The sequence below is a fragment of the Subtercola boreus genome (genome assembly GCF_003399635.1).
GTDB lineage: Bacteria > Actinomycetota > Actinomycetes > Actinomycetales > Microbacteriaceae > Subtercola > Subtercola boreus_B.
The window spans coordinates 226344-282699 of sequence record NZ_NBXB01000029.1 but is presented as its reverse complement, the minus strand read 5'-3'; the positions used below and the strand labels follow the sequence as shown (position 1 = coordinate 282699).

Below are 56356 nucleotides of genomic sequence, written 5' to 3'. Positions count from 1 at the left end.
CTGAAGCGCGAGCTGGTGGCGGCATACGCGGCGCGCGCGGACGCGGATGCGGATGCGGCAGCACCCGCCGCGACTGGCGCGCCCGTCGCGGGCTGACCCCGCGGGCTGACTCGTCGCTCCGCCCACTGCCGGCGAGGGCCCCGCCGGCCGTCTGCCGCGCTGGACCCCAATTCAGGCACAGGGGCCCGTCGTGTCGAGATGTTCGACGGGGGAGCCGCCTGCCTGAATTGTGCACGGGGCGGCGGAGCGGAGCGCTCAGCGGAGGAGCGCGACCGCCGCGAGTGACAGCACCGCGATGAGGAGCCACGAGGCGAGGCCGACGATGAGGGCTCGCCAGCCGGTGCGGGCGAGGGCGGCGAAACGGATGTTCGAGCCCAGCCCGAACAGGGCCATCGCTAGCAGGATGGTCTGCGCGGTGTCCGCCACCGAGAGCACCGGGGCGGCCACGGTCTCGTCGCCGAGCAGGAAGGTGCGCACCAGCACCGCGGCCAGGAATCCCACGATGAACAGCGGCACGATCGCGGGGCGCTTCGCCCGGGCAGCGGATGCCGCGGCGGAGGCGGAGCGCTTGAATTCGTCGGTGCCCTCCTCTGCCGCGATGGCAGCATCGGAGTCGCTGGCCGTTCCGGCGGCGAGGCGTGCGAGCCGCGCCGACCGGTCCTGCTCCTCGGCCCGCAGTGCCCGGCGATCGCGACCGCGCTCGACGAAGCCCACGATCGCGACCATCGGTGCGAGGGTCAGCACGCGCGTCAGCTTCACGACGACAGCTACGGCGAGAGCGACGGGCCCGGCGATCTGGGCGGTCGCGACGACCTGGCCCACGTCGTGCACGCTCAGCCCGACCCAGAGGCCGAAGTCGGCGTCGTCGAGTCCCAGCGGGAAGCGGAGGGCCGGCAGGATGAAGATCGCCAGGGTGCCGCAGAGCGTGACCAGGGCCACAGGAGTCGCCTGGTCCTCGTCCTTGCTGCGGGTGACCGCGCTCATCGCACCGATCGCCGAGGCGCCGCAGATCGAGAAGCCGGCGGCGATCAGGATCGGCTGGGTGCCGGGCAGGCGGAGCAGCCGGCCGAAACCGAAGGTCGCTGCGAAGGTGATTCCGACGACGAGCACGATGACGACGATGGTCGGCCAGCCGAGGCCGGCGATGTCGTAGAGCGAGAGTTTGAGGCCGAGCAGCACGATGCCGATCCGGAGCAGCCGGCGCGCAGCCATCGCGATACCGGGCTTCAGGACCGTATCGAGCAACCGCTGCGTGGCGGGAATCTGGCCCACGATCATCCCGAGCCCGACCGCCGCGGTGAGCAGAGGGATGGCCGGCACAACGAGGTGGAGGAGGAACGCGATGAGCGCCGCCGCCCCCGCGACGACGAACCCGGGCAGCCAGCGCGGGCCGGGGAAGCGCGACGCGGGCGCCCGGCTCACCGCCCCGTTCGCCGCCCCGTTCACCGCCACGACGGCAGCCAGTAGTGCAGCGTCAGCAGCCAGCCGGGTATAGGCTGCGCCGTCCAGACCGGCCAGAAGAACACCGACACCGCCACCGCGAGCAGCAGGTAGGCGGCCACGACCCAGAGGGCCGCGACCCGTTTTCGCCGGGCATCCGTTCGTCGCCCGAGGGCCATGCCGATCACGAACGTCAACCCGAGGATCATGTAGGGCTCGAACGCGATCGTGTAGAACTGGAAGATCGTGCGGCCCGAGAAGAGCAACCAGGGCAGGTAGCCGCCGACCATGCCCATCAGGATGATGCCGACCTGCCACTCACGCTTGCGGATGAGACGGTAGACGAGGAAGAAGATGGCAGCCGTCGCGGCCCACCAGATCGCGGCGTTGCCGACCGAGGTGATGTTCTCGTAGCAGGTCTGCTCGCCGCAACCGCCTGTGCCGTCGCTGATCGTGTTCACGTACATCTGCGTCGGCCGGATCATGAACAACCAGGTGAACGGATTGGCCGCATACGGGTGCGGTGAGTGTTCGTTCACGTTGAAGTTGTAGACACTCACCTCGAAGTGCCAGAAGTTCTGGATGGTCAGCGGCACCCAGGCGAGCCCGCCGGCCCAGGGCGTTCCATCGGTCTGCGCCCAGTTGCGGTAGTAGCCGTTCGTGCTGGTGAACCAGCCCGTCCAGGTGACGAGGTAGCTCGCGAGGTAGACCGGCACCAGCAGCACGAACGACGCGAGGCCCTGTTTGAGGATGGCGGCGCTGATCCAGAACGGGAGGCCGGCGCGGCGTCTCGCCAGGGCATCCACCAGAACGGTCCAGAGCGCGAAGGCGACAAGGAAGTAGAGGCCCGACCACTTGACCGCCGTGGCGAGGCCGAGGGCGACGGCGGCGGCCAAAAGCCACGGCCGGTTCCAGATCGCGGGCCCCCAGAGCACTTCTTTGCCCTCCCGCTCGCTCGCGGCTATCCGCTCAGCCAACCGTTTCAGATGCCACTCGCGGTCGAGCAGGAACGCGCCGAAACCGAGCAGCAGGAAGAGCATCAGGATGCCGTCGAGAATGCCCACCCGCGACATCACGATCGCGTGCCCGTCGATCGCGAACAGGAATCCGGCGATGGTGCCGAGCAGCGTCGACCGGAAGAGTTTCGTGCCGATCATCGAGATGAGCAGCACGCCGAGGATGCCGCAGACCGCCACCGAGACGCGCCAGCCGAAGCTGTTCTCAGCCCCGAACACGGCGAGCCCGAGGGCGATGATCCACTTTCCGAGCGGTGGATGCACGACATAGGTGGGGCTGTCGGTGTATGTGTTCACGTCGCCGGCGTTGAAGGCCGGGTCGGGCGTCGACGGCCAGGATCCCTCGTAGCCGAGGTGCAGCAGCGACCAGCCGTCTTTGACGTAGAACGTCTCGTCGAAGACCAGGCTGTGCGGGTCGCCGAGGTTCCAGAGCCGGAGGATCGCGGCGACCAGCGTGACGGCGATCGGCCCGCCCCAGCGCCAGGCCCGCTGCCGGGCCGGGGTGCTCACGAGGGCGGCCCACCACGTGTCGAGACGGCTTCCGCGGGGGCCCTCGGGGCGCGTCGGGGCGTCGGCGGCCAACGGGGCTGGCGCGGGGGGTACGGAGTCGGTCGCTGGGCTCACCCGCCCCATGGTACTGGTGCGAACCCCGAGGGCCGCCCGGGCGCACCGCCACAGCCACCCGGGCGCACCGCCACACCGGAGAAGGGGCAGCGGTGCGACACTGGGAGGATGATCATCCTCGCCGCCACCCCGATCGGCAACCTCAAGGATGCCTCCGTGCGTCTCGTCGAGACCCTCGAGGCCGCCGAGGTGGTTGCGGCCGAGGACACCCGGGTCACCGCGAAACTGCTGCGTGCGCTCGGCGTCCAGAACAGGCCGCGGTTGCTGGCCCTCCACGACCACAATGAGCGGGAGAAGGCGGCCGAGCTCGTGGAGCTGGCTCGCACGACCGACCTCGTGGTGCTGAGCGATGCTGGAATGCCTACTGTCTCCGACCCGGGGTTCCACCTCGTTCAGGCGGCTGTCGCCGCGGGGGTTGATGTCACGATCATCCCGGGTCCGTCGGCCGTCGTGGCGGCGCTCGCGGTGTCGGGGCTGCCTACCGACCGGTTCACGTTCGAGGGCTTCCTGCCGCGGAAGCAGGGGGAGCGGGTGTCGACCCTGACCGAGCTCGTGCGGGAGCGGCGCACGATGGTGTTCTTCGAGTCGCCGAACCGGCTCGCGGCCTCGCTTGCCGACATCGCTTCGGTGCTGGGCGATGCGCGGCTCGTCGCGGTGTGCCGGGAGCTCACGAAACTCTACGAGGAGGTGCGGCGGGGCGGGGCGGCGTCGCTTGTGCCGTGGGCTGCGGCCGGGGTCAAGGGTGAGATCGTGCTGGTCGTTGCTGGCGCTGCCGCGCTGGAGGTCACACTCGAGACCGGGTTGGCCCAGGTGCGGGAGCTGGTCTCCGACGGCACCCGGCTGAAGGATGCCGCCGCGGCCATCGCCGAGGCGACGGGGCTCAGCAAGCGCGACCTGTACGAGGCGGCTCTGGCTGGGCGAGCATCCGGCACGGCCGCCGGTACGGCCCCAGGCGCGTCTTCTCGCCCACAGGCGCCCGATCTGCCGGGTTATCCCCAGCCGCGGTAACACGGCGGCCCGGATGCCCGGCACGCCTTAAGATGAGGAGCATGTCCGACGGCTCTTCGTTCTATATCACCACCCCCATCTTCTACGTCAACGACGTGCCCCACATCGGGCACGCGTACACCGAGGTGGCGTCGGATGTGCTCGCGCGCTGGCACCGCCAGGCGGGCGACGACACGTGGTTCCTCACCGGTACAGACGAGCACGGGCAGAAGATCCTCCGCACGGCCACCGCCAACGGTGTCTCGCCCAAGGAGTGGGCCGACCGCCTCGTGGCGACGGCCTGGCAGCCGCTGCTGGCCACCATCGACATCTCCAACGACGACTTCATCCGCACCACCGACGAGCGGCACGAGAAGAACGTCCAACTGTTCCTACAGCGCCTCTTCGATGCCGGCTACATCTACACGGGCGACTACGAGGGTTTCTACTGTGTGGGCTGTGAGGAGTACAAGCAGCCCACCGACCTGGTCGACGGCACCGGCCAGTACGAGGGAGTGCAGGTCTGCGCCATCCACTCCAAGCCGGTGGAGCTGCTTCAGGAGCGCAACTACTTCTTCCGGATGAGTGACTTCACCGACCGGCTGCTCGATCTCTACGAGTCGAACCCGGAGTTCATCCAGCCCGAGAGCGTACGCAACGAGATCGTCGCGTTCGTCCGGCGCGGACTGAACGACCTCTCGATCAGCCGCCAGTCGTTCGACTGGGGCATCAAGGTGCCGTGGGACGACACGCACGTCGTCTACGTCTGGTTCGACGCGCTCCTGAATTACATCACCGCGGCCGGGTACGGCAGTGACGACGCCCGTTTCGAGGAGCTCTGGCCGGCCACCCACATCGTCGGCAAGGACATCGCCCGCTTCCACGCCGTCATCTGGCCGGCGATGCTGATGGCCGCCGGGCTCGCCGTGCCCAAACAGGTCTTCGGCCACGGCTGGCTGCTCGTCGGAGGCGAGAAGATGTCGAAGTCGAAGCTCACCGGCATCGCCCCGAACCAGATCACCGACACGTTCGGTTCGGATGCGTTCCGGTACTACTTCATGAGCGCCATCACCTTCGGTCAGGACGGTTCGTTCAGCTGGGAAGACCTCTCGGCCCGCTACCAGGCCGAACTTGCCAACGGCTTCGGCAACCTCGCATCGCGGGTGATCGCCATGGTGATCAAGTACGTCGACGGCCGGGTTCCGGATGCCGGCACCCTCACCGACGCGGAGGAGGGCCTTCGCGCACTCGAGCGCACGGTGGTCGCCGAAGCAGACGCCGCGATCGAGCGGCTCGCCATCCAGGACGCCCTCACGAGCATCTGGCAGCTGGTCGACCAGCTGAACGGGTACATCACCGTGCAGGAGCCGTGGAAGCTGTCGAAGAACCCCGAAGACCGCGCCCGTCTCGAGACGGTGCTGGCAACCGTCGTGCACGGCGTCGGCACCCTGGCCGTGCTGCTGTCGCCCGTGATCCCCGAGGCCACGACGAAGCTCTGGCAGGCGCTCGGCGGTGTCGGCGACATCGCCGACGTGCCGATCCGCCAGGCCTACGACTGGCAGGGCGTCGGCCGCGTCGAAGCCCTCGCCCCGCTGTTCCCGCGGGTCGAGACCATCGAAGGCGCCGCGTGACCGACGGGGGGCCGCCTGCCGGGCAGAGCGCCGACCAGCCCTTCATCCGGCAACGGGACCCGTCGCCCGGCCGCGACCTGAGCTACCCGCCGCTTCCGGAGCCGCTCACCGTTCCCGTCTACGACAACCACACGCACCTCGAGATCGCAGACGGTCACGAGGGCGAGACGTTGACGTACCGTGAGCACCTCGACCGGGCATCCAGTGTCGGCGTCCGCGGTGTCGTGCAGGTCGGCGGCGACGTCGAGACCTCACGCTGGTCGGCCGAGCAGGCTCTCCGCGAGCCCCGGATGCTCGCCGCCGTCGCACTGCACCCGAACGAGGCGCCCGTGTACGACCTCGCGGGCGGCCTCGACGACGCGCTCGCGGTCATCGCCGAGCTCGCGACGCGCCCCCGCGTCGCGGCGATCGGTGAGACGGGGCTCGACTTCTTCCGCACGTCGGGCGACGAGGCCCTCGCGGCGCAGTACCGCTCGTTCGAGGCCCACATCGAGATGGCCAAAGAGAACAACCTCGCGATGCAGATCCACGACCGGGACGCGCACGCCGAAGTGATCGCGACGCTGAGGCGGGTGGGCGCCCCCGAACGCACGGTGTTCCACTGCTTCTCCGGCGACGCGGAGCTGGCCGGCATCTGCGCCGAGAACGGGTGGTACATGTCTTTCGCCGGCACCGTGACCTTCAAGAATGCGGGCAAGCTCCGGGATGCGCTGGCAGTCGCTCCGCGCAACCTGCTGCTGGTCGAGACCGACGCGCCGTTCCTCACGCCGACGCCGAACCGCGGCCGGCCGAACGCGCCCTACCTGATTCCCCATACCCTCCGCGCTATGGCCGAGCACCTCGGCACCGACGTGTCGATGCTCGCGGCGCAGATCTCGTCGAACACCGAACTCGTCTACGGGTCGTGGAATGCCGAACCCGTCGTGCTGCCCGAGTGGGCCGACTGATGACCGACGAACGCGCGGCGCTGCTGGGGCCGGCTGAGGTCCGAGACCTCGCCGAGCTGCTGAACCTCACCCCGACCAAGAAACTCGGCCAGAACTTCGTCATCGACGGCAACTCGGTGCGACGCATCGTGCGGATCGCGGGCGTGCAGCCCGGTGAGACCGTGGTCGAGGTCGGTCCCGGGCTCGGCTCACTCACCCTCGGAATCCTCGAGGTGGGCGCTGAGGTGATCGCCGTCGAGATCGACAAGCGTCTTGCCGAACAGCTGCCGCTCACGGTCGGGGTGCTGCAACCGGATGCCCGACTGACCGTCATCCGCGACGACGCGATGCGCATCATGTCACTGCCCGGGGCGCCGACCCGGCTGGTGGCGAACCTGCCGTACAACGTCTCTGTGCCCGTGCTGCTGCACTTCCTCGAGCACTTCTGGAGCATCCAGAGCGGCGTGGTGATGGTGCAGGCCGAGGTGGGGCACCGCATCGCGGCCGACCCCGGATCGAAGGTCTACGGCAGCCCGAGTGTCAAGGCGTCGTGGTACGGAACCTGGCGAACGGCAGGCCAGGTCAGTCGGCAGGTGTTCTGGCCCGTGCCGAACGTCGACTCGGTGCTGGTCGCGTTCGAGCGTTCGAGCACCAGCCTCGCCAGCGAGGAGCTGCGGCTCGCCACGTTCGAACTGGTCGACGCTGCCTTCCAGCAGCGTCGCAAGATGCTGCGACAGTCGCTGTCGAGCGTGTTCGGCAGCGCGGCGACTGCCGCACAGGTCATCGAGGCCGCCGGACAGGACCCCACTGCCCGCGGTGAGGCTCTCACCGTGCACGATTTCCTCGCGATCGCCCGGGTCGCGACCACCGTCGAATGACGTTCATCGGCTCCACGGGTGCCCGCCCGTCATGATCGTTCAGTGACCTCGCCAGCCTCAGGTAGGTTATTGACATGACTCAGAACTGGCGGGGCAAAGCGGTTCACGTCAGGGCCCCGGGCAAGATCAACGTGTTCCTCAAGGTCGGCGCGGTGATGCCCGACGGCTACCACGACGTGGCGACCGCCTACCAGGCCGTGTCGCTCTACGAAGATGTGAGAGCCTTCGACGCCGACGACTTCTCGGTCGCCTTCACCGGATCCATCGACTCGTCAGCCCTGCTGACCGACGGTTCGAACCTCGCCATCCGTGCCGCGCGCATGCTCGCACATCGCGCCGGATACCGCGGGGGAGTACACCTCGAGATCGCGAAGAACGTCCCCATCGCGGGCGGCATGGGCGGCGGGTCCGCTGATGCCGCAGCCACCCTCCTGGCCTGCGATACGCTCTGGGGCACCGAGCTCGGGCGCGAGGAACTGCTCGGGCTCGCCGCGCGGCTCGGTGCGGATGTTCCGTTCGCGTTCACGGGCGGCACGGCGATCGGCACGGGCCGCGGCGACCGGCTGAGCCCGGCGCTGGCCAAAGGTCAGTTCCAATGGGTGCTGGCGCTCGCGGAGTTCGGATCCTCGACCCCTGAGGTCTACAAGGAGCTCGACCGGCATCGGGACAGGCACGCCCAGGACATCTTTCCCGCCCAGACCCAGCCCACGGTCGACGCCGACGTTCTGCAGGCCCTCCGTGCGGGCGATCCGCACATGCTGGCCGAGTCGCTGCACAACGACCTCCAGGCCCCGGCGCTTCATCTCGCGCCCGCGCTCGCCCAGGTGCTGGAGGTCGGCGAGGCCAACGGCGCCCTGGCCGGCATCGTCTCCGGTTCGGGCCCGACGGTCGCGTTCCTCGCGGCCGACCTCGACGGCGCGCTCGAACTGCAGGTCGCGCTGGGCGCCGCGCGCCACACCGTCGTGCGGGTGACCGGGCCCGTGCACGGCGCCCGCCTGATCGGCGACTGACCGCCCCGTCCTCCGTCGCTGGGCCGCCGCGCCGCCGTCGGTGGCACGGACTCTAGGGAATGCCCCTAGGCAAACTGACCCCGTATACGTGGTGATGCAGCCCCACGCATTCCGTAGCGACGAGGATGGGAACGGGCCGCCGGACCGCACGCCCTCACGCCGTCTGCTCGCCAGATCCCCACGCCGGCTACTCGCCGGGCGGCAGCACGGTGACGGTCTTCGTGTCGCCGTTCCATTGCCGCAGGGGGCCGGCGAAGGCCGGTATCGAGGTCATCACCGAGAGACTGTGGGAGGGTCGCTCCTCCGCGGCGAGCACGGTCAGTGCTTCGGCGAGCTGCGCGGGGGTCAGCCGCGAGGCCAGGGTCACGTGCGGCACCCACGAACCCGGGTGGGTGAAGGTCGACAGGTCGGTCGCCCCCTGGGCCCGACGGTGCACGGTGGCGTGCAGGTCGAGCAGTTGGGGGCTCGCGACGACGAGCCGGGCGAGCACGAGGCCTGACGGAGGCTGGCCGAAGACGGCGAAGCCCGTGAACGCCAGCGGCAGGGGGCCGTGGTCGACGCCGGCCAGCGCCTGCGGCGGTGTGGCCTGCGGCGATGTGGCGTGCGGCGATGTGGCGTGCGGCGACGCGAGCCCCGGCACCGCGGCCGCCGCACGGGCTTTCGGGAGCAGCGTCGCATCCACCGCACGCGCGGCGAGCAGGGTGATGTGCGGCGCATTGCTCGTGCCCGTGTGCCGCGCATGGCTCGGCAATCCCGCTCCTAGCAGGGCCTGCCACTCGGCGCGCACGCGCGCATCCGTCACCGGGTCGAGCAGCAGCTCGAAGCTCATCATGCGGGGGCGGCCGTCCTGGTCATCCGGACGACTGCTCAGCCCGGCAGCTCGATGAGCGCGTGCACCGGGTACCCCTGGAGGACGTCGCGCCCGCCGAGCCCCGCAAGTTCGATCGCCACACCGAGGCCGACCACCACGTAGCCCGCTCGCTCGAGCAGGCGCACGGCAGCCGCGAGGGTACCGCCGGTGGCGAGCAGATCGTCGAGCACGTAGACCCGGGAGCCCGGGGCGAGCGAATCGGGCTGCAGCTGGATGGTCGCCGTGCCGTATTCGAGCGAATAGGTCTCGCTCAGCAGAGGCCCCGGCAGTTTGCCGGCCTTGCGGATGGGGTACACCCCGATACCTCGCGAGTGCGCAGCGGCCGCGGCGAACAGGAACCCGCGGGCTTCGACGCCGACCACGGCATCGATGTCGGCTGGCATGCGGGAGAGCAGGGCATCCGTCACCTGCCGGAGTGCGGGGCCGTCGGCCATCAGCGCCGTCAGGTCGCGGAACAGGATGCCCGGCTTCGGGAAATCAGGGGTGGTGGTCATTCTGGCGGCGATCAGCTGCGCCACGCTCGTCGAAGAGGTCACCGTTCGAGGGTAGTCGAGCATCCGGAGCCCCCGGGCGTGCGGAGCCCCCGGGCGTGCGGAGCCCCGGGCATCCGGAGCCCCACCGGTCGCTAGACCACGTCGTCGCGGCGCTCGCTCCGCGTGACCTGCTCGCCGCTCACCGGGTCGACCGCGCTGCGAGTCGTCGCCGTCGAGGATCTCTTGCGGGCGATCAGTGCGATGCCGATGATCACGATCACGAAGCCTGCGCCCATCAGGATGTAGCCGACGGTCTTCACGTCGATCCAGCTGACGGTCACGTCGAGGGCGAAGGCGAGGATGGCGCCGACGGCGATGAGGAAGATACCGAGTCCGAGACTCATGGGAGACCTGCTTTCTGCGTCACCACAGACGCTACACGCGTGCGCGCGTTTCCACCCTCACCGTGGGCCCCTCGATTCTGTGGTCAACTTGAGGTAATGGCACATCTACTGGGGGCAGAGTCCCTCCACCTCGAATTCCCCACCCGCGTGATCTTCGACGACGTCACCATCGGCATCAACGAGGGCGACCGCATCGGTATTGTCGGCCGGAACGGCGACGGCAAGTCCACGCTGCTCCGGATGCTCGCGGGAAGGCTCGAGCCCGACAGCGGCCGCGTCACCCGCCGGAACGGTGTCACGCTGGCGGTGCTCGACCAGTCCGACACCCTCGACGACTCGCTGACGGTCGGCCAGACCATCGTCGGCGACATCGACGAGCACGTCTGGGCGGGCGACCCCATCGTGCGCGACGTCATCGCGGGCCTCGCCAGCGACATCTCGTGGGACGCGCGCGTCTCCGACCTCTCGGGCGGCCAGCGCCGGCGTATCGCGCTCGCCCAGCTGCTCATCGGCGACCACGACATCATCTTCCTCGACGAACCGACCAACCATCTCGACGTCGAGGGCATCTCCTGGCTCGCCGGGCACCTGAAGCGCCGCTGGTCGGCGAACGCCGGAGGCCTCGTGGTCGTCACACACGACCGGTGGTTCCTCGATGAGATCTGCACCGCCACCTGGGAGGTGCACGACCGGCTGATCGAACCGTTCGAGGGCGGCTACGCGGCGTACATCCTGCAGCGCGTCGAGCGCGACCAGATGGCGGCGACCATGGAGGGCAAGCGCCAGAACCTCATGAAGAAGGAGCTTGCGTGGCTGCGGCGCGGCGCCCCTGCCCGCACAGCGAAGCCGAAGTTCCGCATCGATGCTGCCAACGCTCTGATCGCCGACGAGCCGCCCGTGCGCAACTCCATCTCGCTCGCGTCGATGGCCATGCAGCGCCTCGGTAAAGACGTGGTCGACCTCGAGAACGTCTCTGTCGTCTACGAGGGAAACGGATCCGGCACCACGCCGGAGAAGCGGGTGCTGCACGACGTCACCTGGCGCATCGCCCCAGGTGAGCGCACGGGTGTGCTCGGCGTGAACGGGGCCGGCAAGTCGACCCTCCTCAGCCTCGTCGCCGGTTCGCTCCAGCCGACCACGGGAACGGTCAAGCGCGGCAAGACCATCCGCGTGGCGACCCTCACCCAGCAGCTCTTCGAGCTCGACGACATCCTGAACGACCGGGTCAGCGAGGTCATCGGCCGCCAGCGGAGTTCGTACGTGAGCGGCGGCAAGGAGATGACGCCGACCCAGCTCCTCGAACGGGTCGGGTTCACGAGCGCGCAGCTGTCCACGCCGGTCAAGGATCTCTCCGGTGGGCAGAAGCGCCGCCTGCAGTTGCTTCTGATCCTGTTGAGCGAACCGAACGTGCTGATTCTGGATGAGCCCACCAACGACCTCGACACCGACATGCTCGCCGCCATCGAGGACCTGCTCGACACCTACCCGGGCACGCTGCTCGTCGTCTCGCACGACCGGTACCTGCTCGAGCGCGTCACCGACAACCAGTACGCCGTGATCGAGGGGGGATTCATCCACCTCCCGCGGGGCGTCGACCAGTACCTCGAGGTTCGGGCCCTGCAGCAGCGCAACGGTTCGCGCGGGTCGACGTCGAGCCCGACCGAGTCGCAGGCGGGCCAGTCGGGCGATGCAGGCGGATCGGGCAGTGCCGGCGGATCGGGCAGCGCCGCGCCCTCGAAGCCGAAACTGTCGGGTGCCGACCTCCGGAACGCCCAGAAGGAGCTCGCCTCGGTGAACCGCCGGCTCGAGAAGTACGGCACGCAGGTCGCGAGCATCCACGAGAAGATGGCGACGCACGACGCGAGCGACTACTCCGGCCTCGGTGCCCTCTCGGCCGAGCTCGACACCGTGCAGTCGACGCTCAGCGACCTCGAACTGCGCTGGCTGGAGCTCAGCGAACTCTTGGCTTAGCCGAAGTCGCGGGAGAGCTTCCGGAGGAGCCCGGCGAGGCGCTCCTGGTCGGGCTTCGACAGGCTCGACAGCAGCTGCGTCTCGTTGATCACGAGCTCGTCGATCGCACGGTCGACCCGCGCGAGCCCGTCGGCCGTCATGGTGACGAGGATGCCCCGGCCGTCGTGCGGCGAGGTGCGCCGTTCCACGAGGCCCCGGCTGACGAGCCGATCGATGCGGTTCGTCATGGTGCCGGAGGACACCAGGGTCTCCTCGAGCAGGGCCTTCGGGCTCAGCTGGTAGGGCGAACCCGCACGGCGGAGCGCGGAGAGCACATCGAACTCCCACGAGTCGAGCTCGCTGGTGCCGAAGGAGGTGCGGCGGGCCCGGTCCAGGTGCCGGGAGAGACGCCAGACCCGGGAGAGCACCTGCAGGGGAGCGAAGTCGAGATCGGGCCGTTCCCGCTTCCACGCGTCGACGATCGCGTCGACTGAGTCAGTGGATTCCGGATCGGGCATCCTTTCATTATCGCCCGAAACCGCCCGGATCTGGTCGGGGTCGTCACGCGCGGGCGCTCGATCTGGCAGACTTGTACACTGCACGAGGCGTCAGTCTCGGGCATTCCGCCTTGGTGTAACGGCAGCACGACAGCCTTTGGAGCTGTTAGGACTAGGTTCGAATCCTGGAGGCGGAGCGCCCGGCGCGGAGCCTTCAACGCCAGGAACGAAAGAGGACAATGACCGACTCACGACTCGCGATCATCATCCTCGCCGCAGGCCAGGGAACGCGTATGCGGTCGGAGACGCCGAAGCTCCTGCACCACCTCGCGGGCATCCCCATCGTCAGCCACGTGCTGGCCACGGCCCGCGAGCTCGACGCGGCCTATACGGTGGCCGTGGTGCGCCACGAACGCGACCTGCTCGTCGATGTCATCACCGAACAGCTTCCCGACGGCCTCGTCGTCGACCAGGACGAGACGCCCGGCACCGGCCGCGCTGTCGAGCAGGCGGTGGATGCCCTCCCCGCCGACTTCGACGGAGACGTGCTGGTGATGAACGGCGACACCCCGATGCTCGACGTGCAGACGCTTGCCGGGCTCGTCGACGAGCACCGCCGCTCGCGCGCCGCTGCGACCCTGCTCTCCGCCTACCTGCCCGATCCGTCGGGTTACGGCCGGATCGTCCGTCATACCGACGACGATGACTCCCGTGCCGACGGCAGCGCGGGCCGGGTGGACCGCATCGTCGAGCACCGCGATGCCACCGACAGCGAGCTCGCCATCGCCGAGATCAACGCGGGCGTCTACATGTTCGGCGCCAGCGAGCTCCGCGACCTGCTGCCGCAGCTCAGCACGCACAATGCGCAAGGCGAGAAGTACCTCACCGACGTGATCGAGTTGCTCCGACGTGCCGGGTCCGAGGTGACCGCGCTGCCCGTCGCCGACTCCTGGCTCGTGGCCGGCATCAACGACCGCGCGCAACTCAGCGAAGCGGCCGCCAAGATGAATGCCCTGATCATCCGGGGCTGGCAGCTGGCCGGTGTGACGGTACAGGATCCCCTGACCACCTGGATCGACCTCAAGGCCACACTGGAACCCGACGTGACGGTGCTGCCCGGAACGCAGATCCGCGGCGCCACCGTCATCGCCCGCGGGGCCGTCGTCGGGCCCGACACGACGCTCGTCGACTGCGAGATCGGGCAGGGTGCGATCGTGAAGCGAACGGATGCCGAACTCGCCGTCATCGGAGCGGGCGCCACTGTCGGCCCCTTCTCCTACCTGCGGCCGAACACCGTCCTGGGTGCCGGCGGCAAGATCGGTACCTTCGTCGAGACGAAGAACGCACGAATCGGCGCGGGCAGCAAGGTGCCGCATCTCTCCTACGTCGGTGATGCGCACATCGGCGAGAAGTCGAACATCGGTGCGGCCACGATCTTCGCGAACTACGACGGCATCGTCAAGAACCACACGGAGGTCGGTTCCCACGTGCGCACCGGGTCGCACAACGTGTTCGTCGCCCCCGTTACAATTGGGGACGGAGCGTACAGCGGAGCCGGAACAGTGGTGCGAAAGAACGTTCCGCCCGGGTCGCTGGCCATGAATGTCGCACCGCAGCGGAACCTCGAAGGCTGGGTCGCCTCGCACCGCGAGGGATCGGCCGCCGACCTGGCTGCGAAGCGTGCAGAATCAGCGACAGCCGACAATTCAACAACAGCGGAGCCCGTCGCTCCGGATTCAGGAGAATAAGTGTCCGAGATCACGTCCAAGGGTGAAAAGCACCTCGTTCTCGCATCGGGGAGGGCGCATCCTGAGCTCGCAGAGGCCATCGCGGCCGAGCTCGACACCGGACTGATCAGCACCACCGCACACACGTTCGCCAACGGTGAGCTCTATGTGCGCTTCAACGGCAGCGTGCGCGGCAGCGACGTGTTCGTCATCCAGTCGCACTCGACTCCGATAAACGAATGGTTGATGGAACAGCTGGTGATGGTCGACGCCCTGAAGCGCGCCTCGGCCAAGCGCATCACCGTGGTCGCCCCGTTCTACCCCTACGCCCGCCAGGACAAGAAGCACCGTGGCCGCGAGCCGATCTCGGCACGCCTGGTCGCCGACCTCTTCAAGGCCGCCGGCGCCGACCGCATCATGTCGGTCGACCTGCACGCGCCTCAGATCCAGGGCTTCTTCGACGGTCCCGTCGACCACCTGTTCGCAATGCCGGTGCTGATGGAACACGTTCGTAAGACCTTCGATCTCGACCAGCTCACGGTCGTCTCGCCCGACATGGGGCGCGTACGTGTGGCCGACGTGTGGAGCGACAAGCTCGGCACGCCGCTGGCGATCATCCACAAACGCCGTGACCCGCTGGTGCCGAACCACGTTTCCGTCCACGAGATCGTGGGCGATGTGAGCGGTCGCTGGTGCCTGCTGGTCGATGACCTGATCGACACCGGCCGAACGATCGTCGCGGCCTCCGAGGCCCTGAAGAACGCCGGTGCGAAGGGTGTCATCGTGGCAGCCACGCATGCGGTGTTCTCCGACCCGGCCTACGAGATCCTGCAGTCGGACTTCATCGACTCCGTGGTCGTGACCGACACCCTGCCGATCCCAAAGGAGAAGCGGTTCCCGTCGCTCACCGTGCTGCCGATCGCACCGCTGCTCGCGCGGGCGATCCACGAGGTGTTCGACGACGGATCTGTCACCTCGATGTTCGACGGCGACGCGTGAACTGCTGCGCGTGAACTGCTGCGCGTGAACTGCTGCGCGTGAAATAAACCTCGCAGGCGGCAGGTTGAAGAGACCATGACAACTACAACCGACTTTCTTCCTGCCGCAGAGACCATCACGATGTTCAGCACCTCGTGGTGCGGCTACTGCAACCGTCTCAAGAAGCAGCTCGACAAAGACGGCATCGGCTACACCGAGGTCAACATCGAGGAGGTCGAGGGCACAGCCGAGCTGGTGGAGGCCCTGAACGGCGGCAACCAGACGGTTCCGACCGTGTTGTTTCCCGATGGATCCAGCGCCACCAACCCGTCGGTCATCGAAGTGAAGAACCGTCTGGGCCTCTGATCCCTAGGGGTTCAGCGAGTCCTGCGGGCTGAGCTGCCGCAATTCGGCCCGCGTCGGGTACGAAGGGATCAGGCCCAAGGCTGCAACCGGCTTGCGATCGCCGCCGTAGGCACCCACCGAGTAGCAGACCCATCCCGCGCCGACGGCGCTGAAGAGTTCGAACCGCACGGTAGAACCGGTGGCGCTCGGCACGCGGTAGGTGACGTTGGCTGCGCAGGCCGCGCCTGCGGTCGCCTTCGCCAGGCTGTAGGTCGTGAGGATGCCCGGCAACACGAGGGCGACGATGCCGAGCACAACGACGGCGCGCATCACGTGGAGCCGCCTGGCGCTCCGGAGCGGCCTGTCGCCGTGCGGTTCGTAGCCGGCGAGTTCGGGTTCGTCGTCGTAGTCGGTCACGCGATCCATCCTGCCGTCGCTGCGGTGACGGTGGCGCCGTCGAGATCCCGGAGCTTCAGTCCAACGAAGCCGGTCGCGCTGTCGGAGGTCTGCACCCGGAACGGCGGGTGCTCGTCGAGCAACACGCCCACGATGACGTCGGCGACACCCTGGGGCCTCTGGGCGGCATCGAAGGCGCCCCTGGTGCGCTCGATGTAGTGCTCGAACGGCTCCCGGTACGCGCCCGCGTCGCCCAGCAGGTTCTGGATGCTCGGCCCGACGCTCGCCACGAACTCGGTGGCCACAGCACCCGGCTCGACCACGGTGACGCGCACCCCGACAGCCGCTCCCACCGGATGGAGGCTCTCCATCATGCCTTCGACAGCGAACTTCGCCGCGCAGTAGCTCTCGTTGAACGGCTGGCCGACGATGCCGCCCACGCTCGTGACGGTGACGAGGCTGCCGCCGGATGCCCGGAGGTGCGGCATTGCGGGCTTCGTGACGTTCAGCACGCCGAAGTAGTTGACCTCCATCACGCGGCGCGCCTCGTCGAGGGAGTCGAGCTCCAGCGTGCCCACGTGGCCGGCCCCGGCGTTGTTCACCACGGCGTCGAGACGCCCGTGGGTTGCCGCGATGTCGTCGATCAGTGCGGCGGCGGCCTGCGGGTCGGTGATGTCGAGCATCCGCACCTCGACCTGCGAGGCGACCCCCGCGACCTCAGCGGCCGCGACCAGTTCGGCGTCGCTGCCGCTGCGGCGAACCGTGGCGACCACGTGCCAGCCGGCCAGGGCGGCGGAGACGGCGGTCGCCAGCCCGATCCCGGTGGACGTGCCGGTGACCAGAACGGCGGGGCGGGCGGAGGTGGGGCGGGGGGACTCAGGGGCCATGCACAAATTATCCGCCCATCCACCGCCGACCGGGGCCTGGCGGGGCAGGATCTGCCATCGGTCGTACAACAATTCAGGTACAGGGGGTCGCCGTCGAGCATCCGGAGCCGGCCGCCCCCCGTACCTGAATTGTGCGTCGCGGTGCTAGTGCGAGCTGCCCTCGGTCTCGACCTCGGTGCGGTCGCCCGACCAGAGGGTGTGGAACGTGCCCTCCTTGTCGACGCGCTTGTAGGTGTGCGCGCCGAAGAAGTCGCGCTGCGCCTGCACGAGGGAGGCGGGCAGACGCTTCGACGCGAGCGAGTCGTAGTAGCTGAGCGCCGAGCTGAAACCGGGAACCGGGATGCCCGACAGTGCTGCGGTCGACACGATCCGGCGCCACGCGGCTTCACCATTGGCAACGGCCGAGGCGAAGTACGGGTCTGCCAGCAGCGTCTTCAGGCCCGGGTTCTTGTCGTACGCCTCGACGATACGGTTCAGGAACTGGGCGCGGATGATGCAGCCACCCCGCCAGATCTTTGCGATGTTGCCCTTGTTGATGTCCCAGCCGTACTTTTCGGCCCCGGCAATGATGGCGTCGAAACCCTGCGCGTACGCGACGACCTTCGAGGCGTAGAGTGCGGCGTTGACATCGTCGCTGAACGAGTCGCCGACCGACACGGGGGAGGGGCGCGACGTGATGACGGCCTGGGCGGCGTCCCGCTGCTCGGGATGCGATGACACGGCGCGCGCGAAGACGGCCTCGGCGATGCCGCCCACGGGCACGCCCAGGCCGAGCGCGTTCTGTACGGTCCAGACGCCGGTGCCCTTCGACCCGGCCTGGTCGAGCACGACGTCGACGAACGGCTTGCCGGTCGAGGCGTCGACCTGCTTGAGCACCTCGGCCGTGATCTCGATGAGGTAGGACTCGAGGTCGCCCGAGTTCCACTCGGTGAAGACGTCGGCCGCGGCACGCGGTGTCAGCCCACCGATCTTCGTGAGGAGGTCGTAGGACTCGGCGATCAGCTGCATGTCGGCGTACTCGATGCCGTTGTGGATCATCTTGACGAAGTGGCCGGCGCCGCCCGTGCCCACGTGGGTCACGCAGGGCTCGCCCTCGGCGATGGCGGCGATCGACGTCAGGATGGGGCCGAGGGTCTTCCACGACTCATCCGACCCGCCGGGCATGATCGACGGGCCCTTCAGCGCGCCCTCCTCGCCGCCCGAGATGCCGGTGCCGACGAAGTGGATGCCCTTGGCCGTCACGGCCTCCTCGCGGCGGATCGTGTCGGTGAACAGAGCGTTGCCGCCGTCGACGATGATGTCGCCCTCTTCGAAGAGGTCGGCGAGCTGAGAGATGACAGCGTCAGTGCCCTTGCCTGCCTGCACCATGATGATGGCCGTGCGGGGTTTCGTGAGGGAGGCCACGAAGTCCTCGATCTTCTCGCTGGCGACGAAGCCGGCCTCAGGATGCTCGTCGGTGAGCAGGTTCGTGCGCTCGACCGAACGGTTGTACACAGCGACGGTGTTGCCCTCGCGGCTCGCAAGGTTGCGTGCCAGGTTCGAGCCCATCACGGCAAGCCCGACAACGCCGATGTTCGCTGTCGCTTCGCTTGTTTCAGCCATCATTCTCCTCCAGGTAAGTACCGGTTCCAGAGTAGTGCTTTGTCGCCGCACAGCCCTGTGGGGGATGCCTACCCCCCTATGTGGTCAATTGCCCCCAGTCGGGGGTTCGTGGGTAGTACGCTCACATCGAGCACCCCCTAGGAGAGGCGACACATCGTGAGCATCACTGGCATCCGAGGCACATTCTTCGACTTCGTCGACGACCCGTGGAAGCACGTCGGCGACGAGGAGGCCTCGGCCCGGTTCCACTCCGACGGCCTGCTGGTCGTCGAAGACGGCATCATCATCGCCTTTGGGGCATACGGCGAGATCATCAACGAGTTCGCTGACATCGATGTGACCCACATCGAGCACCGCATCATCACGCCGGGCTTCATCGACGGCCACATCCACTTTCCCCAGACCCGGGTGCTCGGCGCCTTCGGCGAGCAGCTGCTGCCGTGGCTGCAGAAGTGGGTGTTCCCGGAAGAGGCGCGTTACGCCGACCGCGCCTACGCCACAGACGGCGCCGTGCGGTTCTTCGACAACCTGCTCGCCTCGGGCACCACCACGGTGCAGGCGTTCACGTCGAGCGCACCCGTCTGCACAGAGGAGCTCTTCGAGGAGGCGTCGAGGCGAAACATGCGGGTCATCGCGGGCCTGACGGGCATCGACACGAACGCACCCGACTACTTCGTCGACACCGCCGACAACTTCTACGCCGACAGCAAGACGCTGATCGAGAAGTACCACAACGTCGGCCGCAACCTCTACGCGATCACGCCGCGGTTCGCGTTCGGCGCGAGCCCCGAGCTGCTCGAGCGCTGCGCACAGCTGAAGTCCGAGCATCCGGACACCTGGGTGCACACCCACATCTCCGAGAACCCTGCGGAGGTGCGCGGAGTCAGCGAGGCTCACGAGGGCGCAGAGGACTACCTCGCCGTCTACGAGAAGTACAACCTCGTCGGCCCGAAGTTCACCGGCGGCCACGCCGTCTGGCTCTCGAACTCGGAGTACAAGCGCCTGCACGAGGCCGAGGCCTCCGTGACGTTCTGCCCGAACTCGAACCTCTTCCTCGGCAGTGGCATGTTCCGCCTCGGCAAGGCGACCGACCCCGACCAGCGCGTCCGGATGACGTTCGGCACCGACATGGGCGGCGGAAACCGGTTCAGCATGCTGAGCGTGCTCGACGGTGCGTACAAGGTCGGGATGATCAACAACACCCTGCTCGACGGCAGCGTCGACCCTTCGCTGAAGGACAGCGCCGAGGCCGAGCGCAACAAGCTCAGCGCCTACCGCGCCTTCTGGTCGATCACGCTCGGCGGGGCCGAAGGCCTCTACATCGACGACCGGGTCGGCAGTTTCGAGATCGGCAAGGAGGCGGACTTCGTCGCCCTCGACTGGACGCAGGGCCCTCCCGGCGCCGACTGGCACTCCTCGCTCATCGCCGACGGTGGCGACCCGGTGACGATGGATGACGCAGCGAACATGCTCTTCGGCATCATGATCGTCGGCGATGAACGTGCCGTCGACGAGACCTGGGTCTACGGCTCGCGCGCCTACAAGAAGGGCTGAGCGTGGCGACGACGGTGGGCACCACCACTCAGGGGCCCGCGGTCTCGCTGATCATCCAGCGCCGTGTGCTGCCGGGCAGCGACGACGCCTACCGGGCCTGGCAGCGAAAGCTCGGCAACGTGCTCGCGACATGGCCCGGTTTTCTCGGTCGCGATGTCATCGAGCCGTCGCCTCCGTCGCAGACCGACTGGGTGCTCGTGCAGCGCTTCGTGAACGTCGAGGCGGCCCGGAGCTGGCTGCAGAGTTCCGAGCGGGCGGCCCTGTTCGATGAGATCAAGGGGCATTTCGTCGGCCAGGAGGAGATCCACCTCGTCACCGAGGACGAACGGAAGACTCCGGATGCGGCATCCATCATCGTCACCAGCCGTGTCGAGCCGGCCGACGAAGCGGCGTTCCTCAGCTGGCAGCGAAAGATCTCGGCGGCCGAGGCGAACTTCCCCGGCTTCCAGGGGCACAAGATCGAACGCCCCACCCCCGGTGTGCAGGAGGACTGGACGGTCATCTTGAGCTTCGACACCGACGAGCACCTCGCGGCCTGGACGGATTCGCCGCAGCGCCGGAAGCTGCTGGCCGAGGGCGAGGCCTACGCCTCGGACACGCGGGTCTCGAAGGCGAAATACGGGTTCACCTTCTGGAACACCGACCGGCCCAGCCGCCTGATGATCTTCAAGGACAACCTGCTCGTTCTGCTGGTGCTCTACCCGATCGTGTTCCTGTTCGGCTACCTCATCGGCTCACCGTTCCTGAGTGGGGTGCCGTTCTGGTTGAGCCTGTTCATCGGCAACATCGTGAGCACGCAGCTTCTCGGTTGGCTGGTGGCGCCGTGGATCTTCCGTGTGTTCGCGTGGTGGCACACGCCCGGCATCGGAACGCGCCGGGAGGTGCTGGGGTACGTCGTGCTCGCCGTGCTCTACGCGGCATCCATGGCACTGGATGCCCTCCTGATCGCTCTCGGCCCGCTGGGCGGTGCGTAGTCTCGCACCGTGGGGCCGTTCCGTGTAGACTTTCAAGCTGAACTTCGGCGAGGGATGCTCTGCATCCGTGATCGACGCGGTGGATGAGGCTTCTGGTCTTTCCTCACGCTGATGCGTTCGAGTTGAACACACCCCACAACCCTCTCATTCGAGACTTATTGCATGTGCCTGCGGGCCCATGAGGAGAACACCATGGCTGACGACAACAAGATCATCGCGGAGACCCGCACTTCATTCGGCAAGGGTGCTGCGCGCAAGCTCCGCGCCGCTGGCAAGATCCCCGCCGTGATCTACGGCCACGGCGCCGAACCCCAGCACGTCAGCCTGCCCGGCCACGAGGTCTTCCTGCTCATCCGTAAGTCCAACGCTCTCATCGAGCTCGACATCGAAGGCGCCACGCAGCTCGCGCTGGTCAAGGATGTACAGAAGGACCCGGTGCGCCAGATCATCGAGCACCTCGACCTCATCGTCGTGCGCGCCGGTGAGCGCGTGCAGGTCGAAGTGACCGTGCAGGTCGAAGGCGAGCCCGTCTCCGGTGCAACCGCAGACCTCGACACGTTCACGCTGCTGCTCGAGGTGCTCGCCACGAACATCCCGACCCGTGTCACGGTCAACATCGAGGGCGCCGAGGCCGGCACCCAGGTTCTCGCCAAGGACATCGAACTGCCCGAGGGCGCTGTTCTCGTCGGAGACGAAGACCAGCTCATCGTCGCCGTCTCCATCCCCGAGGAGCAGGACCTGGGCGACAGCCTGTCGGCTGGCGACGCGTCGACGTCAGACGCTCCGACGCCTGCCTAGTCTTTTCGTTCCTGTCATGTGTGCCGCGGCGGCCTTGTTCGCCGCGGCACACGTGTTTCACCGCTTGCGTCTCCTCACGAAAGGTTCGGTGCGGCCATGGCTGCTGACGACCAGTGGCTCGTCGTCGGGCTCGGCAATCCCGGTCCGGAGTACGCCGGCAACCGGCACAACGTGGGCCAGATGGTGCTCGACGACCTCGCTGCCCGATTCCGGGGCACCTTCAAGGCGCACAGGGCCAACGCCCGGGTCGCCGAGGGGCGGCTCGTTCCGGGCGGTACCCGGTTCGTGCTCGGCAAGCCGAACAGCTACATGAACAACTCGGGCGGGCCGGTGGCCGGGCTGCTCTCGTACTACTCGATCGATCCGTCGCACCTCATCGTGGTGCACGACGAACTCGACATCCCCTTCGACACCCTGCGCCTGAAGTTCGGCGGTGGTCACGGCGGGCACAACGGTATCCGCGACATCATCGCCGCGTCGGGAACGCCCGACTTCGCCCGCGTGCGGGTCGGCATCGGACGCCCGCCCGGCCGGCAGAGCGCGGCCGACTTCGTGCTGCGCGACTTCGGTTCGGTGGAGCGGCAGACCCTGCCCAACCTGCTGGCGGATGCTGCGGACGCCGTCGAGCTCATCGCCGCAGACGGCCTCACGGCGGCACAGCAGCGCTTCCACGCGCCGCCGCCCGCCTAGCCCCGCCCGGCCCCTTGCCGCGCCGCCGTGTTGCGCGCAATTCAGGTGGAGCGCGTGGGCGCGTCGGAATACGGCACGGCGGGCCGCCTCTCCTGAATTGCGCACGCATGGAGCGCAAGCCGGGGGCAGTGTCAGGGGGGAGCCGTAGAATTGGGGGCGTGATCCTTCAGGGCTTGATTCCGGCGCTCTCGCGCGCCTCCACGTTCGACCGCGCCCTGGCGGAGGCTGGTCGCGATGCTGACTTCTCGCTCACCGACGGGCTCCGGGCGCCGCTTCTCGCGGGGCTGCTGGCGCAGCGCGCCGAGCGCCGGTTGCCGCAGGTGCTGTTCGTCGTGACCGCCACTGGCCGCGACTCGGAGAGCCTCCGCGCGAGCCTCGAGTGCCTTGCCCCCGGCGCCGAAATCCTCGAGTTCCCGGCCTGGGAGACGCTGCCGCACGAACGGCTGAGCCCGAGCGCCGAGATCGTGGGCAAGCGGATCGCCGCACTCCGCCGCCTCGATGAGTGGACTGCCGAGACGGCCGCCGCCGATGCCGCTGGTGTTCCCGCCGTCGCTGCCGACGTGATCGGCGGTACGGGCACCGCCGCATCCGGAGCCGCTGGAAAGGGCGCGAAGGCCGCCGCCAAGAAGGCCGCAGCGATCGCCGACAGCGGCCCGAAGCGCCCGCGGCCGCTCATCGTGGTCGCGTCGGTGCGGGCCGCACTCCAGCCGCTCGCCGACAACCTCACCGAGCATGAGCCGGTGAGGCTCGTCACGGGCGGCCGAGGGTACGACCTCGCGCGCCTCGTCGGCGAACTCGTCGAACTCGCCTACTCGCGGGTCGACATGGTGACCCGGCGCGGCGAGTTCGCCGTGCGCGGTGGCATCCTCGACATCTTCCCCGCCGTCTCGGAGCACCCCGTGCGGGTCGACTTCTTCGGCGACGAGATCGAGACGATCCGGGGCTTCTCGGTGGCCGACCAGCGCTCGCTCGAGAACCAGTTCGACCACGTCGAACTGCCGCCGAGCAGGGAGCTGCTGCTCAGCGAATCGGTGAAGCAGCGGGCGCGGGAGATGCAGCACGAGTTCCCCAGCCTGTCGGGGCTGCTCGAGAAGATCGGCCAGGGCATCCCGGTCGAGGGCATGGAGTCACTGGCGCCCGCACTTCTCGATCGGCTCGTCACCGTCACCCACTACCTGCCGGCCGGAGCGGCGATCGCCGTCATCGCACCCGAAAGAGTGGCCAGCAGGGCTGTCAGCCTCACAGAGACGAACCGGGAGTTCCTCTCGGCCGCGTGGAATGCCGCCACCGCGGGGGCAGAGGCTCCGATCGACCTGGCGTCGGGCGAGTTCATCACGCTGAACGACCTGCGGGACGCCGCCGGCATCCACCGCCCGTGGTGGACTCTCAGCACGTTCGACAGCGGAACGGCATCCGTCGACGAACATCTGGAAGCGATCGTCGGCACCGATGTGCACTACGTGCGCATCCAGGCCGACGCTGTGCCGAGCTTCCAGGGCAACGTCGAGGGTGCGCTCGAGCACGTGGCGAGCCGGATGCACGACGGCTGGAGTGTCGCGGTCGTCGCGGCGGGCAACGGTCTCGTCGAGCGCGCGGCCGATGTCCTGGCAGAGCGCGAGCTGGCCGCACGGGTCGTCGAACAGTACCCCGCCGATCCGGAGCCCGGCATCGCCTACCTCGTGAAGGCCACCGTCGAGAGCGGTTTCGAGCTGCCCGAGATCAAGCTGGCCCTGATCAGCGAGAACGAGTTCTACGGCCGGAGCGCCGGCTACGACGCCCGCCAGGTCAAGAAGCTGGCGACCCGCCGCAAGAACGTCGTCGACCCCTTGCAGCTGAAGACCGGCGACACCGTCGTGCACCAGACCCACGGCATCGGCAAGTTCCTCGAGCTCGTGCAGCGCGAGGTGTCGAGCGGTGGGCGCAACCCGGTGAAGAGCACCCGCGAGTACCTGCTGATCGAGTACGCGCCGTCGAAGCGCGGGTACCCCGGCGACAAACTGTACGTTCCCACCGACCAGCTCGACCTGCTGACCCGGTACGTCGGGGGAGAGGCGCCCGCCCTGTCGAAGATGGGTGGCAGCGACTGGTCGGCGGCGAAGACCAAGGCCCGCAAGGCCGTTCGCGACATCGCGGTCGAGCTTGTGAAGCTCTACTCGGCGCGCATGGCGTCGAAGGGATACGCGTTCGGGCCCGATACGCCGTGGCAGCGGGAGCTCGAGGAGGCGTTCCCCTTCGCGGAGACGCCCGACCAGCTCACCACGATCGACGAGGTCAAGGCCGACATGGAGCGGCCGATCCCGATGGACCGCCTGCTCGCCGGCGACGTCGGCTTCGGCAAGACCGAGGTCGCGGTGCGCGCCGCGTTCAAGGCCATCCAGGAGGGCAAGCAGGTCGCGATGCTGGTGCCGACGACACTTCTCGTCCGCCAGCATCTCGAAACGTTCACCGAACGTTTCGCCGGATTCCCGGTTCACACTCGGGCCCTCTCGCGGTTCCAGACCGACAAGGAGGCCCGCGAGACCATCAAGGGTCTCGAAGACGGCACCATCGACATGGTGATCGGCACCCACCGCATCCTGGCCGAGGCGATGACGTTCAAAGACCTGGGGCTTGTGATCATCGACGAGGAGCAGCGCTTCGGTGTCGAACACAAAGACAAGCTGAAGAAGCTGAAGACGAACGTCGACATTCTGTCGATGAGTGCCACGCCGATCCCGCGCACCCTCGAGATGGCGGTGACGGGCATCCGCGAGATGTCGACGCTCGCGACGCCGCCCGAAGACCGGCACCCGATCCTCACCTACGTCGGGCCGAATTCCGACCGGCAGATCGCTGCGGCCATCCACCGCGAGATGCTCCGCGAGGGGCAGGTGTTCTTCGTGCACAACCGGGTCTCGTCGATCAACCGGGTCGCGTCGCACATCGCCGAGCTGGTTCCGGATGCTCGCATCGCTGTTGCTCACGGGCAGCTGCCCGAGCACCTGCTCGAACAAGTGATCGTCGACTTCTGGGAGCGCAAGTTCGATGTTCTCGTCTCGACGACGATCATCGAGACCGGACTCGACATTCCGAACGCCAATACCCTCATCATCGACCGTGCCGACAAGTACGGCCTGTCACAGCTGCACCAGTTGCGCGGCCGTGTCGGGCGGGGTCGCGAACGCGCGTACGCGTACTTCCTGTACGACGAGCTGAAGCCGCTCTCGGAGACCGCACACGACCGGCTCTCGACGATCGCCGCCAACAACGAGCTCGGTTCGGGGATGCAGGTCGCGCTGAAAGACCTCGAGATCCGTGGCGCCGGCAACCTGCTCGGCGGCGAGCAGTCCGGCCACATCGCAGGCGTCGGGTTCGACCTCTACCTCCGCATGATCGGGGAAGCCGTCTCGACCTTCCGCGGTGATGTGGCGGAGGGCCAGACCGAGCTGCGGCTCGAGCTGCCGGTGGATGCGCACATCCCCGAGGACTACGTCGACAGCGAGCGGTTGCGGCTCGAGGCCTACCAGAAGCTGTCGACGGCGTCATCGCCCTCCGCGGCCGACGGCCAGATCGATCAGGTTCTCGAGGAGCTGACCGACCGCTACGGCGAACCGCCCGAGCAGGTCACCAACCTGATCACGGTGTCGAAGCTGCGGCGGCTCGCCCAGCGCACCGGGCTCAGCGAGGTCGTGGCGATGGGGTCGAACCTGCGGGTGGCCCCGGCCGCGCTGGCCGACTCGGTGCAGGCGCGGCTCCGCCGGATGTACCCCACGGCGAAGTACATGGGTGCGGCGGCGGCGCTGTCTGTTCCGATGCCGGTCGTGAACGGGCATCCGCTGCCCGACGCGGAGCTCATCGCGTGGGTCGAGTCGCTGCTCGGCGCGATCTTCCCGGCGCCTGCCCCCGTCTCGGCCGCGGCGGCGCCCGCGCCCGCCGAGTAGCGCCGCGCGCCAGACCGGCACGCGGGGCGTCACGCTTGTTCACGAATGGGCGGCCGTGAGCAGATCCGACGCGAAGAGGGCGGCGGTCTGGGGCAGGGCCGCCGGTTCCGCGATGGCGGAGCGGGCGGAGGCGCCGTGCTGGGCCCGCTTGTGCCTGCGTGGCGACGCGCCCGCCGGGCGGCAGCCCGTCCGCCGTCTACGGAATGCGGAGCGACGAGTCTCCCCGATATGCGCGGGGGTTTTGTCGAGGACATTCCGAGGCGAGGCGAGGCGAGGCGAGGCGTGGGGCGCCGTGGCGCGGCGACAGGGGGCGTCAGGCGAGCGGCTCGACGGGGATCGGCGTGGCACGCCGCTGGGCCGCGGAGCGCACCGCGCCGACGCTCGCCGCGATGACCAGCGCGATCGCTGCCGCCTCGACCCACGTCAGCGACTGCCCGAGGATCACGAGGCCGGCCAGCGCGGCGATGGCCGGCGCGAGGCTCATCAGGATGGAGAAGGTCGCCTCCGGGATGCGCCGGAGCGCGAGCAGCTCGAACGCATAAGGAATCGTCGACGAGAGGAGCGCAACCGCCAGCCCGAGCAGCAGTACACGTGGCTCGAAGAGGGCGGATCCGGTCGTCAGCAGTCCGAACGGCAGAGACATGACGGCCCCCACGACCATGGCGATCGCGATGCCGTCGAGCTTCGGGAAACGCGCGCCGGTGCGTGCTGAGAGCAGGATGTAGGCCGCCCAGAACACTCCGGTTCCCGCGGCAAAGGCGACGCCGACCGGGTCGAGATCGCCTGCACCGCCCTGGCTGAGCAACGCGACGCCCGCGAAGGCCAGCACAGCCCAGAGCCAGGCGGACGCGCGACGACTCACCACAACCGACAGCACCAGGGGGCCCAGAACCTCGATGGTGACGGTCGTCCCGAGCGGCAACCTGTCGAGTGCCGTGTAGAACATCATGTTCATGCCGCCCACCGTGAGGCCGAAGGCGACCACGATCATCCAGTCACTGCGGCTGTAGCCGGCGAGGCGCGGGCGGAAGACGGCCATCAGCACCAGCGCCGAGAAGACGAGCCGGAGCGTCACCATGCCGAGCGCCCCGACGGTCGGGAACAGCATGATCGCGAACGAGGCGCCGACCTCCTGGCAGAGCAGCCCCGCCACGACGAGCCCGACCGGCCCGAGTGTGCCGGCTCGCGAGCTCAGGGCGGTGGATGTCACGCCCTCACGCTACCGGTCGGCCGCGCCCTCGGCGTTCTGGGCCTTCGCATAGTGGCGGTTGCGGGGCCGCAGCACGGCGATCGCGAGGAGCGCCGCAAGCACAGAGGCCACCAGGATCGCCACCTTTGCGTCGTCGTCGTGCACACTGCCGAGGCCGAAACTGAGTTCCGCTACGAGGAGAGACACAGTGAACCCGATTCCGCCGAGAAGGGCGACGCCGGTGAGGTCGATCCAGCGGATGCTCGGATCGAGTTCCGCTCGGGTCGCCCGGGTGGTCACCCACGTGGTGAGGAGGATGCCGATGGGTTTGCCGAGCACGAGGGCCGCAATGACGCCGATCGTCACCGGGCTCGACAGCGCGGTGGTGAAGCCGTCGATACCGCCGATGGTGACGCCCGCTGCGAAGAACGCGAAGACGGGCACGGCGAAGCCGGTGGAGATCGGGCGGAAGCGGTGCTCGAAGATCTCCGACAGCCCGGGGCCTGCATCCGGCCCTCCGCTGGCCTTGCTGCGAATCACCGGGATGGCGAAACCGAGCAGCACGCCGGCCACCGTGGCGTGGATGCCCGAGGCGTGGATGAGGGCCCAGACAGTCAGCGCGATGGGCAGCAGGATCAGCCAGGCCGCCGCCTGGTGCTGGCCGAAGAACCGGCGGAACCGCTGCGCGAGCACGGTGTACAGCGCCAGCGGCAGCAGCGCCAGCAGGAGCGGTACGAACTGGATCTCGCTGGTGTAGACGAAGGCGATGATCGCGATGGCGATGAGGTCGTCGACCACCGCGAGGGTGAGGAGGAAGATGCGGAGCGCGCTCGGCAGGCGTGAGCCGACGATGGCGAGCACGGCCACAGCGAAGGCGATGTCGGTCGCGGTCGGGATCGCCCAGCCGTTGAGAGCTTCGGGGTCGGCGAGGTTGATCGCCAGATAGATGAGGGCAGGTACGACCACGCCGCCGATCGCAGCGGAGACCGGCACGATGGCCTTGCTGAATTTGCGGAGTTCGCCCGCGACGAACTCCCGCTTCAGCTCGAGGCCGACCAGGAAGAAGAAGATCGCGAGCAGACCGTCCGACGACCACTGGCCGAGGCTCAGATGCAGGTGCAGAGCCTCCGGCCCGATCTGGAAGTCGCGGAGCGCGTAGTAACTGTCGGCGAAGGGAGTGTTGGCCCAGATGACGGCGATCGCCGCCGCGATCACGAGGATCACCCCGCCGACGGTCTCCTTGCGGAGGATCTCGCCGAGGCGGGACGACTCGGCCGATCGGTCTTCGGCGAACAGGCCGGGAGTGCGGCCGGGAGTGCTGCCGGGCGGTGTGGGCTGGGTCATGGTGCCTCTCGGGAGGGTCGAAGAAGATACTGCCGACCAGACTTCCCGGCTCACCGGTTACAGTCTAACGAAAGAGTTCAGACGGTCGGCGTACCCCGCGCCGGCCCCCGGACGTGAGGCTCCCGTGACAGACCAGATCCCCTCGAAGCTCGACGAACTGATCGCCGTGACCGCGCGGCTGCGGGCGCCGGGTGGATGCCCGTGGGACGCCGAGCAGACTCACGAGTCGCTCGTGCAGTACCTCGTCGAGGAGTCGCACGAACTGGTCGAGGCGATCGAGGTGGGCACCCGCGACGACCTGCTCGAGGAGCTCGGCGACGTGCTCTACCAGGTGGTCTTCCACGCCGACCTTGCCGCGCACACCCCGGGTGAGGAGTTCGACATCCAGGATGTCGCAGCCCACATGACGGCGAAGATGGTCGGGCGGCATCCGCATGTCTTCGGCGACCGCGTCGCGCACACGGCCGACGATGTCGTGAACATGTGGGACGACCTCAAGGCGGTCGAGAAGCCGGGCCGTACGAGCGTGCTCGAGGGGATTCCCCAGGGCATGCCCTCACTCGCGCTTGCCGACAAGGTGATCGGCAAGGCCCAGAAGATTGGCCTGCTCGACGCGGATGCGCCAGCGGGCATCCCGTTCGAAGGCGAAGACGAGCTCGGCTCGCTGCTGCTGGCCGTGGTCGCCTCGGCGAAGGCGCTAGGCCTCGACGCTGAGCGGGCACTGCGGTCGACGCTCCGCGGGTTGCAGGCCGAGATCCGCGAGGCGGAGGGTCAGGACGCGGCTGACGCCGGCATCATCGCGCTGCCGTCTGTGGATTGAGCTGACCGGGCCACCGCCCGAGCAGCAGCACCGCGAACGCGTAGAACACCGCGCCCAGTATCGCGAACGGCAGGTCGAGGAAGAACTCCATCACGCAGAACGCCGGCACGAACGTGAGCACGGCGGCCAGCGCGACGATCCGCGCGGGCGGAGTCGGACCAACCTCGCGCGGTTTCTCGAACCGCCCGACGAGGAACGACAGCCCGAACAGGGCGGCCATCACGATCACAAAGAACAGGGGCCGGCTCCACCACCACGACGGGCTCGCCGGCGCGGGCGACGCCCCGGGAATCAGCAGCGCGATCCCGGAGAGCATGATGATGACCGGCAGGTGCCACAGGTAGATCGTCATCAGCCGCGACCCCACCACGAACACGAAGGCCCGCGCCGCGTGCGTGTTCATGAGCGCCGCCAGCAGCGGTCGGAACAGCCTCAGGATGCACGCCTGCCCGAGCGCGAGCGCGACCAGGGGCAGCGTGGGCGGGTTCAGGTTCGTGAGCATGTCGTTGCTGTACGGACCCCAGCCGGTGAGCGGGAAGAGCGTGGCGTAGGCGCCGGCGGCGAGCAGCACCAGCTGCCACCAGGCACGGCGGTCGAACCATCCGTCGGCGTACCAGAAGCCGAGCTGCTGAACCAGCAGCCAGACGAAGAAGAGGTTGAGGAGCCCGATAGCGTCGATGCCGCTGGAGTACCGGAGGGCATCCACCACCACCGCACCGGCGAGCAGCACGACCAGCGTCAGGCGGGGCGAACGCGCATGCCAGCGAGCCATCGTCGGCACCAGCGCCTGGCAGAGCCCGTAGGCGGCGAGGAACCAGAGCGGCGAACCCGCCCCGACGACGACGGTGTCGAGAAGGGTCGGGTCGATGCCGATGAGCCGCGCGCCTCCGATGACGACCACGTAGAAGAGGAACAGGGGGAGTGCGGGCTGGGCGAGGCGCAGCACCCGCGTGCGTACGAAATCGGAGGCCGTGCGGCCCCGACGCCTCGAACTCCGCCACGCGGTGAGGCTGGCGAACCCTCCGACGACGAAGAACAGGGGCATGATCTGGCCGATCCAGGTCACCGGGGCGAACCACCACTGCTGTTCGAGCGGGCGGGAGACGACGAGTTGTCCGCCGCTGGCGAACCCCACCCCGACCATGAGCAGGTGGATGATCACCACGAGCAGCACGCAGAACACCCGTGCGATGTCGAGGGTCAGGTCGCGTTTGGAGAGGTCGATCGACGACGTCGTCAGGCTGACGGAGCTCATCGAACCACCATAGAGGTTCTGAGCTTTGATCAGCCGCATCGACGCCGGCAGCGGAGACCCGGCGCGCCCGCATCCGCGCGACTGGCAGAATTGGGGCATGGCACAGGCAATCACCCCGCCCCGCGGTATGCGCGACTTCCTCCCGGCAGAGAAGGCGACCAGGGAGCGCGCGCTCGGCATCATCCGCCGCTCCTACACTGCCCATGGGTTCGACGAGATCGAGACGCCCGTGATGGAGGACATCGAGCGCCTGCACTCCGGCCTCGGCGGCGACAACGAGAAACTGAGCTTCAGCGTGATGAAGCGCGCGCTCACCACGACCGACCTCCAGGAGGCTGTCGAGTTCGAGGCGCCCGAGTTCCTCGCCGACCTGGGCCTGCGCTTCGACCTGACCGTTCCGCTCGCCCGGTTCTACGCCAGTCACCGTGGTGAACTGCCGAGCGTGTTCCGGTCCATCCAGATCGCGCCGGTCTGGCGTGCCGAGCGCCCGCAGAAGGGGCGCTACCGCCAGTTCGTGCAGTGCGACATCGACATCATCGGCGAGCCGGGCCAGCTTGCCGAGGCCGAGATCATCACGGCGACGCTCGCCACGCTCGACGAGCTGGGGCTCGAGGGCTGCACGATCCGCATCAACGACCGCCGCCTGCTCACGGCGATGCTCGACGTCTTCGGATTCGCTCCCGCCGAACATCCACAGGTGTTGATCACCGTCGACAAACTCGACAAGGTCGGCCAGGACGGCGTGGTCGCCGAGCTGCGGGAGCGCGCCGTGACCCCGGCTGCTGTCGATGCGCTCGATGCGTTCTTCCACCGCATCACGACGAAGGAGTTCAATCCGTTCGGCGTGCGCGCGATCACGAAGGTCCTGCCTGCCGGGGTCGACCCTGAACTCATCGCCGAACTGGCGGCGCTCGCCGAGGTTGTCGACAAGGCGCATCTGCAGTTCGACCCGTTCCTTGTGCGCGGCATGGGCTACTACACAGGCACGATCTTCGAGATCGCTCACCCCGACTTCCCGTTCTCTCTCGGCGGCGGGGGCCGTTACGACGGCATGATCGGCCGGTTCCTCGGCACGGATGTCGCCGCCTGCGGGTTCTCGATCGGGTTCGAGCGCATCGTCGACCTGCTCGAGGCGTCGGTTGTCGGAGCTCCGGATGCCCTGCTGCTCCTGCACGAGGCATCCGCGACACCGGCCCAGCTGGTCGGGTTGAAGACGCAGCTGATCGCCTCGGGAACCCGCGTGCGGCTCGAACGGCGCACGAAGAACACCAAGGCGCAGCTCGAGCGCGCCGCGGCGGCCGGCTTCACCTCGTTCGCGTTCGTCGGGCCCGACACCCACGCCGAGGCCGACCTCGAGGTCAAGGCGATCTGAAGTGAGCGTTTGATCTACATATAGTTCGGCTATACAATTAGGTACGTGAACAGCGAACTTTCCGAACTTCTGGGCGACCTCGTATCCGTCACCCACCGTCTCACCCGTCTTGCGGCCCAGGCCACGGGAGACTCCACCTCGCCGGCGGCCTGGCGGACGCTCAGCGTGCTGACCTCCTCCGGCCCCCTGCGCCTCGGCGAACTGGCCGTCGCCAACAGGGTCAGCCAGCCCACCATGACGAAGATCGTCGCCAACCTCAACGAGCTCGAGTGGATCAAGCGGATCGCTGATTCCTCCGACGCCCGTGCCTGGCAGATCGCCATCGCCCCGAAGGGGCAGAACGCGCTGAACGACTGGCGCTACCGGCTGGGCCTCGCGCTCGAGCCCCTCTTCTCCGACCTGACCGTGCGGGAACTCGGGGTGCTCTCAGAGGCCACCGACCTGATCGGCGACCGCATCGACGTGCAGGAGCAGGCGGCCTGAGGTGACGACCACGAAGAACGTCCCGTCCACCCAGCACACTGCCGGCCACGGCCACGGCCACAGCGGCGGTGGGGCATCCATCCTGCACCAGCCGAAAGCCGTCTGGGCCGTCGCCTTCGCGAGCGTCATCGCATTCATGGGCATCGGCCTGGTCGACCCGATCCTGCCGGCCATCGCCGAGGCGCTCCAGGCGAGCCCGACGCAGACCTCGCTTCTCTTCACGAGCTACCTGGTCATCACCGGCCTCGCGATGCTCATCACGAGCTTCGTGTCGAGCCGCATCGGTGCCAAGAAGACCCTCCTCATCGGCCTCGCGCTGATCGTGGTGTTCGCAGCCCTCGCCGGTTCGGCGGGCAGCGTCGAAGCCGTCATCGGCTTCCGCGGCGGTTGGGGCCTCGGCAACGCGTTCTTCATCTCGACAGCGCTCGCGACGATCGTCGGTGCGGCCAGCGGGGGCGCATCCAGTGCGATCGTTCTCTACGAAGCCGCCCTCGGCCTCGGTATCGCGATCGGACCCCTCCTCGGCGGGCTGCTCGGCTCGATCAGCTGGCGCGGACCGTTCTTCGGAACCGCTGTGCTCATGGCCGTCGGCTTCGTCGCGATCGTGGTGCTGCTGAAGAAGGACGAGAAGGCCGACCGGGAGCCGACCCGGCTGAGTGCGCCGCTTCGCGCCTTGGCCAATCCGAGCATCCGCCTGCTCGCCTTCACCGCGCTGTTCTACAACATGGGCTTCTTCACCCTGCTCGCCTATACGCCCTTCCCGCTCGGCCTGAACGCGATCGGCCTCGGCTTCACGTTCTTCGGCTGGGGGATCGGGGTCGCGGTGACGTCGGTGTTCGTCGCGCCTCTCCTGACCCGGCGGATGAAGCGCACCACCGCCATGACTGGTGCGTTGGTGCTCTTGGCGCTCGACCTCGTCGCGGGCGGTCTGCTCATCTCGTCCACAGTCGGCCTCATCGTCTGCATCGTCGTCGGCGGCCTGATGCTCGGAATCATCAACACGGTTCTCACCGAATCCGTGATGATGGCGACCGACCTGCCGCGCACCGTCGCGTCGTCGGCATACTCCGCGGTGCGGTTTCTCGGCGGCGCCATCGCCCCGCCCGCCGCTGCTGCACTGGCTGTGGCCGTCAGCCCCGGGTTCCCGATGTATGCAGCCGCCGGCTCTGTCATCGTGGCGGCACTGTTCGTGGTGATCGGCCGGAAGACCCTCCGCCGGGTCGACGCCGGCGGCGAGGAGTCCGAGTTCGAGGAGGCGCAGGCGCTGAGCGTCGGCGAGGAGTAGATCGGTAGACTGAGGCCACCGGATGCTCGCCTGCCGCGACATCCGTCACAGAACTCATAAGGAGACAATCCAGTGGCATTGATCGAAGCCGTAGGCGCTCGCGAGATCCTCGATTCGCGCGGCAACCCGACCATCGAGGTCGAGGTTCTGCTCGACGACGGCGTGGTTTCCCGCGCAGCCGTCCCGTCCGGCGCCTCCACCGGTGCCTTCGAGGCCTATGAACTGCGCGACGGCGACAAGAGCCGCTACCTCGGCAAGGGCGTGCTGAAGGCCGTCGACGCCGTGATCGACGAGCTCGGCCCGGCGCTCGAAGGCTTCGACGCCAGCGACCAGCGCCTCGTCGACGGTGCGATGATCGCGCTCGACGGCACCGAGAACAAGAGCCGCCTCGGCGCGAACTCGATCCTCGGCGTCTCGCTCGCCGTGGCCCGTGCAGCGGCCGACTCGGCCGACCTGCCGCTCTTCCGCTACGTCGGCGGCCCGAACGCCCACGTTCTGCCCGTTCCGATGATGAACATCATCAACGGTGGTTCGCACGCCGACTCGAACGTCGACATCCAGGAGTTCATGATCGCGCCGATCGGCGCCGAAACGTTCTCCGAAGCGCTCCGCTGGGGTGTCGAGACCTACCACGCTCTCAAGTCGCTGATGTCGAAGAAGGGCCTGTCGACCGGCCTCGGCGACGAGGGCGGCTTCGCGCCGAACCTCTCCTCGAACGCCGCGGCGCTCGACCTCATCCTGGAAGCAATCACGGCGGCGGGCTTCACCCCCGGCGCCGACATCGCCCTGGCGATGGATGTCGCGGCGAGCGAGTTCTACCGCGACGGCGCCTACCAGTTCGAGGGCAAGGCCACGTCGTCGGTCGAGCTGAGCAGCTACTTCGAGAACCTGCTGGCCAACTACCCTCTGATCTCGATCGAAGACCCGCTCGAAGAAGACGACTGGGAGGGCTACCAGCACCTCACCTCGTCGATCGGCAGCAAGGTGCAGATCGTCGGCGACGACCTGTTCGTGACCAATCCGGTTCGCCTGGCCAAGGGCATCTCGCTCGGCGCCGGTAACTCGATGCTCGTCAAGGTCAACCAGATCGGTACGCTCACCGAGACGCTCGATGCGGTCTCGCTGGCGCAGCGTTCGGGCTACACCACGATGATGTCGCACCGCTCAGGTGAGACCGAGGACACGACGATCGCCGACCTCGCCGTCGCCACGAACTCGGGTCAGATCAAGACCGGTGCGCCTGCCCGCAGCGAGCGAGTCGCCAAGTACAATCAGCTTCTGAGGATCGAAGAGGAGCTCGCCGAGGCGGCTGTCTACGCGGGCCGTACCGCGTTCCCCCGCTTCACCGCCTGACAGAGCTGCACGTAAGGAATTCCATGAGATCGACGGTCGGCAGGGCTCCGCGCTCGGCCGACCGTCGCTCTATGGCGGCGGCTCCCACCAACTGGCTCCGCAGCATCCGGTTCTCCGGTTTCACCGTGCTGATGCTCATCGTGCTGGTGCTGTTCGTGGTGATCGTCGCCCCCGGTGCCCGCATCTTCATCGAGCAGCGCCAGCAGATCTCCGACTTGCAACAGAACCTCGCGGCCGCCCAGGCCGAGAACTCCAGTCTGTCGACGGATGTCGCGCGCTGGAGCGACCCGGCCTACATCCGCGCCCAGGCTCGCGACCGGCTCTACTATGTGTCTCCCGGCGAGACCAGCTTCCTCGTGCTGAATGATACGGGGGCCGACGCGGCCACCTCTGCGCTGCCCATCTCGAGCAACATCCAGGCCACCGAGAGCGACTGGATCGCCTCCCTGTTCGTGTCGGGCATGACCGCGGGGCTCGGCACCCAGACGCCCGACCAACTCGGCATCGCGCCGACCGGTGCGGCCACCCCCGACGGAACGACCAAATGACCACACCCCCGTTCGAGCCCGCCAGCGAGCTCGACATCCTGACCGTCTCGAACCAGCTCGGCCGCCCCGCGCGCAACGTGCTCGGCATCGCCGCACGCTGCGTCTGCGGTGCGCCGACTGTCGTTGCCACCGCCCCGCGGCTGGATGATGGAACACCGTTCCCGACGATGTACTACCTGAGTCATCCGGCCGCGACGGCGGCGATGTCCGACCTCGAGGCCGCGCAGATCATGCCTGCACTGCAGGAGCTGGTCTCCATCGACGAAACCGTCGGCGAGGCCTACCGGGCCGCCCACGCGCAGTATCTCGCCGACCGGGAGAGCATCGCGGTCGTCGACGAGATCGCCGGAATCTCCGCCGGCGGGATGCCCGTGCGGGTCAAGTGCCTGCACGCTCTCGCCGCCCACTCGCTCGCTGCGGGCCCCGGGGTGAACCCGATCGGGGACATTGCCCTCGAACAGGGCGACTGGTCGCCACGCGTTTGCGAGTGCAAGGAGTATCCTGTAACTGCGGCCAGTGCGGGCCATTGAACAACTCCGTGGCACACCGGTGGGGCAACCCGTTCCGGGCTCGTGGTGCGGAGGTAGTAGCCTGATGGCTTGTACCTGACCGAGGAGAACCTTTTACTGTGCCGAAAATCTTGATCGTCGGCGGCGGCTACGCCGGTTTCTACACCGCTTGGAAGCTCGAGAAGTGGCTGCGGAGCGGCGAGGCCGATGTCACCGTGGTCGACCCGTTGCCCTACATGACGTACCAGCCGTTCCTTCCCGAGATCGCCTCCGGTTCGATCGAGCCCCGCCACGCGGTCGTCTCGCTCCGTCGTCACCTCAAGAAGACGACGATCATCGCCGGCAAGGTCGAGAAGATCACGCACGCCGAGAAGATGGTCACGATCCACCCGAACATCGGTGAGGACTACGACCTCGAGTACGACATCATCGTCGTCACCGCCGGATCCGTCTCCCGCACGTTCCCGATCCCGGGCGTTGCCGACGAGGCCATCGGACTCAAGACCATCGAGGAGGCCGTCGCCATCCGCGACCGGATCCTCACCAACTTCGACAAGGCCTCTCAGCTGCCCGAGGGCCCCGAGCGCGACCGTCTCCTCACTTTCGTGGTGGTCGGCGGCGGCTTCGCCGGTATCGAGATCTTCGCCGAGATGCGCTCGTTCGCCAGCGCCCTTCTCGACAGCTACCCCGAGCTCGCCTTCGAGGACACGCACTTCCACCTCATCGAGGCGATGGGCCGCATCATGCCCGAGGTCTCGCTGAAGACCGCGGGTTGGGTCATCAAGAACCTCGCCGAGCGCGGCGCCCAGATCCACCTCGACACCCAGCTGAAGTCCGCTGTCGGTGGCGTGGTCGAGCTGTCGACCGGCGAGAGCTTCGAGTCGGACACGATTGTCTGGACCGCTGGCGTCATGGCCAGCCCGATGCTGAAGAACACCGACCTCCCCATCGAGGAGCGCGGGCGTCTCCGCGTGCAGGCCGACCTCCGCGTCATCAACGACGACGGCATCGTCGCCGACGCGTGGGGTGCCGGCGACGTCGCAGCGGTGCCCGACCTCACCGGTGGTGGCGTCGGCGGTTTCTGCGTGCCGAACGCCCAGCACGCTGTGCGCCAGGGCAAGCAGCTCGCGAAGAACCTCGTCTCCGAGCTCCGCGGTGAAGACGTGAAGGACTACTTCCACAAGAATGCCGGCGCCGTGGCCGGCCTCGGTATCGGCGTCGGTGCTTTCCAGTCGGGCAAGATCGGCATCACCGGTTTCCCCGCCTGGGTCATGCACCGTGGATACCACGGTCTGGCCATGCCCAGCTGGGAGCGCAAGATCCGCGTCATCGGCAACTGGGCGTTCAACGTCGTTCTCGGTCGCGACATCGCGTCGCTCGAGGCCCGCGTGCACCCGCGAGCAGCCTTCGAGGAGTTCGCCTCTCGCCCCCGCCCGGCGGCTCCCGCCGCCGTATCTGTCGCACCCGCAGCTGCGGCTGCGGGTGCCGGCACACCAGGCCCCGCTGGCGCTCCGGTGCCGGTCGGTGGAGCGGTCTCGAAAGAGTAACCTCCGGGTCGCCCCCATAGCCCAATTGGCAGAGGCAGACGACTTAAAATCGTCCCAGTGAGGGTTCGAGTCCCTCTGGGGGTACCGCGTGGTTCTTTTGTCTGCCCGAACGTTCTGGCGTCAGCGGCCCGGCTTCAGGAGCTGGTGCCCGATGCTGTGCTGGTCGGCGGGACTGCTGCGGCGTTCTCTGCGCACCATCGAATGTCCACCGACCACGACCACGTCCTCACGGATCTTCAAGACCGATTCGACCTTGTTCTGGACTCACTGGATCGTGACAGCGAATTCGTTCTCAACCGCGCGACGCCGGGAAAGATCATCCTCGGCGAGCTGGGCGGAATCGAAGCCGGCGTACGCCAGCTCATTCGAAAACGTCCCCTCGAGGTGCATCAGGTCACCCTCCGTTCCGGCGCTAAAGTGACTGTTCCAACCCTCCATGAGATTGCTCGGATCAAGGGTTATCTCATCGTCAAGCGAAATCAGATGCGCGACTACCTCGATGTGGCCGCTCTGTCCGACCGATTCGGGACAAAGCGGATCGGTATCGTGCTGTCGAGAATCGATGATTATTACAGTGATGACACCCACCCCGACGACCGCCCTGTCCAGGCGCAGCTCGCACGACAGCTGTACGACCCGTCTCCCAAAGACCAGTCCCGCATCCGCGATCTCCCCACCTACAAAGGGCTTATAGCTCGGTGGCAGAAGTGGGACGATGTCATCGCCGAATGCCGGCGGCTTGCCGGACATCTCATCTGAAAAGAGCGCAGCCATGCCGCTACGATTCCGCAACATCGAAGCCACCCCGGACGACCCCGTGTCCGCATGGGGCTTCGAGGGTATGCTCGCCGCCATCGACCGAGGGTACGCCCACGACTGGCGAAAGCTCGTCGACGCAGTCGCCACGGATCCAGAGCTCCGACCGGTTTTCGATGAGGCGACCGAGGCCGCCGAGTCGCGATCGACTGTGGGTCTTCTCGAGTTGGCTCTTTCCCGAGCAACCGCGACGCCGGCTGAGCTGGCTCTCGAGCGTCTTCGGGAGGCGTACCGGGGGACGCGCATGACGCAGGCCAAGTTGGCCCGCGAGCTCGGTACGTCACGGCCGCGGCTGAACTCCTATCTGGCGGGCAGAGTGACCCCGTCGATGGACGTCCTCGTTGCAGTGGAGCAGATTGCCGACCGTTACCGGGCACCGTCCGAGGCTCTCAACCTCGTACTCGTCTGACCGAGAACATTCTGATGTGAGGCAATGTCGGCCCAATGTGGCGTGAAATGACATCTGGGCCGACGTTGTCCTTGCACTTGGCCGTGTGGCGCGCCCAGAACCTGCGAGTTGCTAGGGACGTGGCCGTCATGGAGCACAATTCGCTGGCCCCCGGGCCCATGAAACTCGGCGCGCCTATCTCGGTCGTTCCATCGACGACGCCGATATCGCCGGCTGAGTCCACTTCGTCACCGATTGTTCATCTCTGCGGGTGATAGTGGAGGGATGACCGCGCCCCTGGCTCTCGCGAGAAGGCTCGGCACCGTCGACGCGGTGAGCATCGGCCTCGGTTCGATGATCGGGGCCGGCGTCTTCGCAGCCTTCGCCCCGGCGTCGGCTGCTGCGGGAGCGGGGCTGCTCGTCGGACTGCTGATCGCCGGGATCGTCGCCTTCTGCAACGCGTCGTCGTCGGCGCAGCTCGCTGCGGAGTACCCGACGTCGGGCGGCACCTACATCTACGGGCGGGAGCGACTGGGGGCGTGGCCGGGGTTCCTGGCGGGCTGGAGCTTCGTGGTCGGCAAGACGGCCAGCTGCGCGGCGATGGCCCTGACGTTCGCCGCCTACGCCTCGCCGCCCGGCTGGGAGAAGCCCGTCGCTGTGTTCGCCGTGCTGGCGCTCGCCTCGGTCAACCTGTTCGGTGTGACACGGACGGCAGCACTGACGCGCGTGATCGTGGCATTCGTGCTGTTGGTGCTTGCTGTCGTCGTGATCTCGGCGGCGACGGGGGGAGGGCTGGCGGTGCCGGATGCCCGACCCGACCTCCTCGAGCACGGGTGGTACGGCATCCTGCAGTCCGGCGGGCTCCTCTTCTTCGCCTTCGCGGGCTACGCACGGATCGCGACGATGGGGGAGGAGGTGAAGGACCCTGCCCGCACGATCCCGCGCGCCATCCTGATCGCGCTGGCGGCGACGTTCGTGGTGTACGGCGTGCTCGCGGTGACGGTGCTGACCGTGCTCGGCCCGGAGCGGCTCGCCGCGAGCACCGCACCGCTGACCGATGTCGTCGTGGCGGGAGGATGGAGCTGGGCAGCGCCGCTCGTGCGTGTCGGCGCTGCCGCCGCAGCGCTCGGGGCGCTACTGGCGCTGATCGCGGGAATCGGTCGCACGAGCCTCGCGATGGCCCGGCAGGGCGACCTGCCCGGCTGGCTTGCGGCCGTGCATCCGAGACGCCAGGTGCCGCAGCACGCTGAGATCGCGCTTGCTGTGGTGGTCTGCGTGCTGGTCGTGAGCGTCGATCTGCGGGCCGCGATCGGATTCTCGTCGTTCGGTGTGCTGCTCTACTACGTGGTGGCGAACGCCGCCGCCTTCACGCAGGAGCCGGCTCATCGGCGCTATCCGCGCGCTCTGCATGTGCTCGGCGTGCTGGGCTGCCTCGCGCTGGTGGCGACGCTTCCGCTGCCGGCGGTGTTCGTGGGTGCCGGTGTGCTGGTGGTCGGGATCGGGTACCGCGTGGTGCGGCTGCGACTGCGGGTGCCGCGGAGTCCGCGCACCCGCTGAAGCCGGCTCAGTTCGACGCGGCGGCCTTCTCGGCCAGGTAGTCACCCATCGTGTCGGCGACGTCGCTGAGGAAGCGCTCGAATTCCGCGAGGACTTCGGGGGAGTGGTGATCCATGACCGAACCGAGGCGCTCGGCGAGCGCTTGAAGAATCCATCGATCAGCTCCTCGACACCCTTGGTCGAGTGCAGTGTGGCGATGCGGCGGTCGGCACTGTCGCGCGCACGACGGATGTGTCCGCTTCTTCGAGCCGGTTGAGCAGTGAGGATGTCGCCCGGTGAGCCCGACGCGATGACTGAGCTGGGTCCGGGTGAGCGGCGCGCCGGCATCCTGTGCGGCGAGGATGTGCACCAGCGCGTTGGCGTCGGTGGTGTGGAGCCCAGCAGGGAGGCCGAGCTGTCGATCCATGTCGCTGACCGCCGTTCCGTGCATCCGGTGCGCCGCAGAAGTCGGTCTCGTTCTTCGTTCGGGTCAGGCTGATGGCACCGACAGCCGCGCTGTCGAGCGCCGTTGCAGAGAACGGGACCCGTTAGGTGCGGCGCATCCTCGGTGCCTGACTGTTCGGGGTTCCGGATGATCGTGCCCCTCATCGGGCGGATCACCGCCCTCGATCCGGTGGGGAGCGAGAGCCTGCGCGTCATCTCCTACTTTGACGCTCTCGTGGAGGGGCACGCGACGGCCGAGGCGCTGCTGCGTGCGGCGAGCGTTCTGACGGGATGCGCGGTCGGGTTCGCCGCCGACGAGACGGTGATGCGTGTCGACGGGGCGGGCATTTGTTCGCGGGAACCCGTCAGTGCGGAGTCGGGTCGGTGGGCATCCCGTGCGATCGGCGAGGGGTGGTTCGCGTGGATCGAGCGCACCGGCGACGCCCGCGCCAACGATGAGCAGGTTCTCGAGCGCCTCTCGTTCAGGCTGCGGATCTCGCTCGAACGCACCCACCCGGTTGCAATCGCCCGTCGGAACCTGGAGATCCTGATCGATCCGGCCGAGAGTCCCGAGGCGCGCGCGACAGCAGCACGCAGGCTGAGGGTCGACGTCGGTGAGCTGCTGATGGCGGCAGCACCTGCGGGCGAACCAGGTTCAGTCGCGCGTGGAGGAGCCACGGTGGTGGTCACACCCGTCGGGCGGGTGCGGGCGTCGATCGTGCGCGACGGCATGCCCACGAACGCAATCCCTCCTGCAGCCCCGACCAGCAGCCCGACCCGTCAGGGGCTCGGCCTTGCCGTTCTGGCGGCGGAACCTCCCGCACCTCGAATTCATCGTTCGGGCCGAGAGTATCCGGGCGGCGGCCGCCGCGTCGGGTGTACATCACTCGACCATGCAGTCGCGGGTGGCCGAGCTGAGCCAACAGCTCGATTTCGATGCGAGATCCGCCGGGGGCCAGGTGGGACTGGCGCTGGCGCTGCGGCTCTACTATCTCGGTGCGAACCGGTTCTGACGACCTGCGCAAGCCGGGCGCTGCCGGGATCGGTTCCGGCCGGGCGCTGCGGGGCCCACCGGGTTCAAGCCAGACCGATCAGTCCCCGGCCGGCGAGCTCCGTCGACGGCGGGAGCACGGCGCCCCAGCGGATGTCCTGGGCGTGCTCCGAGCAGGCCGCGAACACGAGTCGGAGGCCCTTCGAATCGAGGGTCAACTCGTCGTCGGGTACGCTCGTGCAGCCCTCGACCAGGCACAGAACTTCTTCCATGCCCTCAGCATCACACTCGTGAGGTCACCGCGATAGCCCCGGCGCGACTCACGAAGCGGCGTCGACCTCCGGCTCGATGATGAGGAACAGGCCGCCGTAAGGCGGCAGGCTCACGGAGAAGCTCTGCAGATCATCCACCCGCCCCGTCTCCTCGTGGGTCGTGGCGTCGACCACGGCGCGGCGGGCGACCAGCGCGTCGGAGCGCACGGTGCCCTCGATCGGCTCGCCGGTGAAGTTCAGCACGGTGATCTGCAGGCGCGGATCCTCGACCGTGGCGTCGCCCTCGTCGAGGCGGTGCACCATGACGAGCATGCCGGGGTGGGCGACATCCGGGATGTCGACCTGGCTGGCGATGTCGAGTCCGTACGAGGAGCGGAGATCGAGGATCTGCCGCACCGACAGCGCGAACGACCCGGGCGTCTCGAGTTGCTCGGGCAGCGATCCGTAGAGCGACCGGCCCCGGGGCATGCCCGAACTCGAGGCGGTGGCCTCGGGGAAGACGTTCATCAGGTCGTGGGCGCCGCGCTCGATCCAGCGGGTGTCGCCGTCGGCGATCAGGTCGCGCACCTCGGACGCGGGCACCGGCAGCATGCCGAGCAGGTCCCAGGCGGAGAGGGCGAACACGCCGGGCTGCCAGGCGTTGAAGCGCACCAGGCAGAGGTGGGCGGCACGAATGCTCTCCACATCCGTCTCGGTGATCGACGCCAGCGTGGTGTGGCCCTGCGTCGCGGCGATGACCGACGCGGTGGTGCAGGCGATGCCGTTGGTGGTGAAGACCATGTTGTAGTCGGCGGCTTCGCCGGTGAGCTTCGCCACGAGGTCGGCGCGCACGGTCTCGGCGAGCTGGCCGCCGGTGATCTCCACGTCGCGGAATGCGTACAGGTCGGTGCGGTGCAGGGTCTCCCAGTGCAGCAGCTCGTAGGTGAGCTCGTCGTGGTTCTGCAGGGCGTGCACGAGGCTGACGGGTTCGACGCCGAGGCTCAGGGAGGTGCGGAGCGTCAGCCGCAGGAACTCGGTGTCTCCCATCGCCAGCGCGTGCTGGTAGGCAGGCCGGTTGATGAAGTCGTACGACAGGTCTGCGCCGACGCGGCCGGTGTCGCGGATGTCCTCGATCGTGAGGTTCAGCTCCTGGAAGCTGAAGCCACCGACCTTCCGTACCATGCCCGCGATCAGGTGGTTGGCCGCCTCGGAGAGCGGGTGGCCCTCCGACCAGGCCGGGCTGCCGGAGGCGCTCTTCTCCACACCGAGGAAGCCGTTGGCATCGAGGCGGAGCGCGCTCGAACCGAGGTCGCCGAGGGAGTGCAGGGCGTCGCCGATCACGAGGCGCATGCCGGCGAAGGTGGGGTCGAGCCAGTTGATCGAGGGCTGGCCCTGCTTGAAGTAGTGCAGGTAGACCCAGCGACGCGTGATGCCGTCGACGCCGAGCACCGGGCCGGTTGCACTCCAGTTGGTGTCCTTCTGGCCGGGGGAGTAGAAGATCACGCGCTGCAGTTCGCCGATGATGAAGCCCTGCTCGGCGAGTTGGTGCTCGGTCTCCTTGTTGAGGTTCACCGAGTCCCGGCCCGCGGGCACCTCGGGCAAGAGGCCCCAGCTCTCCTCCGGGATCTCGACCATGTGGTAGATGCCGGGGTAGTCCTTGTAGGCCATCTCGGCGAGGCGGAAGTCGGCGCCCTTGCCGGTGTGGCCGGGCACGATGTCGTCGATGACGCTGCCACCGTGGTGGTCGGCGACATCCGAGAGGATGCGGAACTCGTCTTCCGACCCGAAGGCGGGGTCGATCTGGGTGGAGATGCGGTCGAAGTGGCCATCGACGCTGGCCGTCGTGCTCCAGCCCGTGATGCCGCCTGCACGCTTCACCGGGCCCGTGTGCACGGCCGAGATGCCGATGGTCTCGAAAGCAGCCCAGAGCCGCTCGTCGCCGAGGGCGCCGAGGTAGGAGACGCCCGGTTCGGTGATGAGCGAGATGGGGTAGGCGGTGAACCAGACGGACGCGGTGCGGATGGCGCGCCGGGCATCCGGCTTCGCGTAGGGGTTTCGCCACATGCTCGGCTGGCCGGACAGACCGCGCGAGAGCACCTGGGCGTCGCGGAGCATCGACTGCCGGATCAGCCATTCGACGTAGGAGACGTTCGACGCGTCGGCGGAGCGCGGATCGGAGAACGAACGCTGGATGCGGCTGGCCCGCAGGTTCGCCCGGGGCCGGAGTCGGGCCGGGCGCGCGGGGTAGAGCTCGCCGTCGAAGGTGATCTCGGCGGCGGGTTCTGCCGCGGCATCAGCGGCGGCGTCGGTAGTCGGATCTGCGGCGGTCTCGGCGGCGGTCTCGGTCGATTCGTCCTCGGTCATAGCTCTATCTTTCCCTCTCTACGCCGACGGTTGCGCCATTGCCTCCAATTGCATTCTATTGAGCCGCGTCGCGCGCCTGTTCGGGCAGTAGTGTGCCATATACGACCCGGCGCCAAGCGCGCCAGCCTACCCGGTCACAGGAGATGATGCCGAGATGAACGAGAGCTCTTCGATCCGCAGCATCCCGCAGTCATCGAGTCTCCGTGCCGAAGTGGAACGGGCACTCTCCGTCGCGATCATCTCCGGAGAGCTCGAACCGGGCAGGGTCGTGTCGGTCCCCGATCTCGCCAGCCAGTTCGGCGTCTCGGCCACCCCGGTGCGTGAAGCGATGCTCGACCTCCAGAAGCGCGGCTTCGTCGAGTCCGTTCGCAACAAGGGTTTCCGGATCACCTCTCTGGGCGAGGAGGATCTCCGCGAGATCGTGCAGGTGCGGCGCTGGCTCGAGGTGCCGGCGATGCGGATCGCCGCGGAAGCGTTCCCGAACGAGCGACTGGCGGAATTCCGTGAGATGGCCGAGCAGATCATCCGCTCGGCCGCCGCGGCCGACTTCGCGGCCTACCTGGCCGCCGACTCGCGTTTCCATCTCGAACTGATCGCCCTGACCGGCAATCGGCGTCTCGTGGGCCTTGTGGCGGAGCTCCGCAGCCAGACCCGCATGGTGGGCCTGGCCGAGCTGAAGGGCACCCGCGAACTCGAACTGTCTGCGGTGGAGCACCACGAGCTGCTCGACCTGCTCGTCGCGGGTGATTCCGAGGCCGCCGAGAAGCTCCTGCACGCCCACATCGGCCACGTGCTCGGCTGGTGGGCCTGCCGTGCCGAAGAAGCGCCCGAAGCATCCCTCCCTACGAAATGAGCACCCCGCAGTGACTGTCGAATCCACCTTTCCCACCACCGCCCTGCTGGGGGCCGGCTCCATGGGCCAGGCCGTGCTGGCCGGCCTGCTGCGGCCAGGCGTCACGGTCGAGGGCGGCATCAGGGCCACCACGCGGTCGGTGTCGCGGGCCGAGACGGTTCTGTCGCATCCGGATCTCACCGTCTCCAGCACCGAGACCGACCCCCGGGCGAACCTGGTGGCGGTGACGGATGCCCGCATCGTCATCGTCGGAGTGAAGCCGTACATGGTGACCGACCTCCTCGCCGAGATCGCGCCGTCGCTCTCGCCCGACGCCATCGTCGTGAGCCTCGCCGCGGGCGTCACCCTGGACGTGTTCGAGCGCGCCCTGCCGTCGTCGGTCGCGGTCGTGCGGGCGATGCCGAACACCCCCTCGCTGATCGGAAAGGGCGTCACGGGGCTCGCGCAGGGGCAGCGCACGAGCGACGAACAGTTCGCCCTCGTCAGGGCGCTCTTCGAGCTGGTGGGCGACGTGGTCCAGGTGCCCGAAGACGAGATCGACGCGGTCAGTTCGATCTCCGGATCGGGCCCCGCGTACTTCTTCTACCTCGTCGAACAGCTCACCGCGGCGGCTGTCGCCAAGGGCTTCACGCCCGAGCAGGCGGCGACCCTCGTGAACGGCACGTTCATCGGTGCGGCGGCGCTGCTCGAGCACACGGGGGAGGATCCCGCGGAGCTCCGCCGCCGCGTGACCAGCCCGAAGGGCACGACCGAACAGGCGATCCGCGTGCTGTCGGAGGGTGGTCTCGAAGAGCTCTTCGCCCGCGCGACGGATGCCGCGGTGGCCCGCTCGCGCGAGCTGGCCTCCGGCGCCTGACCTGTCTGCCGCGCAGCTCCCGCCCGTCCCCCACCCGCCCCGCCCGTCCCCCGAACCCACCCACCCCGCCCGTCGCCCGAAGCCCCCCGCCCCGCCCGTCGCCCGAACCCACCCACCCGCGCTCGGTCGAGTAGGGAGTCTCGGTCGGTATGGGCGCGTCTGAGCGACCGAAACTCCCCAATCGATCCTCTGGACTAGCCGCGAGGCGTGTAGACGCGAGCGGGCGAGCGGGCTGGCCGGCATCCAGAACCTCGACGTTCCCCGCCCGCGACACCGGGTTCAGGTTCACCTCGTTGCCGCGCCGGTTCATCGCGTCGTAGGCGGCGAGCGTCGGCACGCGGAATGCGCCGTGCGAGGCCATCAGGGCCGCAGCCTGCTCGTTCAGCAGGTTTCCGTGCTCGATCGAGCGGATGCCGTTGGCCACCAAGTGGATGATCGCCTCAGGTGAGTACGCATGGGCGGCCACGGAACTTCGGCGGCGTCTCGCCTCGTCGGAGACGGCCAGCAGCTCCTCGGCCGAGTACTGCGGCACCCGGATCGGGTCGGTCAGCGACGCGACCCCGCCGGAGGTGATCACCGTGATGGCGTGGCTCCGGAGTGGAACCGGCGGCGCACGGCCACCCGCAGGGCATCCACTCCGTCGACGATCTCGTTCATGTGCCCGCCGTGGAAGCGGAGGTCGAGGTCGCCGGGTCGCGGATCGCCGTGCCCGCCGGTCTGGCTGAGCGCGGGGCCGCTGAAGTGGTAGCCGGGGGGAGGGGAAGAGGTCGGCGCGGAGCGCGGCGGTGGCCGCGGCATCCACCGTGTACGTGCCGGTATCGACGACCACGCCGTCGTCGGCTGCGGCCGCCCCGACGCGGACGAACCGCGCCAGCCGCCCCGCGCCCCCCTGCCCGCCGACAAGTGCCCGCCGACCTTTGATCCCCGCCCCTCCCATCCGCCCTGTCCCCCTGCCCGCCGGGAACGGACACGGCTTCGGGCATCCGCGCTCATACTTGCGGCGGATGCCGGAAATCGTGTCCGTTCGGCGGCGTCAGCCCGACGGACGGATGTCCGTGTGGCCGAACGCCTCGCGAAAGTCGGTTGTGGAGGTGCGAGGGCGCTGCAGCCTGTGGGCGCACAATGGAGGAATGGACCCCGTTGCCGCCCTCTCCGAGATCGCCTTCCACCTCGAACGCGACCGGGCGCCGCAGTTCAAGGTGCAGGCGTTCCGGAAGGCGGCGGCGACGATCGGCGCCTGGATCCCGGACGAGCTGGCGGCGCGGGCACGCGACGGCCGGCTCAAGGCGACGAAGGGGATCGGCGCGAGCACGTTCGAGGTCATCCGGCAGGCCCTCGACGGCGACGTCCCTGGGCGGCTCGCGAAGCTCCGCGCCGAGGAGTCAAGCCCGCTGACCGACGGAGGGCGGGCGCTCGCCGCCCAGATCCGCGGCGACCTCCACTCGCACAGCGACTGGTCCGACGGCACCACACCCATCCCGCTGATGATCGACGGAGCCGTCGGCCTCGGCCGCGAGTACCTCGCGCTCACCGACCACTCGCCGAACCTCACGGTCGCCCACGGGCTGACCGCCGAACGCCTCACCGAGCAGCTGGAGGTGGTCGCCGAACTCGACCACGACGCGCCGGCGCTCCGCCTGTTGACAGGTATCGAGGTCGACATCCTCGACGACGGAAGCCTCGATCAGACGCCCGAGCTGCTCGACCGGCTCGATGTGGTGGTGGCGAGCATCCATTCGCACCTCAGGGCCGACCGGGCGACGATGACCGAACGGATGCTCGGGGCCGTCAACCACCCGCGCACCAGCATCCTCGGCCACTGCACCGGACGCCTCGTGGAGGGTTCGCGCGGCACCCGGCCGCCGTCGGAGTTCGACGCCGAACGGGTGTTCGCCGCCTGCGCAGAGAACGACGTCGCGGTCGAGATCAACGCGCGGCCCGAGCGACAGGATCCGCCCGACGACCTCATCGCCACAGCGCTCGCAGCGGGCTGCCTTTTCAGCATCGACTCGGATGCGCATGCGCCGGGCCAGCTCGCCCTGCTCGACTACGGGATCGAACGTGCGGCGGCGAACGGCGTGCCGGCCGAGCGGATCATCACGACGTGGCCGGTGGAACGCCTGCTGGAGTGGACCGGCCGCTGATGCCGCGGCCCGCTGCCGCCGCGACCCGGAAGGCCAGGCGGCAGAACCCGGCGCCGGCCGCAATTCAGGACAGGTGCGTCGCGGTCGACGAGGCATCCATGGCGGGGCTCTCTGCCTGAATAAGTGCCCGTGGAGCGGCCAGAGCGGCCAGAGCGGCCGGGGCGGGCGGGGCGGGCGGCGGCGCGATCCGCGCCAGCGCGAACACGATCACCCAGAGCAGCGCGACGGTCGCGGCCGCGAGTTCCAGCCAGCCGCCCAGATCCGCACGGAACCGGAAGACCGACAGCAGGCCGCCGACACCGGAGGCCAGGATGATCAGTGTGCCGCTCGCGATCGACACCGCGAACAGCGGGCGGAGGCTGTGCGCGTAGGCGGCCTGGATGATCGCCAGCCCGACGGCGGCGAAACCGAGCGTCGCGGCGAGGGTGTGGACGAAATCCGCCACCGTGGATCCGCTCGTGAACGGCACTGGGCAGCCCGGCGAGCAGGTCACGCGTGAGGCCAGCGCGATCGAGAGGCAGGCGAAGACCAGGGTCGCCGAGATGCTCCACGCCCCGAGCCAGCGCACGCCCGAGCGGATGCCCGACCGTCCGATCGCGACGAGACACCCGCCGAGCGCAATGGCGAGAAGGGCCGAGTTGAAGAGCAACGGGGTGGGAGCATCCGACGCCCCCATCTCGCTGAGGTAGATGTCGGTGTGCGAGGCGAGGCGGGACTCCCAGATCGTCGTGACCCCGGCCGCCAGCAGGGTGGCACCGACCAGCCGCGCCAGAAGGGGCCAGAATGGGAAGAACCCCGGCGACCGTGAGGGCTGCCGGGGTTCCATGGGGAGAAGTTTACGCGGAGACGTCGCCGCGCCAGGCGCCGTCTTCCGAACCCTTCTCCTCGATGTACTCCTTGAAGTTCTTCAGGTCCTTCTTGACGGCGTGGTTGTCGGCGCCGAGAGCGCCGCCCAGCTTCTCGAGCAGTCCCTGCGGCTCCCAGTCGAGCTGCACGGTGACGCGCGTCTCGTCGTCGCTCAGCTTGTGGAAGGTGACGACGCCGGCGTGGTCGACCTCGCCGCCCGTGCTGTTCCAGGCGACACGCTCGTCGGGGTGCTGCTCGGTGATGTTGGCTTCGAATGTCTTCTCGACCGGGCCGACCTTGACCGTCCAGACCGTGAGGGTCGCGGTCTCCTGCTTGATCGATTCGACCTCATCGAGGAACTTCGGGAACTCCTCGAACTGCGTCCATTGGTTGTACGCGACCGAGACGGGGACGTTGACGTCGACGGTTTCGATGACCTGTGGCATTTCGGATGACTCCTTCGGTGTCGGCAGTTCCGACTCTTCGACGTTACGTCGGCGGCCGAGACCCCGGCACCCCTCGCTTTTCCGGGCGTGACTCTGGTAGGAAGCCGTTCAGCAAACCCCCAGCCCCGATGGCCGCGACGCGCACCGGGCTGAGATGATGGAGGCATGAACGAGATCACTGTCTCCGAGCTGGCCGCCGTCTCTGCGCCAGCCATCATCGATGTGCGCGAGCCCGACGAATTCGCCAGCGGGCACGTTCCCGGCGCCGTGAACATCCCCCTCGGCCAGCTCCAGGGGCAGGAACTGCCCGAGGGGCCGGTCTACGTCATCTGCGAACTCGGCGGTCGGAGCGCCCGCGCGACGCAGTACCTCGCCGGCCAGGGCGTCGACGCGACGAACATCGCCGGCGGTACCACGGCCTGGCGCGAGGCAGGCTTCGGCGTCTCTACGGCGTGATCGAGGGGGTGGATGACCCGCCCGCCTTGAGGGCGGCGAACCGGGCATCCACCTCGGTCAGCTCGCCGAGGTCGTCGAGTTGGTCGAACTGCGAGTCGAGGCTGGATGCTGCGAGCTCACTCGCACCCCGCACCTTCGCCTCCTCTCGGCGGATCTTGTCCTCGAAGCGGCTCACCTCACTGGTGGGGTCGAGGATGTCGACGCTCTTCACCGCGTCGAGCACCTGGGCCTGGGCGGCGGCGCTCTTCGAGCGGGCGACGAGTTCGCTGCGCTTCGATTTCAGCTGGTCGAGCTTCTGCTTCATCGTGGTGAGGCCGGTCTTCAGCTTGTCGACGATCTCGGTCTGCGACGCGATCTGCGGTTCGGCGTCGGTCGCCTCCTTCTCGGACTGGATCTGTCGCTGCAGGGCGACCTTCGCCAGCGAATCGAAGCGGTCAGCATCTGCGGCGGTGCCCTCCCCGCCCGCCGCCCGGTACTCGTCTGCCTTGCGGCTCGCCGCGAGGGCCTTCGCGCCCCAGCTCGCCGCGGCCTCGATGTCTTCGCGGTGGTCGTCCTCGGCCAGACGGAGGTTGCCGATGGTCTCGGCGATGGCGCTCTCGGCGTCGGCGATGCTGCTCGTGTAGTCGCGCACCATCTGGTCGAGCATCTTCTCCGGATCTTCAGCGGAGTCGAGCAGCGCGTTGATGTTCGCCTTGGTGAGTTGCGCAATGCGGCCGAAGATGGACTGTTTTGACATGATTCCTTCTCTTTTCGTGTGGTGCTGCCGGTTGGTCTGTCAGGAGGGTCTGGGTGAAAGTCGAACGGTGGTGCTGGGTGCCAGTCGAGAGGAGCGTGTGGATGGCATAAAGCTCAGAAGCGCCCGCCGCCGCGACGGGAACGGGTTCCGCCGCCGCCGAAGCTGCCGGCACTCCGGCCGCCGAAGGAGCCGCCCCCGCTGCGGCTGCGGCTGCCCCCGCTGCTGCTGCTACTCCCGCCGCCGCCGAAGAAGCCGCCTCCGCCTCCGCTGCCGCCTCCGAAGAGGCCTCCGAAGCCATCGTCATCATCGTCGTCCCGCCGGCCTCCGCCTCCGCCGAACAGGCCGCCTCCGCCCCGACCTCCGCCGAGCACGGAGTTGATAACGATGCCGCCGAGCATGGCCCCGAGCATCCCGTTTCCGCCACCGCTACCGCCGCTGCCCGCGCCGAACAGTCCGCCGCCGGCCCCGGCAGGGGCACCCGAGCCGTCGCCGTATCCGGTCGCGAACTCGCCGACGTCGCGCTGGGCCGACTCGATCGCCTGCGCAGCCAGGCCATCGGCACGCTGTGCAGCGGCCAGGGCGCCGACAGTGTCGGTGGTCGACAGCTCTTCGGCGCGTGCCACCAACCGGGTTGCCTCGGCCAGCCGCGTCCGCGCCTCGGCACCGACCCCGCCCCGCCGCGCCGTGATGTAGTCGTTGGCCGCGGACACCCGGCTCCGGGCCGACTGGAGCGTCTGGGCGAACGTGGAGGCTGCCCGCTGCTCGGTGGCCTGCTGGCTCCGCACCGCCCCGAGCACACCGTCGATGTCGCGGTTCGCCAGCTCGAGCCGCTGGGCCACAGCGGCCGGGTCGATCGGCCCGGCGAGCTGGGCCTGTACTTCGGCGATCACAGTCGTCGTGCGCTCGGCGGCAGCCGCGATGGCACCCTGGGGGTCTCCCGCTGCTGCGACGGCGTGGGCGTCGGCCACGTCTTGCTGCAGGTTGGTGAGCTGCGAATCGAGTTGGCCGCGGGCTGACGCGAGATCGGTCGTGACACGGTCCACAGCGTCGAGCAGCAGGATCGCCTGGTCGACGGCCTCCTCCGCAGCGCGGACTCCCACGGCGGCCTCGCTGGTGTCCGCGGCCTGCTCGGTCTCCGCTTCGTCGAGCGCGGAACGCGCAAAGGTCAGTCGCTCGGTGGCCTGCGCCGGGTTGTCGACGACGGTCGAGAAGGCGCTCGGGTTGTATGACGCACCGAGGGCCACGATGGCCGATGCGGCCGCCTGCACGCGAGACTCCACCTCGGCTGAGGCGGCTCGGCCAGCGGCGACCCCCGCCGGGATGTTCTTCTCGAGTTCCCGAAGCTCATCGAAGTCAGCAGCCTGTTCGTCGAGCACCCGGTTCGCCTCGGTGCAGAGACGTACGATCTCGGCGTTCCACTGTCGGATCTCTGCATCGGAGTCGGGCTCGGCGTCGTCGAGCCGCTGCTTCAGCTGGAACGCCTGGTTCAGCCCCGCCGTCGCCTCGCCCAGGGCCTTCTGGAACGGTGCGGCCGCTTCGTCCCCGTACTGCGCGACGGCGAAGCCGAGTTCATCGGTGCTGGTCTGCACCGCGTCGTCCGTCTGCACGAGCATGCTTCCGGCCTCCCGTTGGAGTTCGAGGATCGGCATGGCGACCAGCGGGTCGGGAGGCCCACCGGATGCCGCGTGGCCGTCGGTCGGGGCAGAGCCGCCGGCGGCGAGCCGGTTGCGGCGCGAGGCGCGCACGAACACGATCACGATGATGCCGCCGACGATGACGAGGATCAGCACGAGCACGATGACGATGGCGCCGATCGTTCCACCGCTCACTCCGGGCGACGATGAAGACGAGCCCGAACCACCCGATCCGGAACCACCGGTACCGCCCGCCGCGGCGTCGCCGAGCCCCACAGCTGCGGCTTCGGCGGCCCCCGCCCAGTTGCCGTTCTTCAGCTGCGGCTCGACCTGCGAGCTCTCGATCGTCGAGAGCTGGGAGCCACTGACGGGGCCCGAGCTGTCTCCCGAGAGGTAGTAGGCGCGGCCGTCGACGGCCACAGCGAGCACGTAGTCCGTGGGCCCGAGGTTGTTCGCTGACGCAGTCTGGTTGGCCCAATCCTCGGCACTCGTCGGGTTCTCGAAGGTGCTCACGTAGGCCACGAACAGGTCTATGCCGCTGTCGGCATACAACTTCTCGGCGGCGTCGGTGATGGCGGTGACGTCGGTTGCGGAAAGCACGCCGGCCGAGTCGATCACCCGATTGCCGCCGAGGTCGACGGGTTCGGTTGCGCTGGCAGAAGCTGGGACACCGAACACGCCGCCCAATGCCAGCCCGACAGCGAGGCCGACGACAGACAGGAAACGGATGACCGACAGTGGTGCTCGCATGCCCACCATCCTAGGGATGCCGGTGCGGTTTAGGCTCAGCTAAATGCTGGGCAATCTCTTTGCGGGTGAACACCTCGACACCTGTCGCCTGCAGCCCCAGCATGGCCATCGTCATCCGGCACTCCCTGATCGCCTCGCCAGCGCTCCCACAGCGATCCGTCTGTGCGGGAGACCCGCAGCGTCAGCGGATACCGAGTACTCCTCACCCTGCAGAGCCCTCTTCGAGTTGCTCGAGCAGGGACGCGCGCACCGTCTCCCGGTACCCCTCGAACTCGACGTCGGGGCCCGATCCGAGGGAGCGGGTGGAGTATGCGTCGTCAGCGCGGAAGAGTCCCGCCACCAGTTCGGTCAGCGCCGTCGCAGTCGGCTCGGTCGGAAGGGAATGGACACTGACGACCTCGATCAGGGCGAGTGTGAACGTGAGCAGGGGAGAGGTTCGTGCCGTCGAGGCCGCAAACGCGCCGAATGTCTGGTGTACGTCGATTCCGGCGGCAGCCAACCGCCTCCGGCGAAGGGAGACCATCACGGCGCGGCAGGTCTCGGATGCTTCGACCGAGGTGGCGGTGCCCGTCACGATGTACGCGGCCGAGCCCGGCAGGAAGCGGAAGAGTGCGCCGTCGTGCGTGACCTGCACCTCTCCCTCAAGCAGGAAGACCACGGCGATCCGGTCACCGTGCACGGGTGAGACGTGCCGGAAGATCGGGATCGGTGACGTCGGCGACTGCACGATGTCGACGACTTCGACGCCCGCGAAGGACCAGAGGGTTCCGTCACCGAAGCGCTGGTGGTCGTCGATCGTCAGGAGTACATCCGGTGCCAGCGGCTCCCCGGCATGGGTGTCCCTGCCGTGCTCATCGTCGACCTTCGACGAGAGGGGGATTCTCAGACTGCGCGCCATCGTCATCTTCCTGTTCGTCCGCAGGCGGGGTCCTGGCAGGCGGCAATCTGTGCACGATAGCCGAGGAAGCTCAACGCAACCCGGGATGCGGCTGAACAATACACGTGAACGTGCGGCCCGTCACTCCTTCGGGGCAGATTCGCCGCCGGGGTTACTGTCGACTCTGTGTCATCGACTGAGAGAACACCAGGCAGCGGTGCCGGAGGCGTGAGGAGCCTCGTTCCGGCACGGATGGACAGGCTCCCGTGGACGAGGTTCCACTGGTCGATCGTGATCGGCCTCGGCTTCAGCTGGGTGCTCGACGGCCTCGAGATCCAGATCGTGGCGTCGGCCGGGTTCCAGAAGGATCTCGGCATGACGCCCGCCGATGTGGGACTCGCGGGAACGGTCTACCTGGTCGGCCAGATCGTCGGTGCTCTCGTCTTCGGCCGGCTCTCCGACAAGCTCGGGCGCCGGAAGCTGTTCATCCTCACGCTCGTGATCTACCTGATCGCGAGCGCGGCGGCGGGTCTCTCGCCGAGCATGTACGTGCTGTTCTTCTTCCGGTTCTTCGCGGGCATGGGGATCGGCGGCGAATACGCCGCCATCAACTCGGCGATCGACGAGCTCATTCCGTCGCACTACCGCGGCCGGGTCGATATCGCGATCAACGGAACCTACTGGGGCGGCGCGGCCCTCGGCTCAGCCGCCAACCTGTTCTTCCTGAACCCCGACAACTTCGCCGAGAACATCGGCTGGCGCCTGGCCTTCTTCATCGGCCCGATCCTCGGCCTCGCCATCATCTACCTGAGGCGGCACATCCCGGAGAGTCCGCGCTGGCTGATGACCCACGGTCGCGAGAAGGAGGCCGAGGAGACCGTCGACGACATCGAGGCCCGCGTCGAACGGGAGGGTGGGAAGATCGAGCCTGTCGACGAGAAGCTGGCGATCACGGTGAAAGCGACCGAGAGCATCCCGTTCCGCACCATCGTGAGGGTGCTGTTCCGGGACTACCCGAAGCGCACCCTGGTCGGTGCGACGATGATGATCACCCAGTCGTTCCTCTACAACGCGATTTTCTTCACGTACGCGCTCGTGCTGCAGAACTTCTACGGCACGAACTCCGTGTCGACCCAGTTCTACTTCTTCCCGTTCGCCATCGGCAACCTGCTCGGCCCGCTGCTGCTCGGTCACCTGTTCGACGTCTGGGGCAGGCGACGGATGATCCTCCTCACCTACGGCGTCTCGGGTGTGGTGCTCGGGGTGTCGGCCGTGCTGTTCAGCGCCGGTGCGCTCGATGCGACCACGCAGACGATCTTCTGGTGCGTGTCGTTCTTCTTCGCCTCCGCCGGCGCCTCGAGCGCCTACCTCACGGTGAGCGAGATCTTCCCGTTGGAACTCCGCAGCCAGGCGATCTCGTACTTCTTCGCCCTCGGCCAGCTCGCCGGCGCGGGCGCTCCGCTCATCTTCGGCATCCTGATCGGCGACGGAACCGACCGCGGACCCCTGACCGGCGGCTACTTCCTGGGGGCCGGCATCATGATCCTCGGCGGCATCATCGCCTTCATCTTCGGTGTGGATGCCGAACGGAAGTCCCTGGAATCGATCACACAGCCCCTGTCCGTCGTCACAGGAGACGGGAAGAATGATCGGTAGAACCATCCATTCAGAAGGAGAAATATCGT

General features: G+C 68.2%; 55 protein-coding genes, 2 tRNA genes and 1 pseudogene (2 of these 58 only partly in view). 35 read left to right on the top strand and 23 right to left on the bottom strand.

The window, feature by feature from the left end:
* Nucleotides 1-96, top strand: the end of a protein-coding gene (locus B7R22_RS11250; RefSeq protein ID WP_116411815.1) for a long-chain-fatty-acid--CoA ligase. The gene continues 1512 nt to the left of window position 1, outside the view; the window shows 96 of its 1608 coding nt (coding positions 1513-1608); its start codon lies beyond the left edge, outside the window; its stop codon occupies nt 94-96.
* Nucleotides 97-255: 159 nt separating this feature from the next.
* On the opposite strand, the gene B7R22_RS11245 is transcribed toward B7R22_RS11250, so the two are convergent.
* Both B7R22_RS11245 and B7R22_RS11240 read right to left on the bottom strand, forming a co-directional pair.
* Nucleotides 256-1452: a YeiH family protein gene (locus B7R22_RS11245; RefSeq protein ID WP_437184145.1), complete on the bottom strand. Its 1197-nt coding sequence runs from the start codon at nt 1450-1452 to the stop codon at nt 256-258.
* Entirely contained in the window at nt 1443-3089 is a 1647-nt protein-coding gene (locus tag B7R22_RS11240) for a dolichyl-phosphate-mannose--protein mannosyltransferase (protein WP_116411814.1), read from the bottom strand. The genes B7R22_RS11245 and B7R22_RS11240 overlap by 10 nt, the downstream gene beginning before the upstream one ends.
* A gap of 99 nt (nt 3090-3188) precedes the next feature.
* Between B7R22_RS11240 and rsmI the strand changes: the two genes are divergently transcribed.
* The 5 genes from rsmI to B7R22_RS11215 all read left to right on the top strand — a co-directional run bounded on the left by rsmI (nt 3189) and on the right by B7R22_RS11215 (nt 8512).
* Entirely contained in the window at nt 3189-4088 is a 900-nt protein-coding gene (rsmI, locus tag B7R22_RS11235) for a 16S rRNA (cytidine(1402)-2'-O)-methyltransferase (protein ID WP_116411813.1), read from the top strand.
* Between the two features lie 41 nt (nt 4089-4129).
* Nucleotides 4130-5698 (top strand): methionine--tRNA ligase, encoded by a 1569-nt coding sequence (gene metG, locus B7R22_RS11230; RefSeq protein WP_116411812.1) that lies wholly within the window; start codon nt 4130-4132, stop codon nt 5696-5698.
* On the top strand, nt 5695-6645 hold the full coding sequence (locus tag B7R22_RS11225) for a TatD family hydrolase (RefSeq protein WP_116411811.1): 951 nt from the start codon (nt 5695-5697) through the stop codon (nt 6643-6645). Before metG ends, B7R22_RS11225 begins: the two co-directional genes overlap by 4 nt.
* Nucleotides 6645-7502 (top strand): 16S rRNA (adenine(1518)-N(6)/adenine(1519)-N(6))-dimethyltransferase RsmA, encoded by an 858-nt coding sequence (gene rsmA / locus B7R22_RS11220; protein WP_116411810.1) that lies wholly within the window; start codon nt 6645-6647, stop codon nt 7500-7502. The genes B7R22_RS11225 and rsmA overlap by 1 nt, the downstream gene beginning before the upstream one ends.
* Nucleotides 7503-7576: 74 nt before the next feature.
* Complete coding sequence (locus B7R22_RS11215; RefSeq protein ID WP_116411809.1) at nt 7577-8512, top strand: 4-(cytidine 5'-diphospho)-2-C-methyl-D-erythritol kinase; 936 nt, start codon at nt 7577-7579, stop codon at nt 8510-8512.
* A 187-nt stretch (nt 8513-8699) separates the two neighbouring features.
* Here B7R22_RS11215 and B7R22_RS11210 read toward each other — a convergent pair whose 3' ends face one another.
* From B7R22_RS11210 to B7R22_RS11200, 3 genes are all read right to left on the bottom strand, one after another.
* A complete protein-coding gene (locus B7R22_RS11210) occupies nt 8700-9344 on the bottom strand; it encodes a 2'-5' RNA ligase family protein (protein WP_116411808.1) in 645 nt (214 codons plus the stop codon).
* A gap of 35 nt (nt 9345-9379) precedes the next feature.
* Nucleotides 9380-9940 carry an adenine phosphoribosyltransferase gene (locus B7R22_RS11205; protein ID WP_116411807.1) on the bottom strand — a complete coding sequence of 187 codons (561 nt, stop codon included), beginning with the start codon at nt 9938-9940 and terminating at the stop codon, nt 9380-9382.
* A gap of 68 nt (nt 9941-10008) precedes the next feature.
* Nucleotides 10009-10260, bottom strand: coding sequence for a DUF6458 family protein (locus B7R22_RS11200; protein ID WP_116411806.1), 252 nt, complete (start codon nt 10258-10260; stop codon nt 10009-10011).
* 96 nt (nt 10261-10356) lie between these two features.
* Here B7R22_RS11200 and B7R22_RS11195 point away from each other — a divergent pair, with 96 nt between their 5' ends.
* Entirely contained in the window at nt 10357-12231 is a 1875-nt protein-coding gene (locus B7R22_RS11195; RefSeq protein ID WP_116411805.1) for an ABC-F family ATP-binding cassette domain-containing protein, read from the top strand.
* On the opposite strand, the gene B7R22_RS11190 is transcribed toward B7R22_RS11195, so the two are convergent.
* Entirely contained in the window at nt 12228-12728 is a 501-nt protein-coding gene (locus tag B7R22_RS11190) for a MarR family winged helix-turn-helix transcriptional regulator (protein ID WP_116411804.1), read from the bottom strand. The two genes, B7R22_RS11195 and B7R22_RS11190, sit on opposite strands and share 4 nt — an antisense overlap.
* Before the next feature lie 104 nt (nt 12729-12832).
* Between B7R22_RS11190 and B7R22_RS11185 the strand changes: the two genes are divergently transcribed.
* The 4 genes from B7R22_RS11185 to B7R22_RS11170 all read left to right on the top strand — a co-directional run bounded on the left by B7R22_RS11185 (nt 12833) and on the right by B7R22_RS11170 (nt 15778).
* A tRNA-Gln gene (locus B7R22_RS11185) sits at nt 12833-12904 on the top strand.
* Between the two features lie 42 nt (nt 12905-12946).
* Nucleotides 12947-14455, top strand: a complete 1509-nt coding sequence (gene glmU, locus B7R22_RS11180) for a bifunctional UDP-N-acetylglucosamine diphosphorylase/glucosamine-1-phosphate N-acetyltransferase GlmU (RefSeq protein WP_116411803.1) — start codon at nt 12947-12949, stop codon at nt 14453-14455.
* Complete coding sequence (locus B7R22_RS11175; RefSeq protein WP_116411802.1) at nt 14456-15433, top strand: ribose-phosphate diphosphokinase; 978 nt, start codon at nt 14456-14458, stop codon at nt 15431-15433. It abuts the gene before it with no gap.
* Nucleotides 15434-15508: 75 nt separating this feature from the next.
* On the top strand, nt 15509-15778 hold the full coding sequence (locus tag B7R22_RS11170; RefSeq protein ID WP_116411801.1) for a mycoredoxin: 270 nt from the start codon (nt 15509-15511) through the stop codon (nt 15776-15778).
* Between the two features lie 3 nt (nt 15779-15781).
* Here the strand turns inward: B7R22_RS11170 and B7R22_RS11165 are convergent, their stop codons facing one another.
* The 3 genes from B7R22_RS11165 to gndA form a co-directional block, all read right to left on the bottom strand.
* Nucleotides 15782-16174 carry a hypothetical protein gene (locus B7R22_RS11165; protein ID WP_253259022.1) on the bottom strand — a complete coding sequence of 131 codons (393 nt, stop codon included), beginning with the start codon at nt 16172-16174 and terminating at the stop codon, nt 15782-15784.
* Entirely contained in the window at nt 16171-17040 is an 870-nt protein-coding gene (locus tag B7R22_RS11160; RefSeq protein WP_116411799.1) for an SDR family NAD(P)-dependent oxidoreductase, read from the bottom strand. Before B7R22_RS11160 ends, B7R22_RS11165 begins: the two co-directional genes overlap by 4 nt.
* A gap of 144 nt (nt 17041-17184) precedes the next feature.
* A complete protein-coding gene (gndA, locus tag B7R22_RS11155) occupies nt 17185-18642 on the bottom strand; it encodes an NADP-dependent phosphogluconate dehydrogenase (RefSeq protein ID WP_116411798.1) in 1458 nt (485 codons plus the stop codon).
* Between the two features lie 156 nt (nt 18643-18798).
* On the opposite strand from gndA, the gene guaD reads away from it, so the two are divergent.
* The 5 genes from guaD to mfd all read left to right on the top strand — a co-directional run bounded on the left by guaD (nt 18799) and on the right by mfd (nt 26578).
* Nucleotides 18799-20196 carry a guanine deaminase gene (gene guaD, locus B7R22_RS11150; RefSeq protein ID WP_116411797.1) on the top strand — a complete coding sequence of 466 codons (1398 nt, stop codon included), beginning with the start codon at nt 18799-18801 and terminating at the stop codon, nt 20194-20196.
* Between the two features lie 2 nt (nt 20197-20198).
* Nucleotides 20199-21170 (top strand): antibiotic biosynthesis monooxygenase, encoded by a 972-nt coding sequence (locus B7R22_RS11145; protein ID WP_216363437.1) that lies wholly within the window; start codon nt 20199-20201, stop codon nt 21168-21170.
* Between the two features lie 192 nt (nt 21171-21362).
* Nucleotides 21363-21968 (top strand): 50S ribosomal protein L25/general stress protein Ctc, encoded by a 606-nt coding sequence (locus B7R22_RS11140; protein WP_116411796.1) that lies wholly within the window; start codon nt 21363-21365, stop codon nt 21966-21968.
* A gap of 96 nt (nt 21969-22064) precedes the next feature.
* The gene (pth, locus tag B7R22_RS11135) at nt 22065-22658 is read left to right on the top strand and encodes an aminoacyl-tRNA hydrolase (RefSeq protein ID WP_116411795.1); all 594 of its coding nucleotides are present in this window, start codon (nt 22065-22067) and stop codon (nt 22656-22658) included.
* A 158-nt stretch (nt 22659-22816) separates the two neighbouring features.
* Nucleotides 22817-26578 carry a transcription-repair coupling factor gene (gene mfd / locus B7R22_RS11130; protein ID WP_116411794.1) on the top strand — a complete coding sequence of 1254 codons (3762 nt, stop codon included), beginning with the start codon at nt 22817-22819 and terminating at the stop codon, nt 26576-26578.
* A 313-nt stretch (nt 26579-26891) separates the two neighbouring features.
* Here mfd and B7R22_RS11125 read toward each other — a convergent pair whose 3' ends face one another.
* Both B7R22_RS11125 and nhaA read right to left on the bottom strand, forming a co-directional pair.
* Nucleotides 26892-27773, bottom strand: a complete 882-nt coding sequence (locus B7R22_RS11125; RefSeq protein WP_437184147.1) for an EamA family transporter — start codon at nt 27771-27773, stop codon at nt 26892-26894.
* 24 nt (nt 27774-27797) lie between these two features.
* On the bottom strand, nt 27798-29111 hold the full coding sequence (nhaA, locus tag B7R22_RS11120; protein ID WP_116411793.1) for a Na+/H+ antiporter NhaA: 1314 nt from the start codon (nt 29109-29111) through the stop codon (nt 27798-27800).
* Between the two features lie 124 nt (nt 29112-29235).
* On the opposite strand from nhaA, the gene B7R22_RS11115 reads away from it, so the two are divergent.
* A complete protein-coding gene (locus tag B7R22_RS11115; RefSeq protein WP_253259021.1) occupies nt 29236-29931 on the top strand; it encodes a MazG family protein in 696 nt (231 codons plus the stop codon).
* On the opposite strand, the gene B7R22_RS11110 is transcribed toward B7R22_RS11115, so the two are convergent.
* Nucleotides 29906-31186, bottom strand: coding sequence for an acyltransferase family protein (locus B7R22_RS11110; RefSeq protein ID WP_116411875.1), 1281 nt, complete (start codon nt 31184-31186; stop codon nt 29906-29908). The two genes, B7R22_RS11115 and B7R22_RS11110, sit on opposite strands and share 26 nt — an antisense overlap.
* Nucleotides 31187-31283: 97 nt before the next feature.
* Here B7R22_RS11110 and hisS point away from each other — a divergent pair, with 97 nt between their 5' ends.
* The 11 genes from hisS (at nt 31284) to B7R22_RS11055 (ending at nt 41044) form a co-directional block, all read left to right on the top strand.
* Nucleotides 31284-32558, top strand: coding sequence for a histidine--tRNA ligase (gene hisS, locus B7R22_RS11105; protein WP_116411792.1), 1275 nt, complete (start codon nt 31284-31286; stop codon nt 32556-32558).
* Between the two features lie 45 nt (nt 32559-32603).
* Nucleotides 32604-33041 (top strand): MarR family winged helix-turn-helix transcriptional regulator, encoded by a 438-nt coding sequence (locus B7R22_RS11100; RefSeq protein WP_116411791.1) that lies wholly within the window; start codon nt 32604-32606, stop codon nt 33039-33041.
* A 79-nt stretch (nt 33042-33120) separates the two neighbouring features.
* Nucleotides 33121-34326, top strand: a complete 1206-nt coding sequence (locus B7R22_RS11095) for an MFS transporter (RefSeq protein WP_253259034.1) — start codon at nt 33121-33123, stop codon at nt 34324-34326.
* 72 nt (nt 34327-34398) lie between these two features.
* The gene (eno, locus tag B7R22_RS11090; RefSeq protein WP_116411789.1) at nt 34399-35679 is read left to right on the top strand and encodes a phosphopyruvate hydratase; all 1281 of its coding nucleotides are present in this window, start codon (nt 34399-34401) and stop codon (nt 35677-35679) included.
* Between the two features lie 23 nt (nt 35680-35702).
* Nucleotides 35703-36227, top strand: coding sequence for an FtsB family cell division protein (locus B7R22_RS11085; protein ID WP_253259020.1), 525 nt, complete (start codon nt 35703-35705; stop codon nt 36225-36227).
* Nucleotides 36224-36757: a DUF501 domain-containing protein gene (locus B7R22_RS11080; protein WP_116411787.1), complete on the top strand. Its 534-nt coding sequence runs from the start codon at nt 36224-36226 to the stop codon at nt 36755-36757. Before B7R22_RS11085 ends, B7R22_RS11080 begins: the two co-directional genes overlap by 4 nt.
* Nucleotides 36758-36855: 98 nt before the next feature.
* Nucleotides 36856-38283, top strand: coding sequence for an NAD(P)/FAD-dependent oxidoreductase (locus B7R22_RS11075; RefSeq protein WP_116411786.1), 1428 nt, complete (start codon nt 36856-36858; stop codon nt 38281-38283).
* 10 nt (nt 38284-38293) lie between these two features.
* Nucleotides 38294-38367: transfer RNA gene (locus tag B7R22_RS11070), tRNA-Leu, on the top strand.
* Nucleotides 38341-39042 carry a hypothetical protein gene (locus tag B7R22_RS11065; protein ID WP_116411785.1) on the top strand — a complete coding sequence of 234 codons (702 nt, stop codon included), beginning with the start codon at nt 38341-38343 and terminating at the stop codon, nt 39040-39042. Before B7R22_RS11070 ends, B7R22_RS11065 begins: the two co-directional genes overlap by 27 nt.
* Entirely contained in the window at nt 38999-39508 is a 510-nt protein-coding gene (locus B7R22_RS11060; RefSeq protein WP_147305360.1) for a helix-turn-helix domain-containing protein, read from the top strand. Before B7R22_RS11065 ends, B7R22_RS11060 begins: the two co-directional genes overlap by 44 nt.
* A 264-nt stretch (nt 39509-39772) precedes the next feature.
* On the top strand, nt 39773-41044 hold the full coding sequence (locus B7R22_RS11055; RefSeq protein WP_116411783.1) for an APC family permease: 1272 nt from the start codon (nt 39773-39775) through the stop codon (nt 41042-41044).
* Nucleotides 41045-41051: 7 nt separating this feature from the next.
* On the opposite strand, the gene B7R22_RS18820 is transcribed toward B7R22_RS11055, so the two are convergent.
* Together B7R22_RS18820 and B7R22_RS18815 are read right to left on the bottom strand one after the other, a co-directional pair.
* A complete protein-coding gene (locus B7R22_RS18820) occupies nt 41052-41450 on the bottom strand; it encodes a hypothetical protein (RefSeq protein WP_147305359.1) in 399 nt (132 codons plus the stop codon).
* A gap of 236 nt (nt 41451-41686) precedes the next feature.
* Nucleotides 41687-42205, bottom strand: a complete 519-nt coding sequence (locus B7R22_RS18815; protein ID WP_147305358.1) for a hypothetical protein — start codon at nt 42203-42205, stop codon at nt 41687-41689.
* Nucleotides 42206-42261: 56 nt separating this feature from the next.
* Between B7R22_RS18815 and B7R22_RS19200 the strand changes: the two genes are divergently transcribed.
* Nucleotides 42262-42480 carry a helix-turn-helix domain-containing protein gene (locus B7R22_RS19200; protein WP_172582313.1) on the top strand — a complete coding sequence of 73 codons (219 nt, stop codon included), beginning with the start codon at nt 42262-42264 and terminating at the stop codon, nt 42478-42480.
* A gap of 64 nt (nt 42481-42544) precedes the next feature.
* On the opposite strand, the gene B7R22_RS11040 is transcribed toward B7R22_RS19200, so the two are convergent.
* Together B7R22_RS11040 and treS are read right to left on the bottom strand one after the other, a co-directional pair.
* Nucleotides 42545-42730, bottom strand: coding sequence for a hypothetical protein (locus B7R22_RS11040; RefSeq protein ID WP_116411780.1), 186 nt, complete (start codon nt 42728-42730; stop codon nt 42545-42547).
* 48 nt (nt 42731-42778) lie between these two features.
* The gene (gene treS / locus B7R22_RS11035) at nt 42779-45073 is read right to left on the bottom strand and encodes a maltose alpha-D-glucosyltransferase (RefSeq protein ID WP_116411779.1); all 2295 of its coding nucleotides are present in this window, start codon (nt 45071-45073) and stop codon (nt 42779-42781) included.
* A gap of 154 nt (nt 45074-45227) precedes the next feature.
* Here treS and B7R22_RS11030 point away from each other — a divergent pair, with 154 nt between their 5' ends.
* Complete coding sequence (locus B7R22_RS11030) at nt 45228-45926, top strand: GntR family transcriptional regulator (protein WP_116411778.1); 699 nt, start codon at nt 45228-45230, stop codon at nt 45924-45926.
* 10 nt (nt 45927-45936) lie between these two features.
* On the top strand, nt 45937-46782 hold the full coding sequence (gene proC, locus B7R22_RS11025) for a pyrroline-5-carboxylate reductase (RefSeq protein WP_301182612.1): 846 nt from the start codon (nt 45937-45939) through the stop codon (nt 46780-46782).
* A gap of 334 nt (nt 46783-47116) precedes the next feature.
* Here proC and B7R22_RS19825 read toward each other — a convergent pair.
* Nucleotides 47117-47314 (bottom strand): annotated as a pseudogene (locus tag B7R22_RS19825) (amidohydrolase family protein); the annotation flags it as partial.
* 41 nt (nt 47315-47355) lie between these two features.
* The gene (locus B7R22_RS19820) at nt 47356-47580 is read right to left on the bottom strand and encodes a hypothetical protein (protein ID WP_253259019.1); all 225 of its coding nucleotides are present in this window, start codon (nt 47578-47580) and stop codon (nt 47356-47358) included.
* A gap of 332 nt (nt 47581-47912) precedes the next feature.
* On the opposite strand from B7R22_RS19820, the gene B7R22_RS11015 reads away from it, so the two are divergent.
* Complete coding sequence (locus tag B7R22_RS11015; RefSeq protein WP_116411777.1) at nt 47913-48926, top strand: PHP domain-containing protein; 1014 nt, start codon at nt 47913-47915, stop codon at nt 48924-48926.
* Between the two features lie 64 nt (nt 48927-48990).
* Here B7R22_RS11015 and B7R22_RS11010 read toward each other — a convergent pair whose 3' ends face one another.
* Both B7R22_RS11010 and B7R22_RS11005 read right to left on the bottom strand, forming a co-directional pair.
* Nucleotides 48991-49752 carry a DUF998 domain-containing protein gene (locus B7R22_RS11010; RefSeq protein WP_116411776.1) on the bottom strand — a complete coding sequence of 254 codons (762 nt, stop codon included), beginning with the start codon at nt 49750-49752 and terminating at the stop codon, nt 48991-48993.
* A 10-nt stretch (nt 49753-49762) separates the two neighbouring features.
* Complete coding sequence (locus B7R22_RS11005; protein ID WP_116411775.1) at nt 49763-50218, bottom strand: SRPBCC family protein; 456 nt, start codon at nt 50216-50218, stop codon at nt 49763-49765.
* Between the two features lie 165 nt (nt 50219-50383).
* Here B7R22_RS11005 and B7R22_RS11000 point away from each other — a divergent pair, with 165 nt between their 5' ends.
* Complete coding sequence (locus B7R22_RS11000) at nt 50384-50674, top strand: rhodanese-like domain-containing protein (RefSeq protein ID WP_116411774.1); 291 nt, start codon at nt 50384-50386, stop codon at nt 50672-50674.
* On the opposite strand, the gene B7R22_RS10995 is transcribed toward B7R22_RS11000, so the two are convergent.
* The 3 genes from B7R22_RS10995 to B7R22_RS10985 all read right to left on the bottom strand — a co-directional run bounded on the left by B7R22_RS10995 (nt 50664) and on the right by B7R22_RS10985 (nt 54692).
* A complete protein-coding gene (locus tag B7R22_RS10995) occupies nt 50664-51410 on the bottom strand; it encodes a PspA/IM30 family protein (RefSeq protein ID WP_116411773.1) in 747 nt (248 codons plus the stop codon). The two genes, B7R22_RS11000 and B7R22_RS10995, sit on opposite strands and share 11 nt — an antisense overlap.
* Nucleotides 51411-51523: 113 nt before the next feature.
* Complete coding sequence (locus B7R22_RS20090; RefSeq protein ID WP_172582311.1) at nt 51524-53794, bottom strand: TPM domain-containing protein; 2271 nt, start codon at nt 53792-53794, stop codon at nt 51524-51526.
* A gap of 202 nt (nt 53795-53996) precedes the next feature.
* Nucleotides 53997-54692 (bottom strand): hypothetical protein, encoded by a 696-nt coding sequence (locus B7R22_RS10985; RefSeq protein WP_172582309.1) that lies wholly within the window; start codon nt 54690-54692, stop codon nt 53997-53999.
* A 165-nt stretch (nt 54693-54857) separates the two neighbouring features.
* Here B7R22_RS10985 and B7R22_RS10980 point away from each other — a divergent pair, with 165 nt between their 5' ends.
* The gene (locus B7R22_RS10980) at nt 54858-56327 is read left to right on the top strand and encodes an MFS transporter (RefSeq protein WP_367379189.1); all 1470 of its coding nucleotides are present in this window, start codon (nt 54858-54860) and stop codon (nt 56325-56327) included.
* A gap of 27 nt (nt 56328-56354) precedes the next feature.
* Nucleotides 56355-56356, top strand: partial view of an Rv0909 family putative TA system antitoxin gene (locus B7R22_RS10975; protein ID WP_253259018.1) — a 2-nt sliver only. The gene runs 208 nt beyond the window's last position; just 2 of its 210 coding nucleotides fall inside the window; its start codon straddles the right edge of the window (only 2 of its three bases are visible, at nt 56355-56356); its stop codon lies beyond the right edge, outside the window.

Coding starts and splice junctions, on each gene's coding strand:
- B7R22_RS11080 (WP_116411787.1), top strand. CDS start 36,224: ATGACCACACCCCCGTTCGAGCCCGCCAGCGAGCTCGACATCCTGACC.
- rsmA (WP_116411810.1), top strand. CDS start 6,645: ATGACCGACGAACGCGCGGCGCTGCTGGGGCCGGCTGAGGTCCGAGAC.
- B7R22_RS11160 (WP_116411799.1), bottom strand. CDS start 17,040: ATGGCCCCTGAGTCCCCCCGCCCCACCTCCGCCCGCCCCGCCGTTCTG.
- B7R22_RS11055 (WP_116411783.1), top strand. CDS start 39,773: ATGACCGCGCCCCTGGCTCTCGCGAGAAGGCTCGGCACCGTCGACGCG.
- B7R22_RS11200 (WP_116411806.1), bottom strand. CDS start 10,260: ATGAGTCTCGGACTCGGTATCTTCCTCATCGCCGTCGGCGCCATCCTC.
- metG (WP_116411812.1), top strand. CDS start 4,130: ATGTCCGACGGCTCTTCGTTCTATATCACCACCCCCATCTTCTACGTC.
- hisS (WP_116411792.1), top strand. CDS start 31,284: ATGGCACAGGCAATCACCCCGCCCCGCGGTATGCGCGACTTCCTCCCG.
- B7R22_RS11110 (WP_116411875.1), bottom strand. CDS start 31,186: ATGAGCTCCGTCAGCCTGACGACGTCGTCGATCGACCTCTCCAAACGC.
- B7R22_RS11085 (WP_253259020.1), top strand. CDS start 35,703: ATGAGATCGACGGTCGGCAGGGCTCCGCGCTCGGCCGACCGTCGCTCT.
- gndA (WP_116411798.1), bottom strand. CDS start 18,642: ATGGCTGAAACAAGCGAAGCGACAGCGAACATCGGCGTTGTCGGGCTT.
- B7R22_RS11005 (WP_116411775.1), bottom strand. CDS start 50,218: ATGCCACAGGTCATCGAAACCGTCGACGTCAACGTCCCCGTCTCGGTC.
- B7R22_RS11030 (WP_116411778.1), top strand. CDS start 45,228: ATGAACGAGAGCTCTTCGATCCGCAGCATCCCGCAGTCATCGAGTCTC.
- B7R22_RS11195 (WP_116411805.1), top strand. CDS start 10,357: ATGGCACATCTACTGGGGGCAGAGTCCCTCCACCTCGAATTCCCCACC.
- B7R22_RS11170 (WP_116411801.1), top strand. CDS start 15,509: ATGACAACTACAACCGACTTTCTTCCTGCCGCAGAGACCATCACGATG.
- B7R22_RS10985 (WP_172582309.1), bottom strand. CDS start 54,692: ATGGCGCGCAGTCTGAGAATCCCCCTCTCGTCGAAGGTCGACGATGAG.
- B7R22_RS11205 (WP_116411807.1), bottom strand. CDS start 9,940: ATGCTCGACTACCCTCGAACGGTGACCTCTTCGACGAGCGTGGCGCAG.
- B7R22_RS11000 (WP_116411774.1), top strand. CDS start 50,384: ATGAACGAGATCACTGTCTCCGAGCTGGCCGCCGTCTCTGCGCCAGCC.
- B7R22_RS19820 (WP_253259019.1), bottom strand. CDS start 47,580: ATGCCGCGGCCACCGCCGCGCTCCGCGCCGACCTCTTCCCCTCCCCCC.
- B7R22_RS20090 (WP_172582311.1), bottom strand. CDS start 53,794: ATGCGAGCACCACTGTCGGTCATCCGTTTCCTGTCTGTCGTCGGCCTC.
- rsmI (WP_116411813.1), top strand. CDS start 3,189: ATGATCATCCTCGCCGCCACCCCGATCGGCAACCTCAAGGATGCCTCC.
- treS (WP_116411779.1), bottom strand. CDS start 45,073: ATGACCGAGGACGAATCGACCGAGACCGCCGCCGAGACCGCCGCAGAT.
- glmU (WP_116411803.1), top strand. CDS start 12,947: ATGACCGACTCACGACTCGCGATCATCATCCTCGCCGCAGGCCAGGGA.
- B7R22_RS11240 (WP_116411814.1), bottom strand. CDS start 3,089: ATGGGGCGGGTGAGCCCAGCGACCGACTCCGTACCCCCCGCGCCAGCC.
- B7R22_RS11010 (WP_116411776.1), bottom strand. CDS start 49,752: ATGGAACCCCGGCAGCCCTCACGGTCGCCGGGGTTCTTCCCATTCTGG.
- B7R22_RS11015 (WP_116411777.1), top strand. CDS start 47,913: ATGGACCCCGTTGCCGCCCTCTCCGAGATCGCCTTCCACCTCGAACGC.
- B7R22_RS10995 (WP_116411773.1), bottom strand. CDS start 51,410: ATGTCAAAACAGTCCATCTTCGGCCGCATTGCGCAACTCACCAAGGCG.
- B7R22_RS11215 (WP_116411809.1), top strand. CDS start 7,577: ATGACTCAGAACTGGCGGGGCAAAGCGGTTCACGTCAGGGCCCCGGGC.
- B7R22_RS11060 (WP_147305360.1), top strand. CDS start 38,999: ATGTCATCGCCGAATGCCGGCGGCTTGCCGGACATCTCATCTGAAAAG.
- B7R22_RS11140 (WP_116411796.1), top strand. CDS start 21,363: ATGGCTGACGACAACAAGATCATCGCGGAGACCCGCACTTCATTCGGC.
- B7R22_RS18820 (WP_147305359.1), bottom strand. CDS start 41,450: ATGGATCGACAGCTCGGCCTCCCTGCTGGGCTCCACACCACCGACGCC.
- B7R22_RS11210 (WP_116411808.1), bottom strand. CDS start 9,344: ATGATGAGCTTCGAGCTGCTGCTCGACCCGGTGACGGATGCGCGCGTG.
- pth (WP_116411795.1), top strand. CDS start 22,065: ATGGCTGCTGACGACCAGTGGCTCGTCGTCGGGCTCGGCAATCCCGGT.
- B7R22_RS11040 (WP_116411780.1), bottom strand. CDS start 42,730: ATGGAAGAAGTTCTGTGCCTGGTCGAGGGCTGCACGAGCGTACCCGAC.
- B7R22_RS11190 (WP_116411804.1), bottom strand. CDS start 12,728: ATGCCCGATCCGGAATCCACTGACTCAGTCGACGCGATCGTCGACGCG.
- nhaA (WP_116411793.1), bottom strand. CDS start 29,111: ATGACCCAGCCCACACCGCCCGGCAGCACTCCCGGCCGCACTCCCGGC.